At 58.5% G+C, this 57,671-nt stretch carries 49 protein-coding genes and 1 tRNA gene (1 of these 50 running past the window's edge); 28 read left to right on the top strand and 22 right to left on the bottom strand.

Features of this window, described 5'->3' with window-relative positions; all coding sequences use genetic code 11:
• The 4 genes from AC2FEE_RS21230 to AC2FEE_RS21215 all read right to left on the bottom strand — a co-directional run.
• Window positions 1-570 carry the 5' portion of a putative 2-aminoethylphosphonate ABC transporter ATP-binding protein gene (locus tag AC2FEE_RS21230; RefSeq protein WP_496867339.1) on the bottom strand. The gene continues 546 nt to the left of window position 1, outside the view, so only the first 570 of its 1,116 coding nucleotides appear in the window; the start codon lies at window positions 568-570; its stop codon lies beyond the left edge, outside the window.
• 132 nt (window positions 571-702) lie between these two features.
• The gene (locus tag AC2FEE_RS21225; RefSeq protein ID WP_496867337.1) at window positions 703-1,722 is read right to left on the bottom strand and encodes a putative 2-aminoethylphosphonate ABC transporter substrate-binding protein; all 1,020 of its coding nucleotides are present in this window, start codon (window positions 1,720-1,722) and stop codon (window positions 703-705) included.
• A gap of 1,045 nt (window positions 1,723-2,767) precedes the next feature.
• Window positions 2,768-2,844 (bottom strand) — tRNA-Pro (locus AC2FEE_RS21220).
• A 99-nt stretch (window positions 2,845-2,943) separates the two neighbouring features.
• Window positions 2,944-4,059 carry a THUMP domain-containing class I SAM-dependent RNA methyltransferase gene (locus AC2FEE_RS21215; RefSeq protein ID WP_496867335.1) on the bottom strand — a complete coding sequence of 372 codons (1,116 nt, stop codon included), beginning with the start codon at window positions 4,057-4,059 and terminating at the stop codon, window positions 2,944-2,946.
• Between the two features lie 288 nt (window positions 4,060-4,347).
• Here AC2FEE_RS21215 and AC2FEE_RS21210 point away from each other — a divergent pair, with 288 nt between their 5' ends.
• From AC2FEE_RS21210 to nqrF, 6 genes are read left to right on the top strand one after another with little or no spacing between them, the layout of a single operon-like run.
• Window positions 4,348-5,691, top strand: coding sequence for a Na(+)-translocating NADH-quinone reductase subunit A (locus tag AC2FEE_RS21210; protein WP_496867333.1), 1,344 nt, complete (start codon window positions 4,348-4,350; stop codon window positions 5,689-5,691).
• A 5-nt stretch (window positions 5,692-5,696) separates the two neighbouring features.
• A complete protein-coding gene (locus AC2FEE_RS21205) occupies window positions 5,697-6,905 on the top strand; it encodes an NADH:ubiquinone reductase (Na(+)-transporting) subunit B (RefSeq protein ID WP_496867331.1) in 1,209 nt (402 codons plus the stop codon).
• Entirely contained in the window at window positions 6,898-7,725 is an 828-nt protein-coding gene (locus AC2FEE_RS21200; protein ID WP_496867330.1) for a Na(+)-translocating NADH-quinone reductase subunit C, read from the top strand. The genes AC2FEE_RS21205 and AC2FEE_RS21200 overlap by 8 nt, the downstream gene beginning before the upstream one ends.
• The gene (locus AC2FEE_RS21195) at window positions 7,725-8,378 is read left to right on the top strand and encodes an NADH:ubiquinone reductase (Na(+)-transporting) subunit D (protein ID WP_170401640.1); all 654 of its coding nucleotides are present in this window, start codon (window positions 7,725-7,727) and stop codon (window positions 8,376-8,378) included. The genes AC2FEE_RS21200 and AC2FEE_RS21195 overlap by 1 nt, the downstream gene beginning before the upstream one ends.
• Window positions 8,378-8,986: an NADH:ubiquinone reductase (Na(+)-transporting) subunit E gene (nqrE, locus tag AC2FEE_RS21190; RefSeq protein WP_039526851.1), complete on the top strand. Its 609-nt coding sequence runs from the start codon at window positions 8,378-8,380 to the stop codon at window positions 8,984-8,986. Before AC2FEE_RS21195 ends, nqrE begins: the two co-directional genes overlap by 1 nt.
• 10 nt (window positions 8,987-8,996) lie before the next feature.
• Window positions 8,997-10,220 carry an NADH:ubiquinone reductase (Na(+)-transporting) subunit F gene (nqrF, locus tag AC2FEE_RS21185; protein ID WP_496867329.1) on the top strand — a complete coding sequence of 408 codons (1,224 nt, stop codon included), beginning with the start codon at window positions 8,997-8,999 and terminating at the stop codon, window positions 10,218-10,220.
• A 36-nt stretch (window positions 10,221-10,256) separates the two neighbouring features.
• Here the strand turns inward: nqrF and AC2FEE_RS21180 are convergent, their stop codons facing one another.
• Entirely contained in the window at window positions 10,257-11,276 is a 1,020-nt protein-coding gene (locus AC2FEE_RS21180; RefSeq protein ID WP_496867328.1) for an NAD-dependent epimerase/dehydratase family protein, read from the bottom strand.
• A gap of 84 nt (window positions 11,277-11,360) precedes the next feature.
• Window positions 11,361-11,885 carry a CBS domain-containing protein gene (locus tag AC2FEE_RS21175; RefSeq protein WP_480591170.1) on the bottom strand — a complete coding sequence of 175 codons (525 nt, stop codon included), beginning with the start codon at window positions 11,883-11,885 and terminating at the stop codon, window positions 11,361-11,363.
• Window positions 11,886-12,036: 151 nt separating this feature from the next.
• Here AC2FEE_RS21175 and AC2FEE_RS21170 point away from each other — a divergent pair, with 151 nt between their 5' ends.
• From AC2FEE_RS21170 to AC2FEE_RS21140, 7 genes are all read left to right on the top strand, one after another.
• Window positions 12,037-12,195 carry a hypothetical protein gene (locus AC2FEE_RS21170; RefSeq protein WP_496867326.1) on the top strand — a complete coding sequence of 53 codons (159 nt, stop codon included), beginning with the start codon at window positions 12,037-12,039 and terminating at the stop codon, window positions 12,193-12,195.
• Window positions 12,196-12,260: 65 nt separating this feature from the next.
• The gene (locus AC2FEE_RS21165) at window positions 12,261-13,286 is read left to right on the top strand and encodes an FAD:protein FMN transferase (protein WP_496867325.1); all 1,026 of its coding nucleotides are present in this window, start codon (window positions 12,261-12,263) and stop codon (window positions 13,284-13,286) included.
• 15 nt (window positions 13,287-13,301) lie between these two features.
• Complete coding sequence (nqrM, locus tag AC2FEE_RS21160) at window positions 13,302-13,544, top strand: (Na+)-NQR maturation NqrM (protein WP_496867324.1); 243 nt, start codon at window positions 13,302-13,304, stop codon at window positions 13,542-13,544.
• 96 nt (window positions 13,545-13,640) lie between these two features.
• On the top strand, window positions 13,641-15,299 hold the full coding sequence (locus tag AC2FEE_RS21155) for a sulfatase-like hydrolase/transferase (RefSeq protein WP_496867353.1): 1,659 nt from the start codon (window positions 13,641-13,643) through the stop codon (window positions 15,297-15,299).
• Window positions 15,300-15,387: 88 nt separating this feature from the next.
• A complete protein-coding gene (gene gpmI, locus AC2FEE_RS21150; RefSeq protein WP_496867323.1) occupies window positions 15,388-16,905 on the top strand; it encodes a 2,3-bisphosphoglycerate-independent phosphoglycerate mutase in 1,518 nt (505 codons plus the stop codon).
• Complete coding sequence (locus tag AC2FEE_RS21145) at window positions 16,902-18,032, top strand: murein hydrolase activator EnvC family protein (RefSeq protein ID WP_496867322.1); 1,131 nt, start codon at window positions 16,902-16,904, stop codon at window positions 18,030-18,032. Before gpmI ends, AC2FEE_RS21145 begins: the two co-directional genes overlap by 4 nt.
• 6 nt (window positions 18,033-18,038) lie before the next feature.
• The gene (locus tag AC2FEE_RS21140) at window positions 18,039-19,379 is read left to right on the top strand and encodes a S41 family peptidase (RefSeq protein ID WP_496867321.1); all 1,341 of its coding nucleotides are present in this window, start codon (window positions 18,039-18,041) and stop codon (window positions 19,377-19,379) included.
• Window positions 19,380-19,426: 47 nt separating this feature from the next.
• Here the strand turns inward: AC2FEE_RS21140 and AC2FEE_RS21135 are convergent, their stop codons facing one another.
• The 3 genes from AC2FEE_RS21135 to AC2FEE_RS21125 all read right to left on the bottom strand — a co-directional run bounded on the left by AC2FEE_RS21135 (window position 19,427) and on the right by AC2FEE_RS21125 (window position 22,164).
• Window positions 19,427-20,953 carry an MFS transporter gene (locus tag AC2FEE_RS21135; protein ID WP_496867320.1) on the bottom strand — a complete coding sequence of 509 codons (1,527 nt, stop codon included), beginning with the start codon at window positions 20,951-20,953 and terminating at the stop codon, window positions 19,427-19,429.
• A gap of 78 nt (window positions 20,954-21,031) precedes the next feature.
• Complete coding sequence (locus tag AC2FEE_RS21130) at window positions 21,032-21,391, bottom strand: hypothetical protein (protein ID WP_496867319.1); 360 nt, start codon at window positions 21,389-21,391, stop codon at window positions 21,032-21,034.
• Window positions 21,392-21,402: 11 nt separating this feature from the next.
• The gene (locus AC2FEE_RS21125) at window positions 21,403-22,164 is read right to left on the bottom strand and encodes a DUF6478 family protein (protein ID WP_496867318.1); all 762 of its coding nucleotides are present in this window, start codon (window positions 22,162-22,164) and stop codon (window positions 21,403-21,405) included.
• 242 nt (window positions 22,165-22,406) lie between these two features.
• Here AC2FEE_RS21125 and AC2FEE_RS21120 point away from each other — a divergent pair, with 242 nt between their 5' ends.
• The 4 genes from AC2FEE_RS21120 to AC2FEE_RS21105 are packed head-to-tail and all read left to right on the top strand — an operon-like array spanning window position 22,407 to window position 28,660.
• The gene (locus AC2FEE_RS21120) at window positions 22,407-25,514 is read left to right on the top strand and encodes an ABC transporter transmembrane domain-containing protein (RefSeq protein ID WP_496867351.1); all 3,108 of its coding nucleotides are present in this window, start codon (window positions 22,407-22,409) and stop codon (window positions 25,512-25,514) included.
• A complete protein-coding gene (locus tag AC2FEE_RS21115; RefSeq protein WP_496867317.1) occupies window positions 25,507-26,397 on the top strand; it encodes a CPBP family intramembrane glutamic endopeptidase in 891 nt (296 codons plus the stop codon). Before AC2FEE_RS21120 ends, AC2FEE_RS21115 begins: the two co-directional genes overlap by 8 nt.
• Before the next feature lie 59 nt (window positions 26,398-26,456).
• Entirely contained in the window at window positions 26,457-27,389 is a 933-nt protein-coding gene (gene accD / locus AC2FEE_RS21110; protein ID WP_496867316.1) for an acetyl-CoA carboxylase, carboxyltransferase subunit beta, read from the top strand.
• On the top strand, window positions 27,386-28,660 hold the full coding sequence (locus tag AC2FEE_RS21105; RefSeq protein ID WP_496867315.1) for a bifunctional folylpolyglutamate synthase/dihydrofolate synthase: 1,275 nt from the start codon (window positions 27,386-27,388) through the stop codon (window positions 28,658-28,660). The genes accD and AC2FEE_RS21105 overlap by 4 nt, the downstream gene beginning before the upstream one ends.
• Window positions 28,661-28,735: 75 nt before the next feature.
• Here AC2FEE_RS21105 and zapE read toward each other — a convergent pair whose 3' ends face one another.
• Window positions 28,736-29,794, bottom strand: coding sequence for a cell division protein ZapE (gene zapE / locus AC2FEE_RS21100; RefSeq protein ID WP_496867314.1), 1,059 nt, complete (start codon window positions 29,792-29,794; stop codon window positions 28,736-28,738).
• 148 nt (window positions 29,795-29,942) lie between these two features.
• Here zapE and AC2FEE_RS21095 point away from each other — a divergent pair, with 148 nt between their 5' ends.
• Complete coding sequence (locus AC2FEE_RS21095) at window positions 29,943-31,184, top strand: MFS transporter (protein ID WP_496867313.1); 1,242 nt, start codon at window positions 29,943-29,945, stop codon at window positions 31,182-31,184.
• On the opposite strand, the gene AC2FEE_RS21090 is transcribed toward AC2FEE_RS21095, so the two are convergent.
• From AC2FEE_RS21090 to AC2FEE_RS21065, 6 genes are all read right to left on the bottom strand, one after another.
• Complete coding sequence (locus AC2FEE_RS21090) at window positions 31,163-32,092, bottom strand: ornithine cyclodeaminase family protein (RefSeq protein ID WP_496867312.1); 930 nt, start codon at window positions 32,090-32,092, stop codon at window positions 31,163-31,165. The two genes, AC2FEE_RS21095 and AC2FEE_RS21090, sit on opposite strands and share 22 nt — an antisense overlap.
• Window positions 32,089-32,709 (bottom strand): HAD family hydrolase, encoded by a 621-nt coding sequence (locus tag AC2FEE_RS21085; protein WP_496867310.1) that lies wholly within the window; start codon window positions 32,707-32,709, stop codon window positions 32,089-32,091. Before AC2FEE_RS21085 ends, AC2FEE_RS21090 begins: the two co-directional genes overlap by 4 nt.
• Window positions 32,710-32,853: 144 nt before the next feature.
• On the bottom strand, window positions 32,854-33,309 hold the full coding sequence (locus AC2FEE_RS21080) for a YaiI/YqxD family protein (protein ID WP_496867309.1): 456 nt from the start codon (window positions 33,307-33,309) through the stop codon (window positions 32,854-32,856).
• Window positions 33,306-34,763: a Si-specific NAD(P)(+) transhydrogenase gene (gene sthA / locus AC2FEE_RS21075; RefSeq protein ID WP_496867307.1), complete on the bottom strand. Its 1,458-nt coding sequence runs from the start codon at window positions 34,761-34,763 to the stop codon at window positions 33,306-33,308. Before sthA ends, AC2FEE_RS21080 begins: the two co-directional genes overlap by 4 nt.
• 3 nt (window positions 34,764-34,766) lie before the next feature.
• Window positions 34,767-35,600, bottom strand: a complete 834-nt coding sequence (gene fghA, locus AC2FEE_RS21070) for an S-formylglutathione hydrolase (RefSeq protein WP_496867305.1) — start codon at window positions 35,598-35,600, stop codon at window positions 34,767-34,769.
• Between the two features lie 101 nt (window positions 35,601-35,701).
• Window positions 35,702-36,631, bottom strand: a complete 930-nt coding sequence (locus AC2FEE_RS21065) for an AEC family transporter (protein ID WP_496867303.1) — start codon at window positions 36,629-36,631, stop codon at window positions 35,702-35,704.
• Window positions 36,632-36,814: 183 nt separating this feature from the next.
• Here AC2FEE_RS21065 and AC2FEE_RS21060 point away from each other — a divergent pair, with 183 nt between their 5' ends.
• Both AC2FEE_RS21060 and AC2FEE_RS21055 read left to right on the top strand, forming a co-directional pair.
• Window positions 36,815-37,432: a TetR/AcrR family transcriptional regulator gene (locus tag AC2FEE_RS21060; RefSeq protein WP_496867301.1), complete on the top strand. Its 618-nt coding sequence runs from the start codon at window positions 36,815-36,817 to the stop codon at window positions 37,430-37,432.
• 130 nt (window positions 37,433-37,562) lie between these two features.
• Window positions 37,563-39,299: a sugar phosphorylase gene (locus tag AC2FEE_RS21055; protein WP_496867349.1), complete on the top strand. Its 1,737-nt coding sequence runs from the start codon at window positions 37,563-37,565 to the stop codon at window positions 39,297-39,299.
• On the opposite strand, the gene AC2FEE_RS21050 is transcribed toward AC2FEE_RS21055, so the two are convergent.
• The 5 genes from AC2FEE_RS21050 to AC2FEE_RS21030 form a co-directional block, all read right to left on the bottom strand.
• The gene (locus AC2FEE_RS21050; RefSeq protein WP_496867299.1) at window positions 39,283-40,512 is read right to left on the bottom strand and encodes a glycosyltransferase family protein; all 1,230 of its coding nucleotides are present in this window, start codon (window positions 40,510-40,512) and stop codon (window positions 39,283-39,285) included. The two genes, AC2FEE_RS21055 and AC2FEE_RS21050, sit on opposite strands and share 17 nt — an antisense overlap.
• Window positions 40,513-40,531: 19 nt before the next feature.
• Window positions 40,532-41,299: an HAD-IIB family hydrolase gene (locus tag AC2FEE_RS21045; protein WP_496867297.1), complete on the bottom strand. Its 768-nt coding sequence runs from the start codon at window positions 41,297-41,299 to the stop codon at window positions 40,532-40,534.
• Between the two features lie 105 nt (window positions 41,300-41,404).
• Window positions 41,405-42,775: an HlyD family type I secretion periplasmic adaptor subunit gene (locus AC2FEE_RS21040; protein ID WP_496867295.1), complete on the bottom strand. Its 1,371-nt coding sequence runs from the start codon at window positions 42,773-42,775 to the stop codon at window positions 41,405-41,407.
• Window positions 42,772-44,502: a type I secretion system permease/ATPase gene (locus tag AC2FEE_RS21035; protein ID WP_496867293.1), complete on the bottom strand. Its 1,731-nt coding sequence runs from the start codon at window positions 44,500-44,502 to the stop codon at window positions 42,772-42,774. The genes AC2FEE_RS21040 and AC2FEE_RS21035 overlap by 4 nt, the downstream gene beginning before the upstream one ends.
• Window positions 44,503-44,563: 61 nt before the next feature.
• A complete protein-coding gene (locus tag AC2FEE_RS21030) occupies window positions 44,564-48,217 on the bottom strand; it encodes a beta strand repeat-containing protein (RefSeq protein WP_496867291.1) in 3,654 nt (1,217 codons plus the stop codon).
• Window positions 48,218-48,557: 340 nt separating this feature from the next.
• Here AC2FEE_RS21030 and AC2FEE_RS21025 point away from each other — a divergent pair, with 340 nt between their 5' ends.
• The 7 genes from AC2FEE_RS21025 to AC2FEE_RS20995 all read left to right on the top strand — a co-directional run bounded on the left by AC2FEE_RS21025 (window position 48,558) and on the right by AC2FEE_RS20995 (window position 56,394).
• On the top strand, window positions 48,558-49,478 hold the full coding sequence (locus tag AC2FEE_RS21025; protein WP_496867289.1) for a LysR family transcriptional regulator: 921 nt from the start codon (window positions 48,558-48,560) through the stop codon (window positions 49,476-49,478).
• 324 nt (window positions 49,479-49,802) lie between these two features.
• On the top strand, window positions 49,803-51,386 hold the full coding sequence (locus tag AC2FEE_RS21020; protein ID WP_496867287.1) for an ABC transporter substrate-binding protein: 1,584 nt from the start codon (window positions 49,803-49,805) through the stop codon (window positions 51,384-51,386).
• Between the two features lie 69 nt (window positions 51,387-51,455).
• Window positions 51,456-52,550 (top strand): M24 family metallopeptidase, encoded by a 1,095-nt coding sequence (locus tag AC2FEE_RS21015; RefSeq protein WP_496867285.1) that lies wholly within the window; start codon window positions 51,456-51,458, stop codon window positions 52,548-52,550.
• A complete protein-coding gene (locus AC2FEE_RS21010) occupies window positions 52,550-53,557 on the top strand; it encodes an ABC transporter permease subunit (protein WP_496867284.1) in 1,008 nt (335 codons plus the stop codon). The genes AC2FEE_RS21015 and AC2FEE_RS21010 overlap by 1 nt, the downstream gene beginning before the upstream one ends.
• The gene (locus AC2FEE_RS21005) at window positions 53,557-54,459 is read left to right on the top strand and encodes an ABC transporter permease subunit (RefSeq protein ID WP_496867283.1); all 903 of its coding nucleotides are present in this window, start codon (window positions 53,557-53,559) and stop codon (window positions 54,457-54,459) included. Before AC2FEE_RS21010 ends, AC2FEE_RS21005 begins: the two co-directional genes overlap by 1 nt.
• A gap of 4 nt (window positions 54,460-54,463) precedes the next feature.
• Window positions 54,464-55,441, top strand: coding sequence for an ABC transporter ATP-binding protein (locus AC2FEE_RS21000; protein ID WP_496867282.1), 978 nt, complete (start codon window positions 54,464-54,466; stop codon window positions 55,439-55,441).
• Entirely contained in the window at window positions 55,438-56,394 is a 957-nt protein-coding gene (locus AC2FEE_RS20995; protein WP_496867281.1) for an ABC transporter ATP-binding protein, read from the top strand. The genes AC2FEE_RS21000 and AC2FEE_RS20995 overlap by 4 nt, the downstream gene beginning before the upstream one ends.
• Before the next feature lie 6 nt (window positions 56,395-56,400).
• Here the strand turns inward: AC2FEE_RS20995 and AC2FEE_RS20990 are convergent, their stop codons facing one another.
• Window positions 56,401-57,075, bottom strand: a complete 675-nt coding sequence (locus AC2FEE_RS20990; RefSeq protein ID WP_496867279.1) for a GntR family transcriptional regulator — start codon at window positions 57,073-57,075, stop codon at window positions 56,401-56,403.
• A 391-nt stretch (window positions 57,076-57,466) separates the two neighbouring features.
• Between AC2FEE_RS20990 and AC2FEE_RS20985 the strand changes: the two genes are divergently transcribed.
• Window positions 57,467-57,671, top strand: a 205-nt coding sequence (locus AC2FEE_RS20985; RefSeq protein ID WP_496867278.1) for a hypothetical protein, incomplete at its 3' end; no start/stop codon positions are given.

Below are 57,671 nucleotides of genomic sequence, written 5' to 3'. Positions count from 1 at the left end.
TTTGCGCTGCAATTCCTTGATTTCGTGCCGCAAATGGACACGTACCTTGGCATCCAGTGCCGACAGGGGTTCGTCCAGCAACAACAAGCCGGGCTTGGACGCGATCGCGCGCGCAAGTGCAATCCTTTGCTGTTGCCCGCCCGACAGCTGCGCCGGGTATTTCTTACCCTGATCGGGAAGGCCAACCAGGTGCAGCAACTCGTTCACACGGACCGTAATTTCAGACTTGCTGCGGCCCGAGTTTTCCAGACCAAAGGCGATGTTCTTCTCAATCGTGAGGTTGGGAAACAGCGCATAGGACTGAAACACAATCCCGAAATCACGCTCGGACGGGGGCAGGTTGGACACATCCTTGCCGTCCTGCATGACCGTGCCTTTGGTTTGCAGGTCCAAACCTGCAATGGCACGCAGCAGAGTTGTTTTTCCGCAGCCTGACGGACCCAGAAAGCAGACAAACTCGCCTTCGTTGATATCCAGCGAAATATCCTTGAGTGCAAGAAAGCTGCCGAAGGCTTTCCACAGATTTTGGATACTGAGATACAGTTCACCGGGTGGCGTTTTCTGAAGCACGGGAGAGGTCCTCATATCTGCACCTCGGGCACGGCCGTACCTGGCCGGTCTGAACCGGGTGAGTAGGTTGTATTTGGGGGAACAAGAGTGTGGTGCGCAGGAGAGGTGCAAACACCCCTCCTGCCAATAGGATTACTTCGCTTCCGACTTTCCGTCATAGCGAGACTGCCATTCCTTCAGGATTGCCGCGCGATTGTTGGCGGCAAACTCAAAATCATTGTCAATCATGGCATCCAGAAGGCCGTCTGGGAAGTGATCGACCGGTTTTGCGACGCCGGGATAGGCCACAACCGCATAACCGCTGTTGTACATCTCGTTGGCTTCTTTGGTGACCGAGAAATCTACCAGTTTCTGAGCAGCTTCCAGGTTTCCCGTACCGGCAACAATTGCGGTTGCCTCCATGTCCCAGCCGACGCCTTCGGACGGGACGATGATTTCAAGCGGGGCGCCGTCTGCCTTTGATTTAGCACCGCGGAAGGCAAACGAGATACCGATCGGGATTTCGCCCGCAGCCGCCAGTTTGCAGGGCTTCGAACCCGAATGGGTATATCGCGCGATGTTATCGTGCAGCGCATCCATGTATTCCCAGCCGCCGTCTTCACCAAACATCTGCAGCCAGCTTGAAACATCAAGGAAACCAGTGCCTGATGAATTCGGGTTCGGCATGATCACCTGATCCTTGTACATTGGATCGGTGAGGTCCTTCCAAGATGTCGGAGGTGTCAGCCCGGCTTTTTCAGCCTCGACCGTGTTGTAGCAGACGGATGCAACCCAGGCGTCCATGCCTACCCAAGCCGGCGGGTTGTCATTGTCAACGAATTTTGGATCCAGGCTATCGACCCCGACCGGAGCGTAGGGCTCCAGCATGCCTTCAGATTTCAGCAGCAGCAGTGACGTGGCCGCTAGCCCCCAGACAACGTCAGCTTGCGGGTTATCCCGCTCAGCCAGCAGTTTTGCGGTGATGATGCCGGTCGAATCGCGAACCCAGTTGATTTTGATATCAGGATTGCTTTCGTTGAATGTCTCAGCATACCGGGCCAGATCTTCTGCCTCGACGGCAGTGTAAACTGTCAATTCCGTTTCTGATGCCGCTACCGTCGCGGTCAGTGTGCCGATGGCCAGAGCGGTAAGAAGTGATGTTGTGTGTTTCATTGTTGTCCTCTGTTGGAGATTTTTAAAGGGTTCGCCATTCTCATGCGGCGTTCTCGTTCAGATTAGTGCCGACAGTTTGACAGATAAAATCTTCAAGAAAAATCGATTATACCTTCAACGTCATAAGTCAGGCTTATGGAATAAGCTTCTGTTCACCGCAGGGTGCTGCGATCAGTTTTGGGTTTGCAGCAGGGTTCTAGACGTTTGGAATCAGGGCCTTGCTTGTATTGGGCATCACCCAGTCTAATCGCCTCCGGCACACACAATCCCCTGCACAAAGGCTGAACCGGCATTTCATATACGGTGGTCTGGCATTTTACGGGTCAAGTGAAGCAGCGTTGGTGTGTTTGCAGTTCGCGCTGCAATTGGCTTTGCTTCGCAAACTCGTCCCTTTCAAAAAAACCTGCGACAGCCCCGCGCCAATTCGACCAAGCGGCGTTTTTTCGTGCGTAACATGCCCAAACCAACCTGCCGCGAGCATGGCTGAACATACATAGAAGGTACCCGACCTGTCGCGTAGCACACGCCAGTTTCGGGGTATCGTGCCGTTGCGGGGCGCCATTTCGAACCACCTGAAGGTTGAAAGCAAATTGCCCGCAAAACAGCGACGCCCGGCTGGATTCGCAGGGAACGGTGACATTAAAGGGGTTGGCAATGCTGACGGCGCTTTGCCGACGACAGGAGCGTTGAGGATTGGCAGCGCAACCTGAAGGCCAACCTCACCGCGCCTTTACTGATGATCGATGCGGCACTTCCCCATCTGCGACAAACCCGGGGAAGCATTGCCAACTCCGGCTCGAGGCGGCTTCGTCTGCAAATTGTGAATTCGATGCGTCTAAGCTTTCGCGTTCGCGGCGAAAGACCGGTTTGACGGGCCGTCCTGCGGCACTTGAATCACGAGATGAGTGGCAGCAAAGGGCCGTTCGCTTAACGTTAAAACCCGAACTAGCAACAAGTCAGGCTGTCAGAGGCAACTTTAGTTGGCGGAAAGGTAAGTTAAGTGATCAAAAGGCAAAATTTCTCTGCTTTTGACACTCGCTTTTATTGGTCGGAGTGAGAGGATTCGAACCTCCGACCCCTGCCTCCCGAAGACAGTGCTCTACCAGGCTGAGCTACACTCCGACCGTGGCGGGTGATCTATACCCGGCAATTTGGATGTGCAAGAGGGTTTTTGAAGTCCTTCGTGGGAATTCCAGTCAGTCTGATGATGCCGAATTTTCGTCAGGGCAGGGGATCGGTTCGGTAAAGCCGGATTTTCGTTCCGCCATGATCCACTATGGGTCCCGGGGCCAATATCGGAAGGCGGGTTGCACGGGCAAGCGACTGGTTACTGGTCACGATTCCAACACGCCAGCCGCTGAACCGGGACATCAGAACTTTTCCCAAGCTGCCATATAAAGAGCGCAGACGCTTTTCATCGCCGATTCTGGCGCCATAGGGCGGGTTGACGATGACAAGACCCGAAGAGCCAACCGGGGGTTTGATGTCACTGACCGAACTGCACCGAAACCGTGTGTGCGCGGCAACTCCAGAGCGCTCCGCGTTGGTACTGGCCGCCTCGACAGCCCCTGCGTTTCGATCCGACCCATAGTGCACTGTTTCCGTTTCTGATCGTGGGCCGCTCTGTTGCATCGCGGCCCATGCTTCGGAGTCGAACCCTCGCAGGTCTTCGAAAGCAAAACGGCGGGACCGTCCTGGATTCAGCCCCAGGGCAATCTCGGCCGCTTCTATAACAAATGTCCCCGAACCGCACATCGGGTCCAGAACGGGCTCGGAACCGTCAAAGCCGCACTCGCGTAGGAACATGGCGGCCATCGTTTCGCGCATCGGCGCCTTGGCAACTGCCGTTTTATGGCCGCGCTTGTGTAATGGCTCGCCCGAAGTGTCGACAGACAAGGTGCATATATCCTTTTCGATCCTCAGCAAAACCCGCAGGCCCGCGTCTGAGGAAACCGGTGTGCCTACTGTGTCCGTGATCGCCCGCTCGATCCTTTGGCGGGCGGCGCCTGCATGGTAAATACGCGACTTGCGGCTGGTGGCCTCGACCTTGACCGGAATGTCGGGGCACAGGACATCAGACCAGGGAAACTTGCGCGCCCGTTTGTCGAGTTGCGCCAGATGAACCGCCGGGAAACTGCCCAAACGGACCAGAACCTTGTTGGCACCGCGCAGACACAGGTTTGCACGCCAGATTTCGGGCCAGTTGCCGCGGCAGCTTACCCCGCCTGGTACAATTTTGGCGCCAGCGAATCCCTTCTCAACAGCTTCGGCGTGCAATGGCGCCTCAAGCCCCGGGGTGGCCGCCAGAAAAATTTCAAGATCACTCGTCTGTTCCATTGGATTTGCTTACACTGGAAGCATTCCGGGCGCGACACGCAATTTGTGCTGCGACAAAACGTATATCTTCTGTGGAAAGTGACCGTCAAAGTTCAGTTTTGGCGGTAACAGGTTTGCTTTTAGCATCATCCCCGCGTAAAGGACCCCCAATCAGAACTACGCCCGCGGAATTCGGACGCATTTCGACGCTTTTGCGACGACTGTTTGAAAATCCCGCGTTATTGTCTGACCCTGAAAAGGTGTCGGCATGGCTGGCACAGGTAAAGAGGCTTGGAAGACAGTAGCGACATGCAAACTTTCAAACTGAAAAAAGGGTTGGAGTTACCGGTGCAGGGCGCACCGGAACAAACCATCCATCCGGGACCAGAATTCAAATCTGTTGGAGTGTTGGGGGACGACTACCTTGGCCTGAAACCGCGAATGCTTGTTCAGGAAGGTGACACGGTCCAGCGCGGCACACCGCTGTTTTGTCACAAGGATGTTCCCGACGCGATGATGGTTGCGCCGCTCAGCGGTAAGGTCGTCGCCATCAACCGTGGTGCCCGGCGTGTATTGCAGAGCGTCGTGATCGAGGTTTCGGACCCAAACGACGCGGGTGTTGATTTCTCGGGCGTCGGCAACAGTAACAGCGCCGAAGGTGTGACCGAGAAACTGTGCGCGGCGGGTCTGTGGACGGCTTTCCGCACGCGGCCATATTCGAAAATGCCGGCGCCGAGCACCAAACCGGCGGCAGTTTTCGTCACCGCGATGGATAGCGAACCGTTGGCAGCCGACGCGGCCATGATCATTGCCGATGCGAGTGAGGCATTTGCCGCGGGCTTGGGTGTGATCTCAAAGCTGACCGAGGGTAAAACCTATCTGTGCCACAAGGACGGCGATTCCATTCCGGGTGCAGATGTGGCGGGTGTCGAAGCCGCGGGCTTTTCCGGTCCGCACCCAGCGGGTCTGGCGGGCACGCATATTCACTTCCTCGAGCCGCTGGCCGGCGACAAGCAGGTCTGGACCGTTGGTTATCAGGATGTGATTGCCATTGGCCGGTTGTTCCAAACCGGGCATCTGGATCCTAACGTCGTGATCGCCCTCAGCGGCCCCTGCGCGCGGCAACCGCGCCTGATCCGAACCGTGATGGGCGCCTCGACCGATGATCTGACCCGCGACGAGATTGATGTAGACGGCACCGCCCGGATCATCTCGGGCTCGATCCTTTCTGGCGTGCACGCCGAGGGCACGACCGCCTATCTGGGCCGTTTTGCCCGTCAGATCAGCATCATTCGCGAGGATCACGATCAGATCACGATGGGTTGGATTCTTCCGATGCCCTCGAAGTTCGCGGTCCAGCCGGTGCTGGGCTCGGCCTTTGCGCGCAAACTCTACAAACTGACCAGCAACCTGAACGGTGGCCGTCGCGCGATGGTGCCAACAGGGACGTTCGAAGAGCTGATGCCGCAGGATTACCTGCCGACACAGCTGCTGCGGGCACTGCTGGTAATGGACACCGATACCGCTCAGGCACTGGGTGCTTTGGAGCTGGACGAAGAGGATCTGGGCCTTGTGGGCTTTGCCTGTCCGGCGAAATATGAATACGGGCTGGCGCTGCGCGACTGCCTGAACAAGATTGAAAAGGAGGGCTAATCCGAATGGGTTTGCGCAGCTTCTTTGACCGGATCGAGCCGAACTTTACCAAGGGCGGCAAGTACGAGAAGTTTTTCCCCATCTACGAGATGGTCGAAAGCTTTATCTACACTCCGAAAACCGTAACCTCCGTCGCCCCACATGCGCGGTCTTATGTGGATATGAAGCGTATCATGACCTATGTCGTGATCGCGACGATCCCCTGTATCCTGTGGGGTATGTGGAATACCGGATATCAGGCGAACTCGGCCATTGCCACGCTGGGGCCGGATGCGGCCACAGGCTGGCGGATCGCTCTGCTGCAGATGTTCGGTATCTCGCTGGATCCGTCCAGCATCTTTGCCAACGTCATGCACGGGCTGCTCTACTTCCTGCCGATTTATATCGTGACGCTGGTCGCAGGTGGTATTTTCGAGGTCATCTTCGCCACCGTGCGCGGTCACGAGGTGAACGAAGGTTTCCTTGTTACCTCAATGCTTTACACACTGATCATGCCTGCAACCACACCTTTGTGGCAGGTCGCCTTGGGCATCATCTTTGGCGTTGTGATCGGCAAAGAGGTGTTTGGCGGAACAGGCAAGAACTTCCTCAACCCCGCGCTGGTTGGCCGTGCATTTCTGTATTTCGCATATCCGGCGCAGATGTCGGGTGACGCGGTCTGGACGCCGGTTGACGGGTTCTCGGGTGCAACGGCTCTGGCCGTTTCCGCGGCCGACGGGATGCAGGCGCTGGCCGCCGAGGGCATCACCTGGTGGAGCGCATTCTACGGTACCATTCAGGGCAGTTTTGGTGAGACTTCAACGCTGGCCTGTATCATTGGTTTGGCCTTCCTGCTGATGACCAAGATCGCAAACTATCGCCTGATTGTCGGCTGTCTGGCCGGTACGATCGTGTTTACGTGGCTACTGAACCTGATCGGGTCAAATACCAACCCGATGTTTGCGATGCCCTGGTACTGGCATGTCGTACTGGGCGGGTATGCGTTCGGTCTGGCTTTCATGGTCACTGAACCGGTATCGGCAAGCCACACCAACCTGGGTCGTTACATCTATGGCGCGCTGATCGGTGTCATGGTTGTGCTGATCCGCGTGCTCAACCCGGCCTTTCCCGAAGGCATGATGCTGGCCATCCTGTTCGGCAACGTCTTTGCACCGCTGATCGACTATTTCGTCGTTCAGGCCAACATAAAACGGAGGGCGCGTCGCCATGTCTGATACGCAATCCCCAGATAACAACGGCGCACCGAAGGGCGCGATTGCCAAGTTTCTGGCGGCCTCACCGGACTCGGTCGGCAAAACGATATTTATCGCCGTGGCCGTCTGCCTTGTCGCTTCGATGGTTGTATCCGCCGCAGCTGTAAGCTTGCGCCCTGTTCAGGAAGCCAACGCGCTGAAAGACAAGCAGGTAAACGTTTTGCAAGTAGCGGGCGTTTACGAGCCCGGCATCGACGTGTCCGAAGCCTTCGCCGCTTTCGAACCGCACGTGCTTGAGCTGGCCACGGGCGATTTCGTGGATGATCAATTCGATCCGGCAACTTTCGATGATCAGGCTGCTGCAAGCGACCCCGAGCTGAGCGTCGCGCTGGATGACGACCCGGCAGGGATCGGCCGCAAGGCAAAGTACCGCGTAATCTATCTGTTGCGTGACGATGCAGGCGCGCTGGACAAGGTGATCCTGCCACTGCACGGCTATGGCCTGTGGTCGACGCTTTATGGCTTCATCGCGCTGGAAAATAACGGCAATGATATCTACGGCCTGCAATTCTATCAGCATGGTGAGACCCCGGGCCTAGGTGCCGAGGTGGACAACCCGCGCTGGAAAGCCCTGTGGAACGGTAAGAGGCTGCGTGATGACGCAGGTGATCTGCAGATCACCGTCGCCAAGTCGCAACCAGCGGCCGGACCTGACTTCTATGTCGATGCACTGGCGGGGGCCACACTGACCTCGGTTGGTGTCGATAACCTGGTGAGATTCTGGATGGGCGATGCGGGCTACGCTCCGTTTCTGGCCAAACTGCAAGCAGGAGAGCTTTGATGTCCCAGACCAAGAAAGAGATGCTGGTCGACCCGCTTGTCGACAACAACCCGATCACGCTGCAGGTTCTGGGCATCTGTTCCGCGCTGGCGGTGACGTCTTCGCTGCAGGTGGCTTTTGTGATGGCCCTGGCGGTAACCTTTGTGACCGCGTTCTCGTCGATGTTCATCTCGATACTGCGCAACCAGATCCCCGGCTCGATCCGGATTATCGTGCAAATGGTGATCATCGCCTCGCTGGTGATCCTGGTTGATCAGGTTCTCAAGGCCTATGCCTTCGAGATTTCGAAAACCCTGTCGGTTTTCGTCGGCCTGATCATAACCAATTGTATCGTGATGGGCCGCGCCGAGGCGTTTGCGATGAAGAACCCACCAGTTGCGTCCTTCATCGACGGTGTGGGTAACGGTATGGGTTATGGGCTGATCCTGATGCTGGTCGGTTTCATTCGTGAGCTGTTCGGCGCCGGGTCGCTGTTTGGTGTCACCATTCTGGAAACCATCAACAACGGTGGCTGGTACGTGCCGAATGGCATGTTGCTGTTGCCGCCCTCGGCGTTCTTCATCATCGGTCTGATCATCTGGGCCTTCCGCACATGGAAGCCGAACCAGGTCGAAGAACGTGAATACAAAATTCAGCAGGTAGAGGCCCACTGATGGAAGGTCTGATCTCACTGGCCGTTAAGGCCATCTTTGTCGAAAACCTTGCGCTCAGCTTCTTCCTGGGGATGTGTACCTTCATCGCCGTGTCCAAGAAGATTTCGACCGCGCTAGGTCTGGGCATCTCGGTCATGGTGGTTCAAGCCATCACCGTGCCTGCCAACAACCTGCTGCTGAATTATTTGCTGAAGCCGGGCGCGCTGGCATGGGCGGGTTTCCCGGACGTGGACCTAACCTTCCTTGGCTTGATCTCGTATATCGGCGTGATTGCGGCGATGGTTCAGATTCTCGAGATGGTTTTGGATAAGTACTTCCCGCCGCTCTACAACGCGCTGGGGATCTTCCTGCCGCTGATCACGGTGAACTGCGCCATTCTGGGTGGTTCGCTGTTCATGGTCGAACGCGACTACAACTTTGCCGAAGCCACAACCTATGGATTGTCTTCCGGCTTTGGCTGGGCGCTGGCGATTACCGCGATGGCGGGTGTTCGGGAAAAGCTGAAATACTCGGACATTCCCGACGGCCTGCAGGGTCTGGGTATCACTTTCATCACCGCAGGGCTGATGGCGATGGCCTTCATGTCCTTCTCGGGCGTGAAACTGTAAGGAGGGACCCATGGAAACGTTTAGCCTTGGCGTAATCCTTTTCACGCTGATCGTTCTGGCGCTGGTCGCCATCATCATGGCCGCGCGCTCGCGTCTGGTCTCGACCGGGAACGTCAACATCACCATCAACGGTGAAAAGACCATCTCGGTTCCGGCCGGCGGCAAGCTGCTGCAGACGTTGGCGGCCGAGAAACTGTTCGTCCCGTCCGCCTGCGGCGGTGGCGGCACCTGCGCGCAATGCCGGGTTAAGGTGCATTCGGGTGGTGGGTCGATCCTGCCGACCGAGGAAAGCCATATTACCAAGCGCGAAGCGTCTTGTGGTGATCGTCTATCGTGTCAGGTCGCGGTCAAGCAGGACATGAATATCGAAGTCCCAGAAGAGGTCTTTGGCGTAAAGAAATGGGAATGCACTGTCCGCTCAAACGAGAATGTGGCAACCTTCATCAAAGCGCTGACGCTAGACTTGCCGGAAGGCGAAGATGTGAACTTCCGCGCTGGTGGATACATCCAGATCGAAGCGCCCGCTCACCAGTTGAAATACACTGATTTCGACGTTGAGGAGGAATACCGCGAGGACTGGGACCGCTTTAATCTGTGGCAGTACGAGTCGGTTGTGAACGAACCAATCGAGCGCGCTTATTCGATGGCCAACTATCCGGATGAAAGAGGCATGATTATGCTGAACGTCCGGGTCGCGTCGCCGCCTCCAGGCTCCGACGGCATCCCTCCGGGTCAGATGTCTTCGTACATCTTCAACCTGAAGCCGGGCGACAAGGTTACGATTTCGGGTCCGTTTGGTGAGTTCTTTGCCCGCGAGACCGGCAAGGAAATGGTCTTCATCGGCGGTGGTGCAGGTATGGCGCCGATGCGCAGCCACATCTTCGACCAGCTCAAACGTCTTGAGAACCGAAACCGCAAGATCAGCTTCTGGTACGGTGCCCGGTCGAAGAAAGAGATGTTCTTTGTCGAGGACTTCGATCAGCTGGCAGAAGAGTTCGATAATTTTGAATGGCACGTGGCCCTGTCGGACGCACAGCCCGAGGATGATTGGAAAGGCTACACCGGCTTTATCCACAACGTTCTGTTCGAGGAATATCTCAAGAACCACCCCGCGCCCGAGGATTGCGAGTTTTATATGTGTGGCCCGCCGATCATGAACCAGTCGGTCATCAATATGCTGCTGGATTTGGGTGTGGATCGCGAAGACATTATGCTGGACGATTTCGGCGGTTAAGGAACGAAAAACCGGCGCACACAGCGCCGGTTTTTTTCATTCGGGCTTTTGGTAGAAGTCCCTGTACCAGGCCACGAATTCCTTCATGCCCCTGCTGATGTCCGTTTTCGGCTTATAGCCCGTGAGGCTCTGCAACAGATTGGTATCTGCCCAGGTCGCAGGCACGTCGCCTTTCTGCATCGGCATGTAGTTTCGCACCGCTTTCTTGCCGAGCGCATCTTCGATCGCCTCAATGAAGTCCATCAGGCGCACCTTATCTGAGTTCCCGATATTGACGATGCGGAACGGCGCGATCGGCGACAGGCTGTCGCCTTCAGCAATGTCATCCTTGCTCTGCGGTCGGACCGGAGCCGCGTCGATCAGCAGCCGTATCCCCCGCACTAGATCGTCGACATAGGTAAAGTCGCGATACATGTCGCCGTTGTTGTAAATGTCGATGGGCCGGTTGTTCAGGATCGCTTCGGTGAACTTGAAATAGGCCAGATCGGGCCGCCCCCAGGTACCGTAGACAGTGAAGAACCGGAACATGGTGGTCGGCAGGTTCCACAGATGGGCATAGGAATGGGCCATCGCCTCATTGGCTTTTTTGGTGGCCGCGTAAATCGTCAGTTGGTTGTCCGCCTTGTCCGTTTCGGCAAAAGGCATCTTCTCATTTGCGCCGTAAATCGAGGATGTCGAGGCCATCAGAAGGTGCTCAACCTCATGTTCACGCGCAACCTCCATCACGTTGAAAGTTCCGACCACGTTCGAACTGACATAGCTGCGCGGGTCTTCGAGGCTGTAGCGCACCCCGGCCTGCGCGGCGAGGTGGACGATCACCTCGGGCTGAAACTCATCGGCGACCTGCATCAGGCGTTCGTGGTTTTCCAGCAAATCCTCGGTCGCGGAAAATCCCGGTGTCTGCAACAGCATCTGGTGGCGACGCTGTTTCAGGGTAACGTCATAATAGTCCGTCATCCCGTCATAGCCATGCACACGGAATCCTTCGGACAGCAGCAGCTTCGCCAGATGGAACCCGATAAATCCCGCCGTGCCCGTGACCAGAACCCGTTTCATGCAACCCTCGACCTCAACGCTATCTTTGACGCATCAGGGATACTGTCACCGAAACAAGGTCAAGGGGTTTCTGGGCAGAAATGCCTAGCCGACGATCATCTGCTTCATCCGAAGCGCTTCGTATTCCAGTTCTTTCAGGCGGAAATGCACCACGTCACCGATGGTGATGACGCCGCACAGGTTACCGTCACGCAGTACCGGCATGTGGCGGAACCGGCCTTCGGTCATGGTTTTCAGAACGTCGTTCAGATAGTCATCCGGCGCGCAGGTCTTTACCTCGCGCGTCATCAGGTCCTCGACCGCTTGCGGCAGGGTCTGGCCGGGCGTGTCCGCCATGCGCCGCACGATATCACGCTCGGACAGGATACCCTGCAACGTGCCGTTCTGGTCGGTCACCAGAACCGCACCGATCCGCTTTTCCTTGAGCGTGTTGACCACTGAATGGATCGTTTCGTTCGGGCGCACCGAAAACACCGCATCCCCTTTACCTTCAAGCAACTTGGCCACGGTTGTCTGCGAGTGCGACAGGTTCGAGTCCGTCGATTGGCTGTACGTGGACTTGTCAGCCTTGTCGCCACGCGATGGCGATTGGTAAGAGGTTGGGGCCATGGGCAATCTCCTTCATGGTTATTGCAAAGTCTTTCCCTTTCACCTTAGCGCAGCTAAACGACCTGTATAGGGTGCATTTGCACTGATCGGCAGAATATCCTGCCAGCAGAGGAACCTTAAGCCTTTGAACGAGCTGTACCTTACCCCACCCGTGGCCGCGTTGATTTTCTTTGCGGTGGTCGTTTGCGGCCATAATTTCCGCATGGCGTGGAAACAGCAGGCTCCGGGATGGCAGAAACGGGCGTGGCTGTTCGGCGTACCAGCGGGAATCGGCCTTTTGGTTCTGGGCTTTTTGCCGCTGAAGCTGTGACGCCGGTTTGACTCCGGCAAGGGTGGCTGGCATATGCCGGGCACTGATTTCCAGGAGACCATCCCATGCGTCTTGTGCCTGTTCTGGCCTTTGTCACACTTTTGTCCGGCTGCCTGTTCGACAAGGAGCCCGAAGTGGTTCGCCTTTCCGGTGAGACAATGGGTACGACGTTTAACATCACCGCCATTGGAGAGGATCTGGACGAGGACGCTTTGGCCGCAGCGGTCCAAGAAACCTTGGCCGAGGTCAACGCCAAGATGTCGAACTGGGACCCGAATTCCGAGGTCTCCACCTTTTCCGCCGCAATCGGCACCGATCCGATGCCGGTGTCCGAAGAATTTGTACTGGTGATGGCAGCTGCAAATGAGGTGCATGAGAAAACCGGTGGCATCTTCGACGTTACCCTTGGCCCGCTGATCGAGTTGTGGGGCTTTGGCCCGCGCACGCCGGAAGACCCGGTGCCCTCGGACGTCGAGATTGAAGCCGCGCTGAACGGCGTCGGCCAAAACCGGTTGCTGACCCTGGATGCCGAAGCGGGCACGCTGTCGAAATCCGCGCCTGGCGTGGGCATCAACCTGTCCGCAATTGCCAAGGGCTATGGTATCGACGCTGTGGCCGGGACCCTGCGTGAGGCCGGGATCGAGGATTACCTGGTCGAGATAGGTGGCGATCTGGTCACCAAGGGCCAGAACGACAAGGGCGAGGCCTGGCGGATCGGGATCGAAAAGCCGCAGGCCGGGGCGCAAACGCCGCAGCTGATCGTATCGTTGGGCGATCTGGGCATGGCCAGTTCGGGCGATTACAAAAATTTCTTTGAACAGGACGGCGTGCGTTATTCGCATATTATCGACCCGACAACGGGACGACCGATCACGCACCGGACCACTTCAGTGACCGTTCTGGCCGAAAACGCGATGATGGCCGATGCCTGGGCCACCGCGATGCTGGCGCTGGGGCAGGAAAAGGGCCTTGAGCTGGCTGAACAGCATGAACTTGCTGTGTATTTCATTTCGCGGGATGTGACAGGCGGCGAAGAAGCCTATATCACCGTACACAGCACAGCGTTCAAAGACGCGCTCGGAACCAACTAACCGGTAGGACCCATGATGAGCACCTTTATTCTGGCCTTTATTCTGCTGACCCTCGTTGTGGTGGGCATGTCGTTGGGCGTGATGCTGATGGGCAAGACCATCAAGGGCAGCTGCGGCGGTCTGAACGCGATCTCGGGCTCGGATAAATGCGTGGTCTGCCAGAAAGACGTCGATCCGAACTCGCCGCTGCGGGATAAGCTTCAGTGCAAGCGCGCGAAGAAGATGCAGGAGCAGATGGAACGTCAGGCAGAGGCGTAATTTAAGCTTCGCCCCGGGCAGGGAATTGGCTAACTAGGTCCCCAGAGACACTTGGGGGGCAATGCCTTGGCCAAAGCCAAAAACATCCTGTTCATCATGTTCGATCAGCTCCGCTGGGATTACCTGAGCTGTTACGGCCACCCGCATCTGCAAACCCCAAACATTGACCGACTGGCCGCGCGGGGCGTTCGGTTCGACCGGGCCTATATTCAATCTCCCATCTGCGGCAGCTCACGCATGTCCACCTATACCGGGCGCTATGTTCATTCGCATGGGGCTTCGTGGAACGGCATCCCTCTGAAGGTGGGTGAGATCACCATGGGTGACCATCTGCGTAAGGCGGGGATGGATTGCTGGCTGGTCGGCAAAACCCATATGAAAGCGGATGCCGAAGGGATGGCACGGCTGGGTCTGGAGCCCGACAGCCTGATCGGTGCCCGCGTGGCGGAATGCGGGTTCGACGTCTACGAACGTGACGACGGGATGCGCCCCGAAGGCCCGGATGGTTTCTATGACCCGGACGGGGCGAAGGAGTACAACAAGTATCTCACCGATAAAGGTTACGAGAGTGATAACCCCTGGCACGACTTTGCCAATTCCGGGTTGGATGCGGATGACAACGTGCTTTCCGGATGGTTTCTGAAGAACTCGAGCAAGGCGGCGAATATTGCCGAAGAGGACAGTGAAACGCCATACCTGACGGGTCGTGGCATCGAATTCATGGAAAGCCATGATGCCCCGTGGTGCTGTCACCTGAGCTATATCAAGCCCCACTGGCCGTATATCGTGCCGGAACCTTACGCCTCGATGTACGGGCCCGAGCACATTCTGCCGGTGATCCGGTCAATCGCCGAGCATGAGAATGCCCACCCGGTGCTGCGCGCGTTCATGGACACGAAAATCGGCCAGGCTTTCTCGCGTCAGGACGTGCGAGAAGCAGTGATCCCCGCCTATATGGGTCTGATCAAACAGGCCGACGATCAGATGGGCCGTTTGTTCGACTGGATGGAGAAATCCGGCCGGATGGACGACACGATGATCGTTCTGACCTCGGATCACGGCGATTTTCTGGGCGATCACTGGATGGGCGAGAAGACCTTCTTCCACGATGCCTCAACCAAAATACCGCTGATCATCTATGACCCGTCGCCCGAGGCAGACCTGACGCGCGGCACCGTCAGTGATGCGCTGGTTGAATCCATCGACCTCGCCCCAACCTTTGTGGATGTGGCCGGGGGAGAGGTCGCCCCACATATCCTTGAAGGGCATTCTCTGCTGCCGATCCTGCATGGTCAGCAGGATGAAACGCGGCGCGATGTGGTGATCTGCGAATACGATTATTCGGCCTCGCCCATTGCCGATATGCTAAATGCCCCGGTCCGCGATGCAGTGATGTTCATGGTCGCCAACAAGAAATGGAAGCTGATCCATTGCGAAGGGGGCTACCGACCGCTTCTTTTCGATCTGGAGAACGATCCGGAAGAGCTGACCGATCTGGGCGACGGTGCCGATCATGCTGAGGTCATTGCCGAGATGTACGACCACCTCTTCACCTGGACCCGCCGCCCCTCGCAACGCACCACCCGGTCAGAACGACAACTGATCGAGATGCGCACGAAAAGCCGGGGCAGGGGGGTTGTCTTGGGGATATATGACGAAAACGAGGCCCCGCTGGACCTGACCGTCAAGTACCGGGGGCGCAAAGCCAGGCCTTTTGCTGAATATATCGGCAAGGACAAACCGCCACGTCATTAATTCTGTCCGGCGCGGGTCAAAAGGCGGTTCACCCGCCGGTGGTCAGACGATACAAGACGGGCCAAGAGCAGAAATCCGGAGAGCCGAAATGACCGCCCCCAAACCCGTTGTCCTGTGCATTCTTGATGGTTGGGGCCTGTCCGAGGACACCAAAGCCAACGCGCCCTATCTGGCCAACACGCCGACCTTCGACGCGATCATGGCCGACGGTCCGCACGCGACTTTGATAACGCACGGGCCGGATGTAGGCCTGCCCAGCGGCCAAATGGGCAACTCCGAAGTGGGCCACACGAATATCGGCGCGGGCCGTGTTGTGGCGATGGACTTAGGGCAGATTGATCTGGCGATCGAGGATGGCTCGTTCGTCGAAAACGTAGCGCTGCAGGATTTCGTCGCCAAGGTTAAGACCTCGGGTGGCACCGCGCATCTGATGGGGCTGGTGTCCGATGGTGGTGTCCACGGTCACCTGAACCACATCGTTGCCGCGGCCAAAGCGATCACCGACGCAGGCGTTCCCGTCGCGCTGCACGCTATGACCGATGGGCGCGACGTGGCGCCGAAATCGGCCTTTTCCTACATCGCCGAGCTGGAAGACCGCCTGCCCGAAGGCGCGCGTATTGTCACGGTCAGCGGGCGCTATTTCGCGATGGACCGCGACAATCGGTGGGAACGCATCAGTGAGGCCTATGAGGCAATGATCAAGGGTCAGGGCCGGACAGCTGCCTCCGCGCATGGCGCGATTGACCATGCCTACAACCAGTCGGAAACCGATGAGTTCATCGTGCCCACGGTTCTGGATGGATTTGACAGCGTGAAAGACGGCGACGGGGTTTTCTGTCTCAACTTCCGCGCAGACCGCGCACGAGAGATTCTGCGCGCGATTGGTGAGCCAGGTTTTACCGATTTCGACACCGGCCCGCGCCCGCAGCTTTCTGCCCTGCTGGGAATGGTTGAATACTCGGACGGGCACAACGCCTATATGACCACCGTGTTCCCAAAGCGCGATATTGTAAACACGCTGGGCGAATGGGTCGCCAAACAAGGTCTGCGCCAGTTCCGCTTGGCCGAGACCGAGAAATACCCGCACGTCACCTTCTTCCTCAACGGCGGCAAGGAAACGCCCGAAGTGGGCGAAGACCGCTTTATGCCGAAATCGCCCAAAGTGGCGACCTATGATCTGCAGCCCGAAATGTCCTCGGTTGAAGTGACTGCCAAGTTCGTCGAGGCGATCGAAGCAGGCTATGACCTGATCGTCACCAACTATGCCAACCCGGACATGGTTGGTCACACAGGTGACCTGCAGGCGGCGATCAAGGCCTGTGAGGCCGTGGATCAGGGTTTGGCTCAAGTTGTCGCTGCGCTGAAAAAGGCAGGCGGCGCAATGATCGTGACCGCCGACCACGGCAACTGCGAGCAGATGGTCGATCCCGAAACCGGCGGGCCGCACACTGCGCATACACTGAACCCGGTCCCTGTGGCATTGGTTGGCGGTCCCGCGGACGCCACGCTGCGCAACGGGCGCTTGTCTGATCTGGCGCCAACCCTGTTGCAGCTGATGGGGTTGGAACAGCCACCGGAAATGACCGGGAAGAGCCTGCTGTCATGACCATTCGTGCGCTTTTTCTGGCGCTGCTGTTTGTGACACCGGTTCATGCGCAGACCGACCCGGCCACAGCCGCGCTAAATGCGGCGCAGATGCTGGAGGAGGCCTCGGTCGCCCTGACCGAGGCGGAAAGTGCCCGCGACCGCGTGCGCGCCCTGACCGAAACCATTCAGGCCTATGAGGCCGGTCTGACCGCCATGCGTGAAGGCCTGCGCCGCGCAGCCACGCGCGAGGCGCAACTGACCGCCGAACTGCGTACCCGTGAAAAAGAAATAGCACAGTTGTTGGGCGTGTTGCAGACCATTGAGACGACGGCTCCGCCGGTTCTCATGCTGCACCCCTCGGGGCCGCTGGGGTCAGCCCGGGCGGGGATGATGCTGTCCGAGGTCACGCCGGGCCTGAACGCCCGCGCGCAGGCATTGGCACATGATCTGCAAGAGGTGCAGACCCTGCGCCAGTTGCAGCAAAGTGCGGCCGAAACGCTGACCGAAGGACTGGCTGGCGTCCAGACCGCCCGCACGCAATTAAGTACCGCCATCGCCGACCGCACCGACTTGCCCAGCCGTTTCGTCGAAGATCCGGTTCGCACTGCAATCCTGATCTCGTCCACAGAGACACTGGAAGGGTTTGCCAGCGGCCTGTCGGAAATCTCTGAAGGGGAAATCACCGAAACCAATGCCGATATCTCCGACCGCAAAGGCGAGATCGCATTGCCCGCACAGGGTATCCTGCTACACCGCGCGGGGGAAACGGATGCGGCTGGCGTCAAACGTCCCGGCGTGGTCTTGGGAACGCGTCCCCGCGCGATTGTGACCTCGCCGACGGCCGCCACGATACGCTATCGCGGACCTCTTCTAGACTTGGGAAATCTAGTGATACTGGAGCCTCAACCCGGGCTTTTGTTCGTGTTTTCAGGCCTGCTAGAGGTTTACGGCAACACCGGACAAGTGATTCCCGAGGGTACTCCGGTCGGGCTGATGCCCGGTGAAACGCCTGAAATCGGCGCTATTTTGTCAACAAGCGGTGATGGCACTGGAACTGACCGGTCAGAAACGCTCTATATAGAGGTAAGACAGGATAACAGCCCCGTGGACCCGGAATCATGGTTCCGGACCAGCAAGGATGGATGAACACGTATGAAGAAATTTGTGATGGCCGGTCTGGCCGGAACCGTGGCAGGTGTAATTGCGACCACTCAGATCGCCGGCCCTCTGCTGGCGCAGGAGGCCGAGAACAACGCCAGCGTCTATGAGCAGCTGGACCTGTTCGGCGATATTTTTGAACGCATCCGTGCGCAATATGTCGAAGAGGTCGAGCCCGAAGAGCTGATCGAAGCCGCGATTGACGGCATGCTAACCTCCTTGGACCCGCATTCCAGCTATCTGTCGCCCGACGACGCGGAACAGATGCGGGTGCAGACCCGTGGTGAGTTCGGCGGGCTGGGTATTGAGGTCACGCAGGAAGAGGGCTTTGTGAAAGTCGTCTCGCCCATCGACGATACACCCGCGGATGCGGCGGGTATCGAGGCAGGAGATTTCATCACCCATGTGGATGGCGAAAGTATTCTGGGCCTGACGCTGGACAAGGCGGTCGATCTGATGCGCGGCCCGGTAGGCTCGGAAATCGTCATCACCGTCGTGCGTGAAGGTGAGCAGGAGCCGTTCGACGTCACCATCATCCGCGACACCATCAAACTGACGGCTGTACGCGCCCGCACCGAAGGCACCAGCGTTGTGTTGCGTGTGACCACCTTCAACGACCAGACCTTCCCCAACCTCGAGGAAGGCCTGAACGAACAGATCGAAGAAGCTGGCGGCATCGACAAGGTCAACGGCTTTGTTCTGGATTTGCGCAACAACCCCGGCGGTTTGTTGACGCAGGCGATTAAGGTCTCGGATGCCTTCCTGAATGAAGGCGAGATCGTTTCGACCCGAGGCCGTGATCCGGGCGAGGGCGAGCGATTCAACGCCACCCCCGGCGATCTGACCGAAGGCAAACCGATCGTGGTTCTGATCAATGGCGGCTCGGCTTCGGCGTCCGAGATCGTCGCCGGCGCGCTGCAGGATCACCGCCGCGCCATCGTTGTCGGCACCAAGAGCTTTGGCAAAGGTTCGGTGCAAACGGTCATGCCGCTGCGCGGCGACGGTGCGATGCGCCTGACCACGTCGCGTTACTACACGCCGTCGGGTCGCTCGATCCAAGCACTTGGTGTCAGTCCTGACATCATCGTCGAACAGCCGCGCCCGGCACCCGCGACGGAAGAGGAAGACTCGAACCGTCCCTCCCGGTCCGAAGCCGACCTGCGCGGCAGCCTGAACAATGACAGCCTCAGCGAAGATGAAATCCGTCAGATCGAAGAAGACCGCGCCCGCGCCGAAGCAACCGCCGAGCTGCGCGAGCAGGATTATCAGCTGGCCTATGCCATCGACATCCTCAAGGGTCTGTCGGCCTTCAACCCGAACGGGCCGTCGCAATAACAGGAGAAGGGCCGCCGGATGGGCGGCCCTTTTTCCTTGCAGGTGGATCAGCTTTCCACCTTATGCAGCTTTTCTTCATCCAGCATCATTGCCAGCAAGACGCCGACCGAAACAGAAATGGTCGCGAAAATGAAGGCCATGTTCATTCCAGTGTCAAAGGCGGCGGCAATGGCTGACTTGACCTTTTCGGCCTCGGCGCTGCTCAGTTTCTCCATGACGGCCTTTGCAGAGGGTGTGGTCAACGTCCCCCCATTTATGGCTCTCTGACTGGCGTCCGTCAGGTCAATTCCGGCGGATTGCAGGCGTTCCCCCAAGCTGCGCAAGCTGAAGAGGTACATGATTGCGGTGGCGCAGGCGACCGAAATGGCGCCGTAGACCAGATGGGTCATGAAACTCAGCCCGCCGACAAGCCCCGCCCGTTCCGGTTTCACGGCACAGACGGCGGCGGTGCCGGATGGCCCAACCGTTAGCGTGGCCCCCAGCCCGATCATGGCCATGCCGGGCAATATCTGAAAATATCCGAACCCGGCGGGCATCACTACCACGCTGGCCGCCCCGACCGTGGCGCAAAGATACCCCCAGAGCAAAAGCCGCTTGGGACCGAAATCGTTATACAATCGGCCCGACAGGATGGACCCAACCGCCAGAAGAACCGTCAAAGGCGCCAACCCAAATGCCGATTGCAGGGTCGACCACCCCAGGACCTTCTGCATGTATTGCGGAAAATACATCAGCCCCACGAAGGCTGCCGACACGTTGAACATGTTCAGCCCCAAGGTGATGCGGAACTCACGGTTCGCCATCATCTGCGGCAGCAGCAGCGGCTCTTTCACCCGCTTTTCCACCCGCGGGAACAGGACAAACAACACCGCGCTGACTAGAAACAGCATCAGCAATGGGGCAGAGGTCCAGCCCCAATCCGCCCCCACATCCAATCCATAGAGCAACAGCAAGACGGCAAGGGACAGCACGCCCATACCGGCAAAGTCGATATGCTCCCCCTGTTTGTGCTGGGTTTCTCGCTGCATCAGCAGCAGGGCGGTCACCATCGAAATGGTCGAAAACACCACGTTTGCGAGGAAAAACAGCCGCCAATCCCCCAGACTCACCACCGTTCCGCTGATCAGGGGCCCAAACACGTTGCCGCAGGTGACACCAGCCAAGATCAACCCCATGATCATGGCCCGATGCTCGGGCCGCGAAACCTTTGTTGCACCAAAAGCCAGCGTGCAGGGCCAGACGCATCCTGCACCGATACCTTGAAGGGCGCGGGCAACAATCAAGAAGTCCAGGCTAGGCGAGACAAAGCACATAATGGACGAGAACAGAAAGATCGACAGTCCGATCAGCATCATCTTGCGATGCCCGAACATGTCTCCCATGCGCCCCCCGGCAACCATGGTCATGGCAAAGAACAGGGCGTAAATGTTCAGAACCCACTGAGTGCTGGTGATGTCCGCATCGAAGCTGTTTTCGATGGCCGGAACCAGGATCAGAGCGCCGGTAAAGTCGATGCCAATCCCGAACCCCGTCACCATCAATGCAATGATTTTGACAATGCTGCTGCGATCCATGAGCTTGCCCAGACTGCTGCGGGTCACCCTAGGATGCACGGAATTCCTATGAAAAGATAGGGACTTGCCCCGAGCCGATCACTCAGTAGTGCCTTGCGCCCGGCGAAACGCCCGTTTCAGCATGTCCAGTTCGGCGCGCAAAAGCTCGACCTCGGCCCGAAGGTCATAGGCCGCTGGGGTGCCTGCAATGATGGTGAAATCGCCAAGCTTTTCCGAGGTCGCTGCATCAACGACCACAAAGCAATGCACCCCGTCGGACAGCGCGGTCATAGGCACGGGAACCGTCAAGCCCCACCCGCCTTCAGACGCCGAAACGCGCACGTCGTCGAGATTCTCGCCCAAGTAGCGCACTTCGACCCTTGGCTCTTTGTCGGTCTGCAAGTGCCCCTGCCAAAGGCCATTCTCGAACCGTATGGGCGTCAATGTCGGAAGCGTCATGGTCGAAACTCTCACAAATCGGCGCGGTGGTGGCGACAGAAGGTCAGGTCGCGCAGCGTGGCCCGGTTCATCTTGGGATTGTCGAAGATCAGGTCCAGCCAGATCTTCTCGATCCGCGATTCGTTCAGGGGCAGGTGGGCCAGATCGAAGTCTACCGAATTGGACGGGCTGGAAAGGTCCAGTTTGCGCAACACCTGTTCGGCGTTGGGGCCGTGCTGGATGTTGAGGCGGGCAAACATCTCGAGCGGTTGTTCCAGTTCGACCTGCACATCGGCGCGCATCAGATGCTGTTTGGTCAGCCCCTGCGCGGCTTCGGATGGCAGTTCCACGGACAGCGACAGGAACGAGCCTGAAAATCCGAACACATCGACCGTCAGCCCAAATGCGGCCAGATCCTTGTCGCGGGCATTCCGGGTCTGTCGCATCCCGATCTCGGCTAAGGGGCAGTCGTGAAACAGCGTCACCTGCCGATCCATGCGCGCCCTGCGCGGGGCCGAGGCAACCCCGGGGCGCGGCAGCGGCCCACGCCACAGGTCCGGCCGCCAGCACCAGTCCGTCCCCAAAGGTTTGGGAAACTGAGCCGACCCGATTCTGGGCCGGGCCAAGCGGCCATCGGCTTCGTGGATCAGCATGTCCAGTTGGGTGCGCAGCTTACGCGCGTCGTCTCGCTGTTGACGTAGCTGCGTCTCGGGCGCTTCGGCCGCACCGCGCAGCGCCTTGCGCCAACGCTCGACAACCCGGCGGTGAATATAGCGATCCAGAAGTCTGCCCATGGCCCCAACATTCAGAGTATGACCCTGTTTAGTCAAAGACGGCGCAAAGGTTAAAGGTGAATCAACGAAATAGAGGATCAAATCTCTCGAATTCGTGAACGAACGGACGGATGGTCAACCCCGCCATATTCTGTTACCCCGCCGCATTCTTGCAATCACCGGGGCCAATGCGTACCGTCTATCACCGGATTGCACTGGCTCACTCCAAAACGCATCCAACAGATCTGAGGCACGACCGGGGCATGGAACCCACTCTGTTCGCATTCATCTGGAAACACTCCAGGAAACAACAGCTTGTCTTGCTGTTGCTGACGGTCCTGTCGTTTCCCTTCCTCTATGCCTCGCTTGAGCTGCCCAAGCAAATCATCAACGGTGCCATCGGTGCCCCCAGTGACTCGGTAACGGTTCTGGGGTTCACGGTGACACAGGTTCAGTTTCTGATGATCCTGTGCTTTGCTTTTCTGGCCACGGTTATCGCCAGCGGCCTGATGAAGATGCGCATCAACACGATGAAGGGCATTCTGGCCGAGCGTATGCTGCGCCGCCTGCGGTTCACTCTGATCCATCGCACCATGCGATTCCCAAAATCCTACTTTGCCACCACCAGCCAGGGCGAACTGGTGTCGATGATCACGTCCGAGGCAGAACCTATGGGTGGCCTGATGGGCGATGCGATCGCCCAACCGGTGTTCCAGTTCGGCCAGATGATGACCATCGTCACCTTCCTGTTCATGCAGAGCGTTTGGTTCGGGCTGGCAAGCATCGCTCTGATCCCGTTGCAGGCGTGGCTAATTCCGAAATTGCAACGCCAGATCAACCTGTTGAACAAGGAACGTATTCAGGAGGTTCGAAGCCTCAGCTCTGAGATCGGAGAAAGTGCGGCGGGCATCAGCGATTTGCGCACCAATGGTGGTTGGCGCTATCGGCTGGCGCAGTTCAGCCATCGGTTGGGGCTCTTGTTCGAGATCCGATTCAAGATCTACAACAAGAAGTTCTTCATGAAGTTCCTCAACAACCTGATCACACAGATGACACCGTTCCTGTTCTACTCGGTCGGCGGTTATCTGGCGATCAAGGGAGAGGTCACAGTGGGCGCTCTGGTCGCGGCGCTTGGGGCCTACAAGGACCTCAGCGGCCCGTGGAAGGATCTGCTGACCTATTACAATCAGGTGCAGGACATGTCCCTGCGGTGGGAGGTGGTGACCGAACGTTTTGCACCTTCGAACATGATCCCGGAAGAACTGTTCGTGGGCGACCCCGAGGTGATCCCCCATCTCACCGGCGATATCGAACTGCGCAACGTGACCGTACGCGACGATGACGGGAAAACCATTCTGGAAGATATCGACCTGACCATTCCGAAAGGCGCCCGGGTGGCGATCCAATCAGGCCATGCGTCGGAGCGCAATGCGCTGGCACAGGTGCTGACCCGAGAAGTCCTTCCGGTGCAAGGTGACGTCTTCATGGCCGGTCATAACCTGAAGGACCTGCACCAGGCCGTGATCGCGGCCCGGATCGGCTATGCCTATTCCCGACCATACCTGTTCAATGGAACGTTGGGCGACAACCTGTTGATGCCGCTACGGCCGCATCCTCAACACGCAGCAGAGGCGGAAAAGTCTCCAGAACGTTGGCAGGTCGAAGCCGCCCGGGCTGGGAATCCAACGGATTCTCTGACCGATGAATGGGTAGATCCCGGGCTGGCCGGGTTGGACGATATCGACGACATCCGGGACTGGTGGTTCAAACTGGTCGAGGCGATGGGGATCGACGAGTTCATGCTGCGGCGCACCCTGCGCACCCGGTTTGACCCGCAACTGCACCCGGTTCTGGCGCAAGGGGTCGTTGACCTGCGCGAAACCGTTGCAGAACGGATCAAGGACAAGGGTCTGGACCGTCATGTCTATCGCTTCGACCCCGGCCGTTTTAATCCGGCAGTTCCGCTTGGGGGCAACCTATTGTTCGCCGCCCCGTCGCGGGACATTACGCCGGAATCTCTGGCAAGCGACAGGCGGTTCATGAACATGTTCGGGATGCATGAGTTGGCCGAAGATGCCATGACCATGGCCAGCGCCGTGCTTGAGACGCTGGATCAGGCTTTTGGACGGGACGGAGCGGATCACCCCCTGTTCCTGCGTCTGGGGATGTCGAAGGACATGTATCACCGTCTGCTCGACATCAAGGATCGCCGCAAGGCCAAAGGGGATGGCGGGATCAGTGATTCTGAACGTTCGCTGTTGCTGACCATCCCGTTCCTGTTGACGGCTGAGCAGATCGGCCCGGATTTCCCCGAAGAATACAAGGACAAGATCCTCTCGATCCGAAAAGACCATGCCGAACGGTTGCGAGGGGCGCTGGACGGCATGTTCGTGCCGTTGTCGCCAGACGTTTACCTGCCGCGGCTGACGGTAATGGAAAACGCTCTGTATGGCCGGGTTTCGCTGATGGCGGGCGCCCATGCCGAAGAGATTGAGGACGTAGTGGCACAAGCCATCAACGAAGCCGGCCTGCGGCGCCGAGCAGCATCCACCATGTTTGACTTGCCCACCGGGTTAGGCGGAAACAACCTGCCCACCGTGTTTCAGGAGCGCGCGGCATTTTCCCGCGCTGGGATCAAACGTCCCGATATTCTGATCCTCGACAAGGCACTGGCCAGCCATGACTCGCAAAGCCGTCTGCGCACGCGCCTGCGGTTGCGCGAACTGCTACCAGACTCGATCATGATTTTCATGGAAGATCACTTTGCCCACCCCGAGGCCTACGATCTGTTCATCGAAATCAAGGATGGGCGCATCGACGGCGTCGCGCGAACCCAGGAAGACCACAAAGAAGGGACCTCGGCTGATCTGAGCCGGAAACTGCAGATTATTGCCTCGACCGAGCTGTTTTCGGGCATAGACGCGCGCAACCAGCGCCTGTTGGCATTCTCGGCACAATGGTATGAAGTGTCCAAGGGTCAGATGATCTTTACCCGAGGACAGTCGCCCGATGCGGCCTATCTGTGCATCAAGGGTCAGGCCAAACTAATCTGGACTGAAGAAGGCGGCGGCAAGCGACCCATCTCGATCATCGAACCCGGTCGCCTGATCGGTGATCTGTCGATCATCACCGGCGATCTTCGCCAATTGGATCTGGAGGCCATCACGGATTGCACCTTCCTGCGCATCGGCGCCGAAGAGTTGAGGGCCGTAATCGAAAGCGACGCCTCGGTCGCAGTTCAACTTTTGCAGACCGTTGCAGGATATCTCACCACATTGTCGAACAGGCTCAACACGGTTGAGAACACCGCAGATGTCTTCCCGGGCGTACCGCATTCTATCGAAGGCGAAAGCACCGGCAACAATGTATGAACCCGCCGCCTATTCCGCACACGAACAGCTTGTGGCTGATGCCCGCGCCCGGCCCGAGCTTTGGCGCCTGCTGGTCGGATTGCTTATTGTCGGCGTGCTGTATGTGACACTGAATTCGGTTCTGTTCGCCCTTATCGGAGGTCTGATCCCCCCGAATCAGGCGCAGGGATTTCTGCGCGGCACCTCAGTTTTAGCCACGCTGCTTCTGCTGATGAGTTTCGGATTTCTGACGCTGGGCGTCGCTGTTGCGGCTCGCCAAATGCAGCATCGGTCGTTGAGAGCGATTCTGGGGCAACGCAGTCTATTCCGGCAGCAGTTCATTCTCGTGGCGTTGGCACTGGCGGTTTTGGGCGTGGTGATGGCCCTTTTGCCACCTTATGGAATGGGTGAGCCGCTGACCCAGAATCTTACCCTGTCCACATGGCTGCTCTTACTACCGGTTTCAGCCATTGCTGTACTGATTCAGACCAGCGCCGAGGAAGTGCTGTTTCGCGGTTATATCCAGCAATCCCTGGCGGCCAGATTCCGGTCTCCTGTGATCTGGATGGGCCTGCCCTCGGTTCTGTTTGCCGCCGGACATTACGCGCCGGGTGTGACCGGGGACAATGCGCTTCTCGTGACGGTCTGGGCCTTTGCTTTCGGTCTACTGGCGGCGGATCTGACCGCAAGATCCGGAACGCTGGGCCCCGCTATCGCCTTGCATTTCCTAAATAATACGGTCGCGTTGCTGTTCATCTCACTGCCTGACACCCTCAGCGGTCTCGCGCTCTACCTGCTGCCGTATGAGATGACCGAGACCGGGATGCTGCGACAATGGCTGTTCGTGGACTTCGTCGTGATGATTGTGTGCTGGCTGACAGCGCGTCTTGCGCTCAGGCGTTGATTGCATTTCCTGCCGTTGCGTCTTATTTGACGTCAAAGCCGCTCAAGCAAGGTTCCGACATGAACTGGATCACAAACTACGTCCGCCCCCGGATCAACTCGATCTTCTCACGCCGGGAAGTGCCCGAAAACCTTTGGCACAAGTGCGACGAATGCGGCACAATGCTGTTTCACCGCGAACTAGCGGAAAACCAGAACGTCTGTACCCAGTGCGATCACCACATGGCGATCACTCCGCGCGACCGGTTCAAGCACCTGTTTGACGGTGGAATTTTTACTGAGGTCGAGGTGCCCGCACCGAAAGACGACCCGCTGCAGTTCCGCGATCAGAAGAAATACCCCGACCGCATGAAAGCCGCTCAGAAAAAGACCGGTGAGAAAGAGGCGATGCTGGTCGCCTGCGGTGAGATTGGCCGCACGCCTATCGTCGCCGCCGCGCAGGATTTCTCGTTCATGGGCGGCTCGATGGGCATGTATGTCGGCAACGCCATCATTGCCGCCGCGCAAGAGGCGGTAAAGCTTAAGCGCCCGCTGATCCTGTTCTCAGCTGCAGGCGGTGCGCGGATGCAGGAAGGCATCCTTAGCCTAATGCAGATGCCGCGGACCACAGTCGCAGTCGAAATGCTGAAAGAGGCGAACCTGCCTTACATCGTCGTGCTGACCCATCCCACGACCGGGGGCGTAACCGCGTCTTATGCGATGTTGGGTGACGTGCATATCTCGGAGCCCAACGCGCTGATCTGTTTTGCTGGTCCGCGTGTGATCGAACAAACCATTCGTGAAAAGCTGCCCGAAGGGTTCCAGCGCGCCGAATATCTGCTGGATCACGGGATGCTGGACCGCGTCACCAAACGCACCGAGATGCGCGAAGAACTGATCACCATCACGCGCATGCTGATGAACCAGCCTCCGGCGGTCAAAGGCGATTTGCCCGCGCCCCAGCCCGAAGAGGCCACGGCCGAACCCCCGGCCGAGGAAACGGCTGAAGAATGACTAGCCCAACATCCGACGTCATCCTTGACCGGATGATGGCGCTGCACCCCAAGATCATTGACCTGACCTTGGATCGCGTCTGGCGTTTGCTGGCCGCACTGGACAACCCGCAGACCAAACTGCCGCCGGTGATTCACATCGCCGGAACCAATGGCAAAGGCTCGACTCAGGCCATGATCCGGGCCGGGCTAGAAGGGGCAGGGCTGTCGGCCCATGCCTATACCTCGCCACACCTCGCTCGGTTCCACGAGCGCATCCGTCTGGCCGGAGAGCTGATTTCCGAACCCGATCTGACGGCGGTTCTCGATGAATGCTACGCCGCGAATAACGGCGAAAACATTACCTATTTCGAGATCACAACCTGCGCCGCCCTGCTGGCCTTTGCCCGGGCTAAGGCGGATTATACACTGCTTGAGGTCGGCCTAGGTGGCCGATTGGACGCCACCAATGTCATCCACCAACCGGCGGTGACGGTGATCACCCCGATCTCGATCGACCACGAACAATTCCTTGGCGACACGCTTGGCAAGATCGCTGCCGAAAAGGCAGGCATCATCAAGCCCGGCGTTCCTTGCATCGTCGGCCCGCAACAGGACGAAGCGCTGGAGGTCATCGAATACACTGCCGCGCGTCTGGGCGCTCCGCTGCTGATCCACGGCCAGCATTGGCACGTGCATGAGGAAAACGGCCGCCTGATCTATCAGGACGAAACCGGCCTGCGCGACGTGCCGTTGCCGAATCTGCTGGGCGCACACCAGATCCTGAACGCCGGTGCCGCGCTGGCCGTGCTGCGCCACCTGAATATGGGCGATAACGCATATGAGGCCGCCGCAACCAAAGCCGAATGGCCTGCACGGATGCAGCGTCTAAAAACTGGCCCGCTGGTCAAAGCCGCCCCGCAGGCCGAACTGTGGTTGGATGGCGGCCACAATGCCGCCGCCGGGATCGCTCTGGCAGACGTTCTGGCCAAGCTGCCCGACCGCCCAACACATATGATCTGCGGCATGCTCAACACCAAGGACGTCACCGGCTATCTGGCTCCGCTGGCGAAACGCGCCCAAAGCCTGACCGCCGTCTCCATTCCCGGAGAGGCCGCTACGCTCAGCGCTGAAGAAACCGCCGCCGCAGCGGCCAAGGTCGACCTGCCCGCGATTACCGCTGACAGCGTCTCCGATGCATTAAAATCAATCGTGGCGGACGACCCGCAGGCCCGCGTGCTGATTTGCGGATCGCTTTACCTAGCCGGTAACATCCTGCGCGAAAACGGCTGAAGAAAGCCCGTAAAGCATCATCTAGCCAGAAAACCCAAGGGGGGAGGCGCACAAAGCGCGGCTGGGCAGAGTCCTCTATTGCCCCCAATCCTGATCTTGCATTTCGCGAAGGCGAGAGGCCGTGCGTTCAAATTCAAACGTTCCTTCACCCTCGACATACAACATCTCGGGCTCAGCTGCGGCCGAACAAATCAGGCGCACCTTTGCTTCATAGAGAGCATCAATCAGCGTCACGAACCGCTTGGCTTCATTGAAGTTGTTCCGCGACAGGCGCGGAATGTCTTCCAACACCAGAACCTTCAGTTCCTCGGCAATCGCCAGATAGTCTGCAGGCCCCAGCATTCGCCCGCACAGATCATAGAACGACGCCCGCGCAACCCCGTTGCGAAATGCAGGCAACTCAACTGCGCGACCCTTGACCTGCAGGATCAACGGCTCGGCGTTGCCCCCCGAAAGATCATTCCAGACGCTCCTAACGCTCTGGCGCGCTTCGGGACCGATTGGCGCGAAATAGACTGGCGCGCCTTCAAGCCGGTTCTGGCGGTAATCGGTGGGCGAGACCAGCTCCCACACCTGAAGCTGTTCCTTGATATGCGCAATGAAGGGCAGGAACAGTTGGCGGTTCAGCCCGTCCTTGTACAGATCATCGGGATGCCGGTTCGAGGTTGTCACGACCACAACGCCGCCTTCGTAAAGCAGGTCGAATAGCCGCCCCACAATCATGGCATCGGTGATGTCGGTGATTTGCATCTCGTCAAAGGCCAGAAGTTTGACCGTCTTCACAACCTCCTGCGCCACCGGGGCCAGCGCATCCTCGACACCGTCCTGACGGGCCTTGTGCATACCCGCATGGATTTCCTGCATGAAAGCGTGGAAGTGAACACGCCGTGCGGGGGTATCCTGCAACGCGTCAACGAACATGTCCATCAGCATCGACTTGCCGCGCCCGACGCCGCCCCACAGATACAACCCTTTCGGCGCAGGCGGGGCCTTGCGAAACAGCCCGCGCTTGACCGGAGCAGCAAGGGCTGCACGAATGCGCTCGAAATGGGGGAGCACGGCCTCTTGCGCGTCGTCCCGTGTCAGAATGCCCTCAGCAACGCGGTCGTTATAAAGCGAAATCAAATCCGTCATGAAGCCGAGCCATAGCGCCCCCATTCAGGCTTGAAAAGCAGCCATTTTGTCGACGCATCAATTTTCCTTATCCGAAACCGCAAATCTGCTGATTTGACGCGTTGCCCAAAACCTCTAACTTCCGCCGAACCTAATCCCCGAGGTCCGAATGCTGCAATCTGCCCGCCTGCTTAACCCGATCCTGATCGTTGGATGTATCATCATCACGGTCAGTTTTGCCGTGCGCGCCTCATTCGGAGTGTTTCAGATTCCCATTGCCAGCGAGTTTGGCTGGTTGCGGACCGATTTTTCGCTGGCGATTGCGATACAGAACCTCGCCTGGGGTATCGGACAACCGATCTTTGCCGCAATCGCTGAAAAAATCGGAGACCGAAAGGCGATCATCCTTGGCGCGTTGGCCTATGCAGCGGGCATGGTGCTGTCGGCCTGGTCGATTACGCCGTTCGGACACCAGATGTATGCGTGGCTGGTGGGCTTCGGCATCGCGGGCACCGGGTTCGGTGTTGTGCTGGCCGTGGTCGGGCGCGCCTCTTCCGACAAGCACCGCTCGATGTCTCTGGCAATTGTCACGGCCGCCGGCAGTTTCGGTCAGGTGATCGGTGCCCCGACGGCCGAGTGGCTTATGACCTTTTTGCCGTGGCAGCAGGTCTTCATTGTCTTCGCCGCCGCAATCCTTGCCCTAGTACTGACGCTGCCCTTCATGCGCGCGCCGCAATCGGTCAGCAAGGCCGAGCTGGAAGAGAGCATGAGCCAGATCCTGGGCCGTGCCTTCCGAGATCCGTCTTACGCTATGATATTTCTGGGCTTTTTCAGCTGTGGCTATCAGCTGGCCTTCATCACCGCGCATTTCCCGGCATTCGTGACCGAGATGTGTGGCCCGATCCAACCCGGCGGTGTCCTGCATTCTTTGGGCATCACAACCACATCAGCCTTGGGCGCCGTGGCAATCTCGCTGGTGGGATTGGCGAATATCGGCGGCACGCTGCTGGCGGGCTGGGCAGGTAACCACTTCCCCAAGAAATACCTGCTTGCGGCGATCTATACCGGCCGCACGCTAGCAGCCGCCATCTTCATCATCATGCCGATCACACCGATCTCGGTTATCGTGTTTTCTATCGTCATGGGTTCGCTCTGGCTGGCCACTGTACCGCTGACCTCGGGCCTGGTCGCGCATCTCTACGGGCTGCGTTACATGGGCACGCTCTACGGTTTTATCTTTCTCAGCCACCAAATCGGAGGCTTCCTCGGTGTCTGGCTGGGCGGGCGCATGTATGACGTTTATGGCGACTACACAATGGTCTGGTGGATCGGCATCGCCGTTGGTGCATTCAGCGCCATTGTCCACCTGCCCATCCGCGAAAACAGACCTCAGGTAGGTGCTGTCGCCTGATCATTCCGGTACTTGCCGATGATGTATTGGCTGGTCATCAGGTCCAGATGTGCACCGCCACCGTTCTTGAACAGCGTGATCGCGTTTGGGTCGGGGGCAAACTGGTCCAGATCATAATAATCTGCCACCAAATCTCCACGTGTGATCACGCCCTGTTCGATGGGAATCTTAATCTCACCGATATGATCAACGGTTGAGTCAAAACTATCCATGAAGATACGTGCACGTTGCAGTGCCAAGTCTTCAGCCTCGCGCATATCCGGCCGATACGCCCCGACAAGGTTCAAGTGCTGACCAGGGTGCAACCACTCTCCCTTGATAAATGGCCGGGTACTCATAGTGGCTGTTACGATAATGTCCGCCCGCTCCACCGCATCCGCCAGATCATATTCGACGTCAACATGCCCCAGTTTCGTAGCCAAAGCCTCGGCCTTGGAACTTGTGCGGTTCCAAACTCGTATTGTGGCTTTCGGAAAACCGGCGGCAAAGGCCTCGCACAGCGATCTGGCAACCGGCCCGGCGCCCACGATCAGAATGCTGCGACTGTCCGGGTTCGCCAGCCGCAGCGCGCCAAGCAGACTGTCCCCGGCGGTTTTCCACTTGGTTACCAGGAAAAAGTCTACCAGCGCCGCCAATCGCCCATCCGCGTCATCATAAACGCAGACAGACCCATCAATCAGAGGGCGCCCGGCCTGAACATTGCCTGGAAATATTGTGGTGGATTTCACCGCGATGCCAAACCCGTCAATCCATGCGGACCGCGACAGCAGCGTATCCGCGCCGCGATACAGAAATGTGTCCTCTATCTGGGCCTTCGGCCGTCGATGTCCTTCCGCGATGGCCTGGGTCAGTTCCAACCAGTCCAGATTGGCCTCTCCTTCAGCAAAAGGAATCTGCAGGACGTTCATCGCGCCTCATCCTCGGTCAACAGGCCTTCGGCCACCAAACGGTCTGCCCACCCTTGTGGGGTAGTGAAGTGATGCGTCTGCCACCCGCGTACGCGCGCCGTCTCAATATTGTCGATCCGATCATCCGCGAACAGCAAGGTCTCGGGTGCGATACCGCAATCGGCCTCGACCATTTCATAGATCGGGACATGCGGTTTCACCACCTGCATGCGGCCCGATACATAATGACGGTCAAACTCATTAAGGAACGGGTACACGGTGGTGGCATAGTCGAAGTTCTGCACCCCGAAATTGGTCAGTGCAAAAACCGGGATTTTCTTGGCGCGCAAGGCCCGCTGCAAACGAACCGAATGTGGAATCTCGGGCGCCGCCAGCTCAATCCACTTGTCATGCCACATGCGGATTTCTTCGCGCCACTCGGGGTACTTCTCGGCCCAGTCATAGATCGTGTCGGTGAAATGATACCCTTGGTCCACCAGATCGTTCATTCCATGCAGATCGACCTCAGCGAACATGGCACGACGGCGTTCTTCGCCGATCACCTTGTCGTAATATCGTTCTGGCTGCCATTCGATCAGAACGTTCCCGATGTCGAAAATTACGGCTTCAATCGGCATGATGTGCCCCCGTCAAATCAATCCAGCTCGCGCCGACTGAACCAATCCCGGCCCGGATTTACAAGGGCGGAACCGCAGCGCACAGCGCTGCCCGGCCCAACCGAAGGGGGCGCATCTTTGATGCGTCTCTGACGGGCGGGAGCGCTACCCGCGCTGTGCCGCCCTCAATTCCCGCTCCAGTGCGTCCAGAAACCGCGACCGGTCCGCTTTGCCAAACGGCCTTCCACCGCCGCCAGCCCCCAATGGATTCGCCGCACGCAGGTCAGCCATCAGGTCGCGCATTGCCAGTTGCTGCCCGATATTGGCCGCCGTGAACGCTTCACCACTGGGGCGCAGCACGCGCGCCCCGGCCTCAACGCATTTCGCGGCCAATGGGATATCGGAGGTCACCACTACATCCCCACGCCCGCACCGTTCGGCGATCCACTTGTCCGCCTCGTCCGCGCCTTCCGCCACGATGACGACCTGCACCAGAGGATTCGCCGATGGTCGCAGCCCGCCATTCGATACCAACGCCATCGGCACTTTGTGCCGGGTCGCCACACGCTCGGCCTCGGCCTTTACCGGACAGGCATCCGCATCGACATAGAGTGTCGTCACGTCTTCTTGACCTGCTTTTTCGCAGGCTCAGCGGGCTTCTTGCGGACCTTGAACTCTTCCGGGATCGGCATCCGGTTGAACGCGTCCAGACCGGCGATCTTGTAGGCCTCGGCCAAGGTCGGATAGTTAAACGTGTTCTGCACGAAGTAGTCCACCGTGCCCTTCAGGTTCAGCACTGCCTGTGCGATGTGGATCAGCTCGGTCGCGCCTTCGCCCACGATCTGCACGCCAAGCACCCGGCGGGTTTTCAGCGAGAACAGCATCTTCAGCATCCCATGCTCCAGCCCCATGATATGACCGCGCGAGGTTTCACGGAATCGGGCCACGCCGACCTCGTACGGAATGCCACGCTCCTGCAGTTCTTCCTCGGACATTCCGCAGGTGGAAATCTCGGGCACCGAATAAATGCCATACGGGTACCATGGGCTTTCCGGCAGGGTCGGTGTGTCCAGCGCATGACAGGCGGCCACCCGGCCTTGTTGCAGCGAGGTCGACGCCAGCGACGGGTGCCCGATCACGTCGCCGGTTGCATAGATATGTGGTACGGCAGTTTGATAAGTCTTGTGATCCACCTTAATCCGGTTGCGGTGATCGGTTTTCAGCCCGACAGCATCCAGGTTCAGCCTGGACGTCGCGCCCATTCGGCCAGCAGCAAACAACAGCATCTCGGCCCGGACATGGCGCCCGTTTTCCAACGTCAGTTCGACATGGGCTCCCGCATCTTCGATTTTTTCAACTGTAGACCCCAAGCGCAGGTCAACGCCGTTTTCGCGGATCTGATGAGTGAAATCGTGGATCAGGCGGCTGTCGATAAAATCCAGAAACGTGTCGCGCGGTTCGATCAGTGTCACCCGCACATCAAGCGCCGAGAACATGGTGGCATATTCCACCCCGATCACCCCGGCCCCGATCACAACCAGCGAGCGGGGGATTTCAGCCATCTCCAGAAACTCATCGCCATCCACGATCGTCTTGCCATTGAAAGGCACGTAGTCCGGGCGATAGGTTTTGGTTCCGGTCGCGATCAGAAACTTGGCCGCTGTCAGGCGCGTGGTTTCACCCGCGTCCGTTGCAACCTCAACCTCGTGTGGGCCGACGAATTTGGCCAGACCGTTGAGCGTCTCCACATGGTTCCGGTTGAACTGGTGCTCCAGCACATCGACCTCGTGATCCAGCGTCATGTGCAGACGCGCCTTGAGGTCCTCGGCGCGGATTTGATCTTTGACCCGGTAGGAGCGGCCGTAAAAGCTTCGCTCGCGCCAGCCGGACAGGTTCAGCACCGTCTCGCGCAGCGTCTTGGAGGGGATCGTACCGGTATGCACCGAAACGCCACCGAACCGGTCCTTGCGATCGATCACCAGCACCCGACGTTTCAGTTTACCTGCCTGAATCGCTGCCGACCGCCCCGACGGGCCGGACCCGATGATGATCAGGTCATAGTCGAAATTGCTCATGTCTCAGTCTCCGTACAGCGCTTCGGCGTGGAAGGTGATGTGGTCTTCCATGAAGGTGGACACAAAGAAGTAGGAATGGTCATAGTCGGGCTGCAGGCGATAAGTAACTTGCTGGCGGCGTTCTGCGATTGCCTGCGCCAGCGCCTCGGGGCGCAGCAGGTCGATGAACTGATCATTGGTGCCGGTGTCGATCAGGATCGGGCCATCAAAGCCGTTTTCTTTCATCAGCACCGAGGCGTCGTGTTTGGCCCATGCGGCCTCGTCATCGCCCAGATAGGCGCTCAGCTGTTTGCGGCCCCAATCCGATCCAGTCGGGTTCGAGATCGGTGCAAAGGCCGAAACCGACCGGAACCGCCCCGGCAGATTCATCGCCAATGTCAGCGCGCCATGACCACCCATCGAATGGCCGGTGATGGCCTGACGATCCATATCGATGGAAAAGCTGTCGGCCAGCAGGGCCGGCAGCTCGTTTGCCACGTAGTCCCACATGTTGAAATGCGGTGCCCAGGGGGATTGCGTCGCGTTCACATAGAATCCGGCGCCCTGGCCCAGATCGTAGTCTTCGTGATCGGCCACGCCCTCACCGCGCGGCGAGGTGTCAGGGAAGACCACGGCGATGCCTTGTTCGGCCGCCCAGGCCTGAGCGCCCGCCTTGATCATGGCGTTCTCATGGGTGCAAGTCAGGCCGGACAGATACCACAGAACCGGAACCGGCCCATCCTTGGCTTCGGCGGGAAGAAACAGGCCAAAAGTCATTTCGCATTGGCAAGCTGCGGAGGTATGGCGGTAAACGCCCTGCACGCCACCGAAACAGGCGTTTTCCGAAAGGGTTTCCATCTGGCAAAGTCCTTAGCTTTAGGTCGCGACATGGCTAACCCTACAGGGACGCGGCGTAAAGACCGCGTGCCTTCGGCGCGCCTATTTTTTGAAGATGCAGCTCAGAGTGTCGCGACCCAGGCGATCACAACTGGCACGGTCAGGATGCTGGCCGCCGTGGATAGCAGGATGGCTGCGGATGCCCGATGCGGGGCCACGCGGTAATGGGCGGCCAGCATATAGACATTCCCCGCCACCGGCAGAGCCGCAGCTGCAATGGCTACTGCAGCCGGAAACGCAGCCACCGGGATCAACCACAGCAGCGCCACGGCAACGCAAGCCGGATGGATGACCAGCTTGCAAAAGCTGAGCCATGCCGCGACCTGCACGCGTTCGGCCGACTTAGAAGCAAGCGAGGCCCCGATGGCAAAAAGCGCACCCGGCGTGGCTGCCCCACCCAGAATGGTCAGAAAGTCGTTCAGAGGCCCTGGAACCGGCACCTGAAACGCCGACCACAGCATTCCGGCAGATATCGACACGATCATCGGATTCTTGATCAATCCCAACCCGATCAGCCTCAGGGTCGCCGGCGTCAGCCGCCCGTCGCGCCCCGCATTGATCAAGATTACGATCAGGGACGAAAAAACCACCAGGTCAACCGTCAGAACCAGCATCACCGGCCCGATGGCGGCTTCGGACAACAGCAGGGCCAGCATCGGCAGACCCAGAAAGCCGACATTGCCGATGGCGGCGCATTGGGCCTCGACCGCGGCTGTGGGAACGTCGAGCCCCCGCATCCATGCAACCAGTGTCGCCAGAACGTAGACGACGACGGTGCCCAGCAAATAGCCCAGAACGAGCCGACCGTTGAAAATCTCGGCAAAGGGCAGGGTGGCGGCAAAGCGGAACAGCATCGCCGACAGCGCGAAGAAAAACACAAATTTGGTCAGGTAGGCTGTTGCTTCTTCGGTAAAAAACCGGCTGCGGCCGGCCCAGTATCCGAGGCCGATGATCGCAAAAAACGGAAGCGTGCGTAGAAAGATATCGACCATGGCCAGAGTGTTAGCATTGTTTGACGGAGCGGCAAGCGTTTAGCGAACGCAGTCATCACGCACTAGGTTCTGACGGGAAAATGAACGGGTTTCACCACGTCACATCCGTGGAAATAATGCGAATCGTTGTATCTGAACCGAACGGTTTATAGTTTTAGGGGATCATTCAGCCAAGGAGAGCCCATGACAGAGACAGCCGCCATCCTTCGTACGGGTCGCAAATTCGATCAGGTTTTGCGTGGCGCCCGAGAGGTTTTCATGGCGGATGGGTTCGAAGGCGCAAGTGTCGATGACATCGCCCGCGCCGCTGGCGTGTCCAAGGCGACGCTCTACAGCTATTTCCCCGATAAACGGCTTCTGTTCATGGAGGTCGCACAGACCGAGTGCAAACGTCTGGCCGAAAATGTCATCTCGATGATCGATGATTCCAAACCGGCGCGCGAAGTCCTCACGATCACCGCCACTCAGCTGACCGCCTTTCTGGTGTCCGATTTTTCGCAACAGGTCTTTCGGATCTGCGTGGCCGAGCGCGACCGGTTTCCCGAGCTGGGAATGGCGTTTTTCGAAGCCGGACCTCAAAACGGCCAGCGCCACATGGTTGAGTATCTGGAAAAGGCCGTCAAAAAAGGCGAACTGGCCATTGAAGACGTTCAGATCGCGGCCGAGCAATTCTCGGAGCTGTGCAAGGTGCGGATCTGGACCAAGGCCGCATTGGGCATCCAGACCAGTTTCAGCCAGCCGGAAATCGACGAAATCGCGCTGCAGGCGGTGGACATGTTCATGGCCCGCTACGGGGTCTGATCAAGATTTGGGCACACGCACGGGCATATGCCTAAAATACGGCCAATCAAACAGTTGATGTTTGACAGCTGGATCGTTCTGGAAAACCATCAGGCGGGATACAGCGAAGGCCCTGTGACCCTTGACCAGTGTGAATACCAGCTTCTCCCGTCGACTGAACGATCTGCTCGTTCAGATTTACCCCGGACATGATCAAGCCGAACTGTCCGACCAGATCACCGAAGCTTTCTGGCCTGCAGGAACGCATCGGCGCAAACAGGGGCGCAAGCCGGGCAACAAGCTGTGGTCAGAAAAAGACAGCGTCCTGATCACCTATGGCAACTCGATCGAGGATCAGGCCCACAAACCACTGGATCTGCTGCATGATTTCCTGATCCGGCATCTGAGCGGCGTGGTGAACGGGGTGCACATTCTGCCGTTCTTTCCTTTCACTTCGGATGACGGATTTGCGGTGTCAGATTTCTACTCCGTCAGTCCGCAATTGGGGGAGTGGACGGATATCACCCGGATCGCAGGCGACTTTCACCTGATGTCGGATCTGGTGCTGAACCACGTCTCAAGCCAAGGCGCATGGTTCACCAATTTCCTGCAGGGGAAATCGCCGCACGACCGGTTCTTTTTCGAAGCTTCGCCCGAGGATGATCTGTCTCAGGTCGTGCGTCCGCGCACGACACCTCTGTTGCGACAGGTCAAGACCAATCAGGGCAAGAAATACGTCTGGTGTACCTTCAGCCACGATCAGGTGGATCTGGATTTCTCTAACCCCGAAGTATTGGTTGAGATGCTGCGGATCATCCGGCTGCATATCGACAAGGGGGTGCGTATCCTGCGGCTGGATGCTGTAGCCTTTGTCTGGAAAGAGATCGGCACAAATTGCATCCACCTGCCGCAAACCCATGCCATCGTGCAACTGCTGCGACTGCTGTGCGATTACACCACCGAAACGCTGGTGCTGCTGACCGAGACTAACGTGCCGCGGACCGAAAACCTCAGTTACTTCGGCAACCGGAATGAGGCGCACGCAGTTTACAATTTCCCCCTGCCGCCGCTGATCCTGCACGCAATGCAGTCGGGCACCGCGCGATACCTACGCAATTGGCAGGCTGCGATGCCGCCCGCACAGCTGGGCTGTGCCTATCTCAATTTCACCGCCAGCCATGACGGTATCGGAATGCGCCCCGCCGAAGGGGTTCTGCCCCCCGATGAAAAGGACCGCATGATCGCCACCGTACGCCGGATCGGTGGGCTGGTGTCCATGCGGGCACTGCCAGATGGGCGCGAGGAGCCCTATGAACTGAATTGCGGGTATTTCGAGGCGACGCGCGAGACATTTGCCGGTGAGGATCAATACCATCTGGCACGGTTCATATGTTCCCAGACTATTGTCATGTCCCTGGAGGGGATACCGGCCTTCTACATTCACTCCCTGCTGGCCACGCCCAACGATCACGAGGCCGTGGAACGGCGCGGCATGAACCGGGCGATCAACCGGCACCGCTGGCACTATCCCGACCTGCTGGCACGACTGGCCGATCCGGGGTCCAATCAGGCACTGGTGTTGTCGGAATTGTCACGCCGCCTGCGCCTGCGGGCGAAACAACCCGCATTCCACCCGAATGCCACACAATTCACTCTCCGGTTGGAAGACCGTGTCTTTGGCCTTTGGCGGCAGAGCCTGGACCGCAGTCAGTCAATCTTTGCACTGCACAACGTCTCGGCCGAACCGGTCCATGTCAGCCCTTCCAAGTTCAACATGATCGCAGAAGAAGTCTGGACCGATGCCCTGACTGGAGAAATCCTAGCCGCCAACGGTCCCGATATCGTGCTCGCACCGTACCAATGCCGATGGATCACGAACGCGGGGTGAATTCCGCCAGATCGTCGGACACCTCTGTCTTTAAACGCAACAGGAACTCTGGATCAGCTGAATGCACACGGTTCCATGTCGGGATGAATGGCGTCTCGTGCGGGTTGTCGAGAAAGACCTGACCGGCGCGAATGATGTTTTCGGCAAACAATTCGATGGATTTCTCTTCCTTGTGACGGTCCAGCTCCAATCCGTTCATCTTTGCGTCAGTATAGTAGCCCTCCAACAGGTCCAGTGCGGAACGGTAATAGGTGGCCTTGAGCGTGCGGAAGGTGTTGGGGGTGAACACGGTGCCATCAGCGGCCAGCTTGCGGAAGATCGCCTTGCAGATATCGGTGGACATGCGGGACAGGCCGAGATTGGCGTCTTCGGGCGACAGGTCCTGATGCTTGTGGTCGTAGTTGTCTGCGATCTCGACCTGACAGACGGATTTCGGCGCCAGATTGCGCCACGCCTCGGACAGAACTCCGATCTCCAAGCCCCAATCTGACGGGATGCGCAGATCAGGCAGGGTAGGCGTGCGAATGGCGAATTCACCCGACAGCGGATAGCGGAAACTGCGCAGGTAATCGAGGTAATCGCGGTCTCCGATCACTTTCTTCAGTGCAATCAGCAAAGGGCTGACCAGCAGGCGCGTAACACGGCCGTTCAGCTTGCCCGCGCCAACGCGGGGATAAAACCCCTTGGCCATCTGGAATGGAAAGGTAGGATTCACGACCGGATAGACCAGCCGGTCCAGCATCTGGCGTTCATAGGTGACGATATCGCAGTCGTGGATCGCCATCACCGAACTGTCAGCGCAGGCCAGCAGGTAACCGATGCACGACCAGACGTTCTTGCCTTTACCGGGTTCTTGCGGGGCCAACCCCAGCTTTTGCAGATGCGATTGCAATTTGGTCAGGCGTGGACTGTCATTCCAAATCACCGCATGGTCTTGTGGGAGATCTGAAAAGAATGCACGCGCGTGGCGGTACTGCGCCTCATCTGCTTGATCCAGACCGATGATGATACGGTGCAAATAGGGCACCTGGGCCAGTTCCTCCAAAATGCTTGCCAGCGCCGGCCCTTCCAACTCGGAATAGAGGCAGGGCAGGATCAGGGTGATCTTGCGTGTTTCGGCAAAGACCGAAATCTCATGCGCCAGTTGCCCGGCGGGTCTGCTGCGCAGGTTATGCAGGGTAGTGATGTTTCCGTTCTGGTGAAAATCTGCCATGTGTGGTGCCTTTTCTGGGTCAGAGCCCTGCCGTTAGCGTTAGGATCGCCTTGGACCAGCCGCGCGGCCCGCTTTGGGTTGTTCTGAGAACCCGCGCCTCAATCTCGGGCGGGAAGAGGGGAACCGGGGGGCCGTCCGGATTGGCAATCACCACACCCTGATCCGCTGCGCGGATCATCTCTCTGTCGTTGGGCGCATCGCCCAGTGCCATGGTCCGCCGGGGCTGCAACCGCATGACAACTTGGGCCATCGCATCCGCTTTGGTTTTGCCGAATGAAAGGGTCAGAAACCGCCCTCCTTGTCGGGTGTGCAATCCGGCGCGTGCGGCCGCCGACAGGAACTCTCGCAAGTCAATCTCTGAGCCGGTCCACAGCCCCGGTTCGCTGAACCTGCGCCGCTTGGCCAGGACGGCTTGCGCAAGGTTAAGACCAGTATTCCGAGCCACTTGTTGATCGGTCAGATCGCCAAAGCCGACAAATCCCGACGGCAGAGACCTCAGCGTGGACCGAAGGCGCAGATAGCAATCGGTGTCTTCGTCGGTTCCATCGGGCCAAAGTACCCCGGCCCCGTTTTCGACGATGGCGGGCATATGGGTCAGGCCCATGTCCTGCTGCAAAGGCCGGATTTCCGCAGCCGTCTTGCTGCTGGCCAGAACCAGCCCTGCGCCCAGTTCCCTCAGGCGGGCGAGTCCCGGTCTGGCGGCTTCCCAACCGTAGTCGCGATGATCCAATAGCGTGCCGTCTAAATCGGAAAACACCAGAAGGGGCAAGGCAGCTGCATCGTTCATCGCCCTCGAATTAGAAGTCTGCCGATACGTGATGTAAATCCGTACCGACAGTTTTTCCATCAAACCGAATGCCTGTGCCTAATTTCTAAGCACAGACGACCCAGTTCATTCGATGAACGTTCTGGCCAACCGGTCGCTGATCGGTTGCGACAGATAGCTGATTACCGCACGCTCACCGGTATTGACGAACAAATCAGCGGGCATACCGGGCACCAGTTCCAGCGCGGCAACGTCCTGCGGTTGTTCGGCATCCAGCTTGACCCGCGCTTTATAGTAAGGTTCGCCCGTGCGTTCATCTTCCAGTGCATCGGCCGAGATATCGAAAATCCGACCGCTGGCCTCAGGCACGTCCGCCTGCGCAAAGGCCGACAAGCGGATGCGCGTGGTCTGACCAATCCGCAGTTTGTCGATGTCACCAGTCTTGACCCGTGCTTCGACGATAAGGGCCTGGTCGGCGGGGACTATATCCATGATCGGCTCACCCGGACGGATCACTCCGCCTGCCGTCGACACGCCAAGGTCCACGACACGGCCGCTGGCAGGCGCCAGAACCTGCGTCCGTTTCAGACGTGCCAGAGTTCCCGCAAACTGAGGACGGATCAGATCCAATTGGGCCTCTACCACGGCCAGTTCCCCGGCGATGACCTCATCGCGCAGTTTACGCTGGCTGAGCAGCGACAGCTCCAGCTCCTGCACCTGATCCTTGGCCTGCGCGATCTGGGTGCGCAACGAGGCATCTACCCCGCCAAGCCGTTCCAGTTCGATCTGCCGCGCACTGACCCGCGTGACGGCCACCAACCCCTTGGCCAGCAAGGATTGCAGGTTGGTCAGCTCGGTTCGCGTGATCTCCATCTGGTTTTGCGTCGCCTTTCGTTGCTCATCCAAGCCGCTGATTTGATTGCGCAGCCCGGTGATGCGCTGCGCGTTAATCTGTGCCTCGATCCGTCTGGCCCGTGCTTCAGCGTCGAACAGTTGCTTTTGCGTCACGTAGGGAGACACCCAATGCAAGCGGTCCATCCCTGTGCGGAACTCAGCCAGAGCGGCGGCTTCGTCGAACTGGGTTTGCCCGCTCATCTGCGCCAGCAGGCGCGCGCGCCGGACAGACAACTCGCCAAGCTGGCTACCCTGTACGCTAAGTTCAACATCGATCTCGGTACTATCGAGCTGCACCAGATGTTGCCCGGCCTCAACGAATTGCCCGTCTGTCACCAGGATCGATTGGATAATGCCGCCATCCAGATGCTCGACTGTCTTACGGTCGCCCTCAACCACGAAAGAGGCGGGCGCGACCACGGCCCCATCCAGTTTCGAGGCGAAGGCCCAATAGCCACTGCCGCCGACGAACACTGCCAGCGTGAACAGCCCGAACAGAACATACCGCGCGATACTGGATGACGTATCAGTGATTTCTTTCAACTGCGTCTCGTGGAAACCAACTGCGTTGCCGGAAGATGCGTATTTGATCAGGTCCGTCATTGGGCCACTCCTGTGATCTGAGTTTCGCCTGTCGGGCGTGGGGGTGTCTGCAGCACATTGCGGCTGTTCACCTTCAACACGTCCTGTTTGTTGCCAAACTGGGCCTGATCCCCGTTGCGCAAAACCAACACCTTGTTTGCGGCCTGCAACGTGGCCGGGCGATGGGTCATAACGATCGCAATCGCGCCCCGGTCCTGTACTGCCAGCAACGCATCACGCAAGGCCTGCTCACCTTCGGCATCCAGATCCGAGTTCGGTTCATCCAGCACCAGCACAAACGGATCGCCGTAAAGCGCGCGAGCCAGAGCCAGCCTCTGACGTTGGCCGCCGGACAGAAAGAATCCCTGACCAATCCGGGTTTCGTACCCGTCCGGCAGGCTGCTGATCAGTTCATGCACGCCGGCTTCTCGGGCGGCGCGCAGAACCTCGGCATCGTCAATGGTGGTCGAGAACCGACCGATGTTTTCGCGAATGGTGCCGTCGAACAGGTCTATGTCCTGAGGCAGATACCCGATTTGCTTGCCCAGATCCTCGGCGTTCCATTTCGACATCGGGCTGCCATCCAAAAGAACTTCACCCCGTTGCGGATGCCAAATACCGGCCAGCATCTTGCCCAAAGTGGTCTTGCCCGACCCGCTTTGGCCGATCACGGCCAGAACATCCCCGGCTTTCAGGTTGAAATCAATTCCACGAATGGTGGCATTCAGTGCGCGCGGAGGGCCGGCCTGCGCGATGCGGACGTCCAAAGATTTGAACGCACGCGGCAGGTGCAGATTGGGTGGTGTCTCCGCGAAATCATCGGTCAGTTGTTTGATCTTGTTGTACGAGCCGCGCGCCGCCAGAAATGTGCGCCACTGGCCAATCAACTGGTCAATTGGCGCCAGCGCGCGTGCCAGAACGATGGTCGCGGCGATCATTATACCGGCCGTGGACTCTCCGGTGATGGCAAGCGCGGCCCCAAGACCCAGAGCCGCAGATTGCAGACCCATGCGGATGGTTTTGGACATCACCGAAAAGCTGGCGATCCGATCTGCGGCTCGGGTCTTGTGCTGATGCGCATCCGCCTGCAACGCCGTCCAGCGGCTTACCAGATCGTCTTTCATTCCCAGGGCGTGAACCAGCTCGGCATTGTTGTCGCTGGTTTTAAACAGCGCGTCAGAACGCCCCCGCGCCTGCGATGCCTGTTGCATCGGCGCACGGGCGCGAGCGTTGTTTATCAGCGCCATGATGGTCAGTGTGACCGCCCCACCCAAACCCAGCAGTCCCAAAAACGGGTGCAGAGCAAACAGCACCAACAGGTAAATCGGTATCCACGGCGCATCGAAGCACGCGGTCAGGGTGGTGCCCGAGATGAATTCGCGAAAGCCGTTTACGTCCTCGACCAGGTTTGCACCGGCCTCGCTTTCACCCTGTACCCGACGGCGCATAGCGGCTCCAAGGATAGGCGCGCCCACGCTCATCTCGAACCGGGCGGCCAGACGGCCAAGGATCCGCATTCGCATTAGATCAAGGCAGGCGATCACGACGAAAACTCCGGCCAGCAGCATCGATAGGGCAATCAGGGTATCGGGGTTCTGGCTGGTTAGCACGCGGTCGTAGACCTGTAGCATGTACAGCGGTCCGGCCAGCATCAGAAGGTTCAGAAACAGGCTGAAGACCGCGACCGCAACAAAGCCTTTGCGCAGCGACCCCCAAGCGGATTTGACAGGATTGGCGTTCTGGAACATGTCTTGGGCCCTTTCCGGATTGACAGGCGGGGCGACCAAAGGCCGCCCCGCAGGGGATCGCTTATGCGACGAAGTCGTCTTCGTTCAGGTCGGCGCTGTTGACACCGGCCAGACGAACCGAACCCGCATCACCAAAGGTGATCAGCGCGTCTTCGCCATCCTGAGCGACGTTGACATTGCCGCCGAAGTCAGGACCGAAATCACCGAATTGCAGCTGGTCGATGCCAATCTCGAAGTCCTGAACGACGTCGTCGCCGAAGTTGCCCGCAAAGACGAACGTGTCCTGTCCCGCGCCACCGATCAGGATATCGTTGCCACCTTCACCGTTCAGCACGTCGTCACCGGCCTGACCATTCAGGGTGTTGGCACCTGAGTTACCCGACAGGATGTCGTTGCCGCCATTTGGGCTGCCTGCGTTGTTCGAACCGTTGATGTTTTCGAATCCGAACACCTGATCCAGCGTGGCCCCTTCCGGTGTATTGACCCTGGCGACACCGTTGCCCTCTTCGTTGAGGTCCAGAACAACGCCCGGCCCTGCGGTAAACAACGCTGTGTCGATGCCCTCGCCACCGATAATGACGTCAGCCCCACCAAACGAGTGGATGGCGTCATTCCCTGCACCGCCGTCGAGCACGTTGAACTCGTTGTTGCCCAGGATCAGGTCATCTCCGCTGGAACCGACTACGTTTTCGAAATTGTCGACTTCGGCGACGATCTGGCCGTTGACGATAACAGCACCGTCCTGCGGGCCTTCATCACCATTGCCAGCCGGGTTCGGCGCAGGACCGCTCAGGTCCAGATCAACGGTCACGCCGTCAAAGCCGGACACATCAATCGTGTCGCTGTCATCTGAGCCGACAACCCGTTCGATCGAGCGCAGAACGTCGATTTCAATCTGGTTATCGATGACGTCCTGACCGATGACACCGGTGCCACCTGTGGCTTCAGTATCCAATGTAGCGCCTGCGTCCACCAGCGTGTCCTGCACGACCGCGCCATTCTGACCGGCGGGTGCATTGTGCAGGTGAATGGCCGAGACAACACCCGGGATCGGCGTATTCAGGTCGGCTTCGTTCAGACCAACAACGCTCAGTTCGCTGGAATAGGTGACAACACCCGTGTTCAGGTTCTGAGTGATGACGACCGTGGCCTGACCGGTGGCTTCGCTGTCCGACAACGGACCCGGCTCTTGCGCCGCGTCCAGACCACCACTGAGTGTGACTGTCCGGACGCCGTTCTCGGTCACAACGTTGTCGACCAGCAGCTGCCCGCGGATTTCCCCGCCGGAGAAGTCCGCGGTGTGGATGTTGTAATACAAGTTGCCCAGGATGGCTTCCTCAACAAACCACGACGGGTCCGGGATGTTCGAGCCGAACTGGTCGGGGTCATCGACAACCGCATCGGTGACCGTAACAGTAAAACCAGCGTCACGGGTCGCGGTGCCGTTGCCGTTGGCGTCCAGAGAGACCTCGACCGCAACATCCAGATCCGAGAAATCGGCTGTGTCGATGCCGTCGCCCCCATCGATAAAGTCATTGCCCAGACCACCGGTCAGAACATTGTCGGCATCACCTGAGATCAGCACGTCATCCCCCGCGCCACCGGCGATATCGCCATTGGTGGTGCCCAGGTCGACAAAGATGTCATCGCCACCGCTCAGCAGAACGTTACCGTTGATCACGCCTTCGTCGTCATTGACAAGGGTCACGTCACCGGCATCCGATGCGTCGATCGCGTTGACCGTACCGCGGATCTCACCTTCGTTCAGGATTGCGCCCGGAAGGTTCAAACCGCCATCGACGCGAATTCCTGCAGCGGCGTCTGAGCCTTCGGACCCGGCTATCAATCCTTCGTTGACGACCACACCCGCAAACGAGGCATCGTCCTGACTGGTGAACAGGCGCAGACCGTCACCGACTTGATTACCCTCAGCCGCGTCACCGCGTCCTTGCAGCGTGCCTTCGTTGACAACGACCGCCGATACCACATCACCCGAGGTATCACCGGTTTGCAGCGAAACTGCGGAGCCGTTGTTGCCTTCACCGGCATCGACAAGGCCGGTGTTGGTGAAGCTGTAATTGTCCGCGGTGCCATCGGCATAGACGGTGCCATTGCGCTGGTTACCTGTGCCGAGAATGTCGCCTTCGTTCACGACCTCAAGCCCGTCACCGTCGATATTCAGCGCGCGGCTGTCTGAGGTCACAGTGCCACGGTTGACGAAGGACCCACCTGCGTGATCGCCGGTGCCGAAGTACACACCATTCTGACCACCGGAGAACAGGCCGGTTTCCTCGTTTACCAACTGGCCCTGGAAATTGACGCCGTTCACTGTCCGGAACGCACCCACAGTATTATTCGCGCCTTCGGAGGACACTGTACCAGTGTTGGTGATTGTGCCCGTGAAAAGGGCCGAGCCAAAGCCGCCGCCTTCCTGACGCGCTCCTTCCAGCCGGATACCGTCTCCGGCCGTGCCCAGCCCGGCGCCCGCGTTGCCGCGTCCGGCGATGGTGCCATCGTTGGTGATCTCGACCTCACCATTACCGCCTTCGGCCAGTGACAGTGAGATACCAGCGCCGTTGTTGTGCTCGCCCGCATCGATCGTGCCAGTTGCAAGGTTGTTGATCGTGTAGTCGCGCGCTGTGTCGTCGGCATAGACAGTACCGTTGCGCTGATCACCGGTGCCCAGAATGTCACCGCCGTTGACCAGATCAACGCCCGAGCCGTCAATATTCACCGCTCGGCTTCCCGACTGGACGGTGCCAAAGTTCAGCACGTCCAGATCATGTTCGCCGTTTCCAATGTACAAACCATTGCGCGGACCTTCGATCACACCGGTCGAGGTGTTCAGGATTTCACCTTCGGTGTTCGCGCCATCTGCGATGCGGATACCAGCGGCGGTGCCCTGATTGCTCTCGGTTGAAATTAAGCCGCCGTTGACGATCTCGGTTTCTAGAATCGTGCCTTCAGCGCCATCATCGATGCGGATGCCATCACCGGCCAGCGCGGTGTTCGACGCAGCCTGACCGCGACCCTGAATGGTTGCACCAAAACCGTTGAACACATCGGTTTCAACGCGGTCTCCGACCTCATCGCCAACCTGCAGCGAAATACCGGCGCCCTGGTTGTCTTCACCAGCATCAATGGTGCCGCCCGTGAAGTTCGAGATCGTAACATCTTCTGCGGTGCTGTTGGTATAGATTGTGCCGTTGCGCTGATCGCCGGTGCCGATGATGTCACCAAAGTTTCGCACATCAATGTCTTGGCCCTGAATGTCGACCGCGCGGCTATCCGAACTGACCACGCCGCCGCGGAAGTTATCGAGATTGCCCGAACTGTCTGCACCTGCAAACTGCACACCGTTGAAGTCACCCACAATTTCACCGAAGTTGCGAACCGAGGCGTTGCCGGTGACCTGTACTCCTGCAGCCAGCGCGTCGGGTCCGTTGTTGGCCTCGATCCGGCCCGAGCGGAAGTTGAAGACATCGACATTCTGGCCTTGTGCCAGAACAGCCGCGACCGCGTTATTGGTGACGATTTCACCAAAGTTCAGCAGGCGCGAGAAGTCATTTGCCAGAACAAAAGCCGGAGTGTCATCGACCACGTTACTTTGAAAGAAGTTGTTGATAAGGGACTGGCCATCGCGGGATGTCTCTTGCGCCAGGGTAGACGTGGTCAAAAGACGGGCGCGTAAGCCTTCAATGAATTGGGACAGCATGGGGGACTCCATCATGGGTTTGCATTTGGCGGTCCGCCCGCTGGTCTGGACGTTCCGCGTAGCAAAGGGGTAGTCGCCACCGTTGGTCAGCTAAAATTCATCCTGCGAATTGGGCATATAACCAAAGCAAATAGTCACGTCCGCCGTGATGTGCGGTGGTAGCGTGACAAGTAATTTCAACAAGTTAGACGGATCTCGGGACTCAGTCGGCACTATTCAGTGGCGCAGGGTGACGGTTTTGTCAGTGATTGTGATGCCGTTTTCCTGCATCGAAGCCTGCGTTGACGTATCTAAAGAGCATCCCCTATGCGGTTGGAAAGCACATTATTGGTAAGCGATTATGAATTTCAGAGACTTGGAATATGTCCTAGCCATCGCCAGACACGGCCAGTTCAGCCAGGCGGCTGTGGCCTGCAATGTATCGCAACCCGCATTGTCCAATCAGGTCAAAAAGCTTGAACAGGAATTGGGAACCGACTTGTTTCTCCGCCTCAACAACGAGGTGCGTCCGACCGCCTGCGGAACCCGCGTGATCGCAATCGCCGAACGCATCCTGAAAGACGCTCAAAACATCCGGGATACCGCGACCCAGTTCCGTGACCCCGAGGCCGTTCCGTTCAAAGTGGGTATGACCCCGACGCTGGCCCCATATCTAACGCAGTATTTCTCGGAGCTGTTCAGCAAACTGTTTCCCAATATGCGCGTCACGATGGTTGAAGACCTGCCGCAAAACATGCTGCGAATGGTCGAAGATCACACGCTTGATGTGGCGCTGGTGGCCAAAGTCAACACCGAGGCAGCGCTTGATTTCACCTCTATCTGGACCGAGCCTCTGTTTCTGGCCCTCCGCGAAGGACACCCGCTGTGCCATTTGCCGTCCATCGCGCCCGAGGATGTGCCTGCCCATGATTTTATCCGGTTGCCGCACAGCTTTGGCTATGAATTGGAAAACCGCCTGCCCAAATCGGACCCCACGCACCGGATCAGCAAACGATTTGACCTGAGCGCCCTGCGGTTCGAAACGATCTGCCGCCATATCTGCCACTCGGACGACTGCACCATTGTCTCGGCGCTGGCGGCCGAACAGTTCAGGCGCGACGGGTGGCCCCTGTGCTTTGTGCCATTTGACGCGCCCGGCAACCTGCGCAACCTCGGGGCGGTGACACGCCCAGGCTGTCCGCGCCGACCTCTGCTGGACCGCATCGGCGACTTTATTAATAAGAAACCACCGGTCGGAGTCACGCCAACCTTTTCGGGCTGATCTCATACCAAAAGTCGCGCGACCGCCACCGCAGGCAAGCACTGACACCTCAAAACCTGACTCTCATGCGCTCCTTTTTCGGCGAAAGGGTGCGGTTGTACCGTCGTAAAATCTTCTTGCCCGTCCGGTCCAAAAGGCCGAACGTGTTGGCGTATCCAGCCGGTTTGCCAATTGACCGCAGCTACGCATGCAAGTCAGTTGACAATGGATTTTGTATTTTGGATACATTGGGCAGAGATTTCGCGGCGAACAGAGTCGTCCAAGAATGCTCTGGCCACAAAGAGCAACGCGAATGTCTGAAAAAACCATTTCTGGGAGACCCACATGAAACTGAAATTAATGGCCGCAACTGCTGCGATCGCCTTGTCGGCTGCCGCGGCACAAGCGAATACGCTGGTCTATTGTTCGGAAGGCTCGCCCGAAGGCTTCGACCCGGCGCTGTTTACCGCTGGTACGACCTTTGATGCCTCGTCGCACCCAATCTACAACCGCTTGCTCGAGTTCGAAACCGGCACGACCAACGTGATCCCCGGTCTGGCCGAAAGCGTCGAGGCCAGCGATGACGGTCTGGAGTACACCTTCAAGCTGCGTCAGGGCGTCAAGTTCCACTCGAACGACGAATTCACCCCGACCCGTGACTTCAACGCCGATGACGTGATCTTCTCGTTCATGCGTCAGAAGGACGAGGGCCACCCCTACAATCAGGTCTCGGGCGGTACATGGGAGTATTTCAAGGGCATGGGCATGCCGGAACTGGTCGAGTCCATCGAGAAGGTCGACGACTACACCGTGAAATTCACCCTGACCAAGCCCGAGGCGCCTTTTGTCGCCAACATGGCGATGGACTTCGCCTCGATCCTGTCTGCGGAATACGCGGATGCGATGATGGAAGCGGGCACGCCTGAAAAGCTGAACACCGCGCCGATCGGCACTGGTCCGTTCTCGTTCGTGGCCTACCAGAAAGACGCGGTGATCCGCTATGCGCAGAACGCCGACTACTGGAAAGACCCGGCGGCAGTCGAAAACCTGATCTTTGCGATCACTCCGGACGCTTCGGTGCGCTATCAAAAGCTGAAGGCCGGCGAATGCCACATCATGCCCTATCCGAACCCCGCCGACATTCAGGCGATGAAGGATGACGGCGACATCAACATGATGGAGCAAGAGGGCCTGAACGTCGGATATCTGGCCTACAACACCACGATGGAGCCGTTCGACAATCCGAACGTCCGCAAGGCGCTCAACATGGCGATCGACAAGAACGCGATCATCGATGTTGTGTTCCAGGGCTCGGGCCAGGTTGCCAAGAACCCGATCCCGCCGACCATGTGGGGCTATAACGACGCCATCACCGACGACGCTTATGATCCCGAAGCAGCCAAGGCGATGCTGGAAGCCGAAGGTGTTTCTGATCTGTCGATGAAGGTCTGGGCGATGCCGGTACAGCGTCCGTATAACCCGAACGCCCGCCGCATGGCCGAACTGATCCAGGCGGATTTCGCCAAAGTTGGCGTGGACGTGGAAATCGTCTCCTATGAATGGGGCGAGTACCTGTCGCGCTCGAAAGAACTGAACCGCGATGGCGCAGTTCTGCTGGGCTGGACCGGTGACAACGGCGATCCGGACAACTTCCTGGCCGTGCTGCTGGGCTGTGACGGCCGCGAAGCGTCGAACCGCGCACAATGGTGCCACCAGCCGTTTGAAGACCTGATCCTGCAGGCCAAGCAGACCACCGATCAGGCCGAGCGTACCAAACTTTATGAGGACGCCCAGGCGATCTTCAAAGAACAGGCGCCTTGGGCGACCATCGCGCACTCGGTTGTCTTCATGCCGATGCGCAACGAGGTGCAAGGCTACAAGGTGCACCCGCTGGGCGGCCACATCTTCTACGGTGTGAGCGTCGAATAAATCATCACTCACTGACCGGAGCCGCCCAATCGGCGGCTCCGGTTTCTTTTATTCTGGAGGTCGGCGCCAATGCCGGATTTGTCCGAGTACCGTCAACTGGCAAAGGACATGTCAGTAGACGCCGTGGCGCTTGTGCCCGGTCCGAATTTTACCCGCGCTTTGGGAAAACCCTTCATGAGCCACGAGCGACCTTTTGTGGTCGTAATCCCGGCCGAAGGCGCTCCGGCCGCGGTCGTGCCCAATCTTGAGCTGGGCTCGTGGGAACTCGTCGGGTTCGAAGGCGCTGTTTTCGACTGGTACGATCAGACTGGCTATGACGATGCGTTTGCTGCGCTGGCCAAGCATGTGCCGCTGACATCACTGGCCGTTGAAGGACAGGTGATGCGGGTCTTTGTCTCCAAGGCGTTCACCAACGCTCTGTCGAACCTGCGGATTGTCGATGCCGAGAGTGAGATTTCCGGTCTGCGGATCTGCAAGACAGAGGACGACGTCGCGGCAATGCAGGCGGCGATTGATATCTCGGAACGTGCATTGGCCCGTGTAATCGCGGATGTGCGCGTCGGTCAGACAGAAATTCAAATCGAGCAGGCCCTTGTTCAAGCCCTGTTTGCCGAAGGCGCGGCCTCACTGGCCTTTGCGCCGATCGTTGCGGCCGGGGACAATTCAGCACGGCCGCATGGCAAGGCGCGCGCGGATTATCGGATCAAACCGGGTGACGCGTTGCTGTTTGACTTCGGGGCCCGAAAACACGGATTTGCCGCCGACATCACGCGGACCTTCTTTGTCGAGGAGGTCTCGGACGAGGGCAGGGACGTCTATGACACTGTTCTGCGTGCCAACCTTGCAGGGTTCGAAGCCTGCTGCCCCGGCGTCACGGCCCATGACATCGACGACGCAGTGATCAGCGTACTTGAGGCCTCGCCCTATGCTGACCGCATCCGCACCAAGACGGGCCACGGGTTGGGTCGCGACGTGCACGAAGCGCCGTATATCATGCGTGGAAATGACCAGAAAATCCTGCCCGGGATGGTCTGGACCAATGAGCCGGGACTTTATCAACTGGACAATTTCGGCATTCGCATAGAAGATGACGTGCTTGTTACCGAGGATGGCTGCCGGTCTCTGACCAGCTTTCCCAAAGATCTCACAATCATAGGTCGCTGATGTTTGGCTACTTACTCTCTCGTCTCGGCATGTTCGTTCCGACATTTCTGGGCGTAACGCTGATTTCCTTCATGTTCATCCGGGTCCTGCCGGGCGATCCCATCATCGTCATGGCCGGCGAACGCGGCATGACCGAGGAACGCTATCAGGAAATGGTCGAGAAGCTGGGCTTCGACAAACCGGCCCTGCAACAATACTGGGACTATCTGGTCGGCGTGATGCACGGCGATCTGGGCGAAAGCTTTGTGACCAAAAAACCTGTCTGGGACGAGTTCTTTGCCCTGTTCCCCGCAACATTGGAATTGTCGATCTGTGCGATGATCTTTGCGGTGGCCCTGGGTCTGCCAGCGGGCGTGATCGCTGCCGTGAACCGGGGCAAATTCTTTGATCGGGCGCTGATGTCCTCGGCGCTGGTCGGATATTCGATGCCAATTTTCTGGTGGGCGCTGCTTCTGATTATCGTTTTTTCGGGCAATCTGGGCTGGACGCCGGTCTCGGGTCGGATCGACCTGCTTTACTACTTCCCAAGCGTCACCGGCTTCATGCTGATCGACAGCCTCTTGTCAGGTCAGCCAGGGGCGTTCGGGTCGGCCGTTCGACACCTGATCCTGCCGACCATCGTTCTGGGCACCATCCCGCTTGCGGTGATCGCCCGTCAGACACGCTCGGCTATGTTGGAAGTACTGGGTGAGGACTACATCCGGACCGCCCGGGCCAAAGGTCTTTCGCCTTCGCGGATCAACGGGTTGCACGCGCTGCGCAACGCTCTGATCCCGGTGATCACGGTGATTGGCCTATCCGTCGGCACCCTGCTGGCGGGCGCGATCCTGACCGAGACGATCTTTAGCTGGCCCGGCATCGGAAAGTGGATGGTCGACAGCATTTTCCGCCGTGACTACCCGGTGGTGCAGGGCGGCCTGCTGATGATCGCCGTGATCGTAATGCTGGTGAACCTTCTGGTCGATGTCCTCTATGGCATCATCAACCCAAAAATCCGGAGGCGGTGATGGCTGAACTTTCCGCAAACGCGCCAAAAACCGAAGACCGCCCCAGCGCCCTGCGTGAGTTCTGGTATTACTTCAGCGAAAACCGCGGTGCGGTGTTCGGCCTGTGGGTCTTTCTTGCCTTTGTCTTCTGCGCGGCCTTCGCGCCCTTGCTGGCCCCCTATGATCCGACCGAACAATTCCGCGATCACATCCTGCAGCCTCCGGCGTGGCAAGAGGGCGGCAGCTGGGCCTTCCCGCTGGGCACCGATCCGCTGGGCCGGGATATGCTGTCGCGCCTGATCATGGGCTCGCGGTATTCCTTCTTTGTCGGCATCGTTGTGGTCTGTGTGGCCGTAACAGGCGGCGTGATCATCGGGCTGCTGTCCGGCTTCGCTCCGAAATGGGTTGATACAATGATCATGCGGGTGATGGACATCATCCTGTCCTTCCCGTCGCTGCTGCTGGCGCTGGTTCTGGTCGCTATCCTCGGCCCGTCGCTGACCAACGCGATGATTGCCATCGCCATCGTGTTCCAGCCGCATTACGTGCGACTGACCCGTGCTTCGGTACTGTCGGAACGGCAAAAAGACTATGTCACCTCGGCCCGCGTGGCAGGCGCAAGCAAGGCCCGGCTGATGTTTAAGACCGTATTGCCCAACTGTTTGGCTCCAATCATCGTGCAGGCGGCATTGTCCTTCTCGACCGCCATTCTGGACGCTGCCGCCCTTGGCTTTCTGGGCATGGGCGCGCAGCCGCCGACTCCGGAATGGGGCACCATGCTGGCCGAAGCGCGAGAGTTCATTCTGCGCGCTTGGTGGGTGGTGACCTTCCCCGGTCTCGCCATCCTGATCACAGTGCTCGCCATCAACCTGATGGGCGACGGTCTGCGCGACGCGCTGGACCCGAAACTGAAGCGGAGCTGACGACATGAGCCTGTTGGATATCCGAAACCTCACCGTCGAATTCGCCACCGCTTCGGGCAAGTTCCGAGCCGTGGACGGCGTCGACCTGTCCGTCGACAAAGGCGAGTTGATAGCCATCGTCGGCGAAAGCGGCTCGGGCAAATCCGTGTCGATGTTGGCCCTGATGGGCTTGCTGCCCTGGACAGCCACTATTACCGCCGATCAGCTGAGCTTCGAAGGCATCGACCTGACCAAAATCTCGGCCCGTGACCGCCGCAAAATCATCGGTAAAGACATCGCCATGATCTTTCAGGAACCGATGTCGTCCCTGAATCCCTGTTTCACGGTCGGTTTCCAGATCAAGGAAGCCTTGCGCATCCATCTGGGTCTGAACCGCAAGGATCGCCATCAGCGCGCCATCGAGCTGTTCGATCAGGTCGGCATCCCGGCTCCCGAAAGCCGCCTGAACACCTTCCCGCACCAGATGTCGGGCGGGATGAACCAGCGCGTCATGATCGCCATGGCCATTGCATGTAACCCCAAGCTGCTAATCGCGGATGAACCGACAACGGCACTCGACGTGACTATTCAGGCGCAAATTCTGGACCTGCTGGTCCAGCTGCGCGACGAACAGGGCATGGGGCTGGTGCTGATCACGCACGATATGGGCGTGGTCGCGGAAACAGCCGAACGAGTGCAGGTGCAATATGCCGGCCAAAAGGTTGAGGAGCAGCGGGTCAAAGATCTGTTCCGTACCCCGCGTCACCCCTACACGGCTGCTTTGCTGAGCGCCTTGCCGGAACGCGCAACCTCGAAATTGCTGCCGACAATACCGGGTGTGGTACCCGGCCAGTTCGACCGGCCCAAGGGCTGTCTGTTCAGCCCCAGATGCCAATATGCCGACGACCTGTGCCGGTCTCTGCCCCCAACCCCGCACAGCGCGGAGTTCGGCAAGGCCCGTTGCCATTACGTTGAAAAGATAACCGACGGAGAACTGGCATGACCGCCCCTATCGTTCAGGCCAGCGCGTTGGCCAGATTCTATACCGTCAAAGGCGGGTTGCTGTCGAAACCGGCAACGGTCAAGGCCCTGTCAGGTGTGGATTTCGATCTGCAACCCGGCAAGACGCTGGCCATCGTCGGAGAATCCGGTTGCGGGAAATCCACGCTGGCACGGGTGGTGACGATGATCGAGGAACCGACCTCGGGCAGCCTGTCCATTGATGGGGTCGATATTACCCCTTCGAAATGGGCCCAAATGCGCGAGACGGTACAGATCGTGTTTCAGGACCCCTATGGCTCGCTCAATCCGCGTCAGCGGATCGGGCAGATCCTACAGGAACCGCTGATCATCAACCGCCCCGACATGTCTGCCGCCGACCGCGAGGCCCGCGCGCGTGAGATGATTGATCTCGTGGGCTTACGACCGGAGCATTTCGACCGCTATCCGCACATGTTCTCGGGCGGTCAGCGTCAGCGGATCGCTATTGCCCGCGCGCTGATGCTGAACCCCAAGGTTCTGGTGCTGGACGAGCCGGTCTCGGCGTTGGACGTGTCCATCCAGTCACAGATTCTGAACTTGCTGGTCGAACTGCAGGAACGTTTGAACCTCGCCTATCTGTTCATCTCGCACGACCTGTCGGTGGTGAAGCATTTCGCGGATGACGTAATCGTCATGTATCTGGGCCGGGCTGTCGAAAAAGCCCCCAAGGAAATGCTATTCGCAACGCCCCGGCACCCCTATTCCAAGGCGTTGCTGTCCACCACACCTCGCGCCGATCCCGAAGCGAAAAAAGACCGGATCAAGCTGGAAGGTGAGTTGCCTTCACCGATGAACATCCCCCAGGGCTGCGCGTTTGCGCAACGGTGCTGGCTGGCGACCGAGGAATGCCGCGCGGCCCCGCCCGCACTTAGCGGTGAGGCCCATCAGGTGGCCTGTCTGCATCCTTTGGGTTGATCGGGCTTATTCGCCTTTTCGAGTGGCAAGGACCATTTCCAGCAACTGGTCCTTGGTGCGCCCAATATGCCGAGTAAGCAGGGCACAGGCGTCCTCAACCCGGCCGTCGCGCGCCAGTGACAACAGTTCCCGATGGTCTTTCTTGGCCGGTTCACGCTGTTCCATAACGCTCAGGTGCATCCGGACATAACGGTCGGATTGCACATTGACGCGCTGCAGGATTTCATTGCTCAAACCTCGCCCCGCAGCGGCATAAAGCGCTACGTGGTATTCGTTGTTGAGACTGCCCCACCGGCCCACATCATAGGCATCGTAAGACTTTTCCATCTCGTCCAGAATACGGTCGCATTCGATGAAATCGGCCTCGGTCATCTGCGGGATGGCGCGTTGGAACAGGTCCACTTCCAACAGCACGCGCAGGTCGAAGATTTCTCCGATTTCCGACAGCGAATGCTTAGTGACCGATGCCCCGCGATTGTTGGTCAATTGCACAAGACCTTCGGCATCCAGCCGCTTCAGCGCCTCGCGGATCGGCATGCGCGAGACGTCATAATCCTCTGCCAGTGCTTCTTGCCTGATGGTCTCGCCTTCGGCCATTTCACCGCTCAGAATCCGCTCGCGCAGATCGTTGGTGATGACTTCGGGCAGGCTTTGTCGGGGAATCGCGCGGGTTCTGGGCATTAGGTCGGTCTCGGGTGCAGGAAACTTGTATCCAAAATACAAAATGAGTGGTGAATTTCCAAGTCCCTTACACGCGACGATTGCGGTCAAGTGACGTACCGCATCCGGCGGCGTGATCAACAGGGTGTTATTCCCGTTTCACATCCTTTCTCCAAACTGGTCTCAGGAAGGCAAAACACGAGGTTCTGTACCGAAAATAGTCTCACTCAGTGATTGAGATCATAACATTCTATTCGACAGTTGGCGGTATTCTCAGAAGATCGCGCCCAATGCAGAGAATCTTCAGTTTCGTTGTGAGGCCCCTGATGTGGACGTATTCCAACCCAGTAAGAACCCTGTTCGACACCGGGACCTTCAACGAAGTGCCGCAGCTGGTCGCCGGTACCCTTCGGTGACATACCTCAGTGCGCCCTTTCAGGCGCTAGCCACAAAACTGGCCGAGCCTGCCAAGTTAATCACTGGTGATTTCGCGCCCAACCCGGACTATCGCCTGCTGCAAGAACAATGCGTACGGTTCGACGATCTGGATGTTATCGTCGCCCTGGGCGGACGATCAGAGGATCATTCCCACCAAGTTCCAGCGCCTGACGTTTGTA

The organism is Ruegeria sp. YTSC199 (assembly GCF_059609725.1).
Note: the sequence above shows the minus strand (reverse complement) of the source record. Positions and strands in the feature narration are given on the sequence as shown.

Excerpts from the sequence above, each read along its gene's own strand:
- AC2FEE_RS21225 (WP_496867337.1), bottom strand. The coding sequence starts at position 1,722 with ATGAAACACACAACATCACTTCTTACCGCTCTGGCCATCGGCACACTG.
- AC2FEE_RS21215 (WP_496867335.1), bottom strand. The coding sequence starts at position 4,059 with ATGGAACAGACGAGTGATCTTGAAATTTTTCTGGCGGCCACCCCGGGG.
- AC2FEE_RS21210 (WP_496867333.1), top strand. The coding sequence starts at position 4,348 with ATGCAAACTTTCAAACTGAAAAAAGGGTTGGAGTTACCGGTGCAGGGC.
- AC2FEE_RS21205 (WP_496867331.1), top strand. The coding sequence starts at position 5,697 with ATGGGTTTGCGCAGCTTCTTTGACCGGATCGAGCCGAACTTTACCAAG.
- AC2FEE_RS21200 (WP_496867330.1), top strand. The coding sequence starts at position 6,898 with ATGTCTGATACGCAATCCCCAGATAACAACGGCGCACCGAAGGGCGCG.
- AC2FEE_RS21195 (WP_170401640.1), top strand. The coding sequence starts at position 7,725 with ATGTCCCAGACCAAGAAAGAGATGCTGGTCGACCCGCTTGTCGACAAC.
- nqrE (WP_039526851.1), top strand. The coding sequence starts at position 8,378 with ATGGAAGGTCTGATCTCACTGGCCGTTAAGGCCATCTTTGTCGAAAAC.
- nqrF (WP_496867329.1), top strand. The coding sequence starts at position 8,997 with ATGGAAACGTTTAGCCTTGGCGTAATCCTTTTCACGCTGATCGTTCTG.
- AC2FEE_RS21180 (WP_496867328.1), bottom strand. The coding sequence starts at position 11,276 with ATGAAACGGGTTCTGGTCACGGGCACGGCGGGATTTATCGGGTTCCAT.
- AC2FEE_RS21175 (WP_480591170.1), bottom strand. The coding sequence starts at position 11,885 with ATGGCCCCAACCTCTTACCAATCGCCATCGCGTGGCGACAAGGCTGAC.
- AC2FEE_RS21165 (WP_496867325.1), top strand. The coding sequence starts at position 12,261 with ATGCGTCTTGTGCCTGTTCTGGCCTTTGTCACACTTTTGTCCGGCTGC.
- nqrM (WP_496867324.1), top strand. The coding sequence starts at position 13,302 with ATGAGCACCTTTATTCTGGCCTTTATTCTGCTGACCCTCGTTGTGGTG.
- AC2FEE_RS21155 (WP_496867353.1), top strand. The coding sequence starts at position 13,641 with ATGTTCGATCAGCTCCGCTGGGATTACCTGAGCTGTTACGGCCACCCG.
- gpmI (WP_496867323.1), top strand. The coding sequence starts at position 15,388 with ATGACCGCCCCCAAACCCGTTGTCCTGTGCATTCTTGATGGTTGGGGC.
- AC2FEE_RS21145 (WP_496867322.1), top strand. The coding sequence starts at position 16,902 with ATGACCATTCGTGCGCTTTTTCTGGCGCTGCTGTTTGTGACACCGGTT.
- AC2FEE_RS21140 (WP_496867321.1), top strand. The coding sequence starts at position 18,039 with ATGAAGAAATTTGTGATGGCCGGTCTGGCCGGAACCGTGGCAGGTGTA.
- AC2FEE_RS21135 (WP_496867320.1), bottom strand. The coding sequence starts at position 20,953 with ATGGATCGCAGCAGCATTGTCAAAATCATTGCATTGATGGTGACGGGG.
- AC2FEE_RS21130 (WP_496867319.1), bottom strand. The coding sequence starts at position 21,391 with ATGACGCTTCCGACATTGACGCCCATACGGTTCGAGAATGGCCTTTGG.
- AC2FEE_RS21125 (WP_496867318.1), bottom strand. The coding sequence starts at position 22,164 with ATGGGCAGACTTCTGGATCGCTATATTCACCGCCGGGTTGTCGAGCGT.
- AC2FEE_RS21120 (WP_496867351.1), top strand. The coding sequence starts at position 22,407 with ATGGAACCCACTCTGTTCGCATTCATCTGGAAACACTCCAGGAAACAA.
- AC2FEE_RS21115 (WP_496867317.1), top strand. The coding sequence starts at position 25,507 with ATGTATGAACCCGCCGCCTATTCCGCACACGAACAGCTTGTGGCTGAT.
- accD (WP_496867316.1), top strand. The coding sequence starts at position 26,457 with ATGAACTGGATCACAAACTACGTCCGCCCCCGGATCAACTCGATCTTC.
- AC2FEE_RS21105 (WP_496867315.1), top strand. The coding sequence starts at position 27,386 with ATGACTAGCCCAACATCCGACGTCATCCTTGACCGGATGATGGCGCTG.
- zapE (WP_496867314.1), bottom strand. The coding sequence starts at position 29,794 with ATGACGGATTTGATTTCGCTTTATAACGACCGCGTTGCTGAGGGCATT.
- AC2FEE_RS21095 (WP_496867313.1), top strand. The coding sequence starts at position 29,943 with ATGCTGCAATCTGCCCGCCTGCTTAACCCGATCCTGATCGTTGGATGT.
- AC2FEE_RS21090 (WP_496867312.1), bottom strand. The coding sequence starts at position 32,092 with ATGAACGTCCTGCAGATTCCTTTTGCTGAAGGAGAGGCCAATCTGGAC.
- AC2FEE_RS21085 (WP_496867310.1), bottom strand. The coding sequence starts at position 32,709 with ATGCCGATTGAAGCCGTAATTTTCGACATCGGGAACGTTCTGATCGAA.
- sthA (WP_496867307.1), bottom strand. The coding sequence starts at position 34,763 with ATGAGCAATTTCGACTATGACCTGATCATCATCGGGTCCGGCCCGTCG.
- fghA (WP_496867305.1), bottom strand. The coding sequence starts at position 35,600 with ATGGAAACCCTTTCGGAAAACGCCTGTTTCGGTGGCGTGCAGGGCGTT.
- AC2FEE_RS21065 (WP_496867303.1), bottom strand. The coding sequence starts at position 36,631 with ATGGTCGATATCTTTCTACGCACGCTTCCGTTTTTTGCGATCATCGGC.
- AC2FEE_RS21060 (WP_496867301.1), top strand. The coding sequence starts at position 36,815 with ATGACAGAGACAGCCGCCATCCTTCGTACGGGTCGCAAATTCGATCAG.
- AC2FEE_RS21050 (WP_496867299.1), bottom strand. The coding sequence starts at position 40,512 with ATGGCAGATTTTCACCAGAACGGAAACATCACTACCCTGCATAACCTG.
- AC2FEE_RS21045 (WP_496867297.1), bottom strand. The coding sequence starts at position 41,299 with ATGAACGATGCAGCTGCCTTGCCCCTTCTGGTGTTTTCCGATTTAGAC.
- AC2FEE_RS21040 (WP_496867295.1), bottom strand. The coding sequence starts at position 42,775 with ATGACGGACCTGATCAAATACGCATCTTCCGGCAACGCAGTTGGTTTC.
- AC2FEE_RS21035 (WP_496867293.1), bottom strand. The coding sequence starts at position 44,502 with ATGTTCCAGAACGCCAATCCTGTCAAATCCGCTTGGGGGTCGCTGCGC.
- AC2FEE_RS21030 (WP_496867291.1), bottom strand. The coding sequence starts at position 48,217 with ATGCTGTCCCAATTCATTGAAGGCTTACGCGCCCGTCTTTTGACCACG.
- AC2FEE_RS21025 (WP_496867289.1), top strand. The coding sequence starts at position 48,558 with ATGAATTTCAGAGACTTGGAATATGTCCTAGCCATCGCCAGACACGGC.
- AC2FEE_RS21020 (WP_496867287.1), top strand. The coding sequence starts at position 49,803 with ATGAAACTGAAATTAATGGCCGCAACTGCTGCGATCGCCTTGTCGGCT.
- AC2FEE_RS21015 (WP_496867285.1), top strand. The coding sequence starts at position 51,456 with ATGCCGGATTTGTCCGAGTACCGTCAACTGGCAAAGGACATGTCAGTA.
- AC2FEE_RS21010 (WP_496867284.1), top strand. The coding sequence starts at position 52,550 with ATGTTTGGCTACTTACTCTCTCGTCTCGGCATGTTCGTTCCGACATTT.
- AC2FEE_RS21005 (WP_496867283.1), top strand. The coding sequence starts at position 53,557 with ATGGCTGAACTTTCCGCAAACGCGCCAAAAACCGAAGACCGCCCCAGC.
- AC2FEE_RS21000 (WP_496867282.1), top strand. The coding sequence starts at position 54,464 with ATGAGCCTGTTGGATATCCGAAACCTCACCGTCGAATTCGCCACCGCT.
- AC2FEE_RS20995 (WP_496867281.1), top strand. The coding sequence starts at position 55,438 with ATGACCGCCCCTATCGTTCAGGCCAGCGCGTTGGCCAGATTCTATACC.
- AC2FEE_RS20990 (WP_496867279.1), bottom strand. The coding sequence starts at position 57,075 with ATGCCCAGAACCCGCGCGATTCCCCGACAAAGCCTGCCCGAAGTCATC.